This is a genomic window from Paenibacillus sp. RU5M, from assembly GCF_900221055.1.
Lineage (GTDB): Bacteria > Bacillota > Bacilli > Paenibacillales > Paenibacillaceae > Paenibacillus > Paenibacillus marchantiae.
The window spans coordinates 1-57,671 of the sequence record NZ_OBQM01000017.1 but is presented as its reverse complement, the minus strand read 5'-3'; the positions used below and the strand labels follow the sequence as shown (position 1 = coordinate 57,671).

The following is a 57,671-nucleotide window of genomic DNA, read 5'->3' as shown; positions in this document are numbered from 1 at the left end:
GCTTTGTTCTGGAATGCCTGTGTTAGTGGGGATTGACGTATTTTATTGTCCATGGTCAGAAACATACCTTAAATCTCATGCTCGCCACTCTAGTCTGGCGGTTGGATTAGATCGACCGGGGCGCGAAATTGATCTCGTGGATTCCTATTATGGAATAACTAGCACGGCGTTTGCACTGGATGTTTTTTTGGCTGCATCTCCGTACTACGCATGTTTTAGTTCAGACCCGTCTTTCAGTTTCAATCCGGACTGGAGAACACTATTATCTATTAGCTTGTTTAACCCTGATCACGGAATAACCCCGCAGGATGTTTTACAGGACTTGTGCACTTTTGCGTTGGCATATTTGGAGGAAGGCATTGTAACAGCAGAACCGGAAGCCTACATGATTCCTTTTATGCATCAGTTTATGAAATTCCCGTTAGCCAGAATGAGATATTCTTCTTTTTTGTTATATATGTATGAAATCTCGGGTGAACAGAAACTCCATGTACTATCGGGGCAATTCACGGAACTGGCAAAACGATGGGAGGCCATGATGCAGCAGGTAATGAAGTGTTTTTTCTCCGGCAATTCCATAACCCAACGAGAAAAAATGTATCAGAAAATGCTTGGAATGATAGCCAAAGAGGAAGAATTATTTCGGTGCCTTGAAAATTTGGCGTAATTAACTATATCAGATATCTTCGTCACCCTGCTATGTTAGGAGAAGTAAACCTATGAACAGGAGTGAAATCAATGTATGAGCACCACCAGAGTGCTTTAGACAAGTTAGTACAATTATTAAAACCGGACCCCACCATTCTTGCCGTTGTTACTGCTGGCTCTATAGCTCAAGGTAAAGCCCGGGAAAGCTCCGATGTAGACGTCTACATCGTGGTTACAGAAGAGTCGTTTAAAGAACGACAGCAGCTGCATCAGTTAGCTTATACCAACCATGATGTGTGTGATTATCCCGATGGATACATTGATGGTAAAATAATCAGTCAACGCTTTCTGGAACTTGCTGCGGTACAAGGAAGTGAGCCTACACGGTATTCTTTTCTCGGTTCCAAGGCTGTGTATTCGCGGATTCCGGATTTGGACGATCTTCTCCAAACAATTTCAACATACCCTGAACAGAATCGTGAACAAAATCTAATCGATTTTTACTCTCAAATTTATTTGTATGCGTTTTATTTTGCAGGAGAAGCTGCCAAAAAGGACAACTCTTATCTGCTCTCCCACTCCGTCAGTAATCTCGTTTTATTCTCAGGACGCGCCATTCTGGCAATCAATCGACAACTATTTCCTTGTCATAAGGGGTTAATGGATGCAGTACAAGCTACTCCCAACAAACCTGAACATTTTGTACAGCAGGCCAATGATTTGTTGTCTGCTCCTAGTTACGAGAAATGTATGGATCTTGCCAAAGTAATGCTTGGTTTTCACGATCCAGGTATTTCATTTGAACAGGCCTTAAGTCTGTTCGTTTCGAACAATGAATGGAACTGGATTGACCATGAGCCGCCACTGACGGATCGGTAAATGAGAAGATTTTTTATGTTTCAATTAGGTTAGATAATAAAATTTAACTAGAAAAGTAAATCAAGGAGGGATTTTAGTGGATTTCATGAAAAAATTTGTAGCATTAACACTTGTTTCTACGGTATGTTTAACTCCTTTTTCTTCTCAAGTAGCACATGCTACCTCGCAAGAAGATATACAGACTGCTATTAGTAATGATTTATATGGATAAGAAATATCGGAAATTGTAAATATAGATGGTATAGATTATTCATATGACTATGCTTACAATGAGGACAGTAAGAGAACTATAACAATTAGCGATAATATCACTAGTGAAATAAATGTAGTGATCTATGATGACGCATCTTCAACTATCTATTTAAATGATGAACCTATAGGAATGATAAATAATGAGAAAATATCACATAACTACTCGAAAAATCAGTTAGCTCAATCGATTAACAGTGATTCTTGGGTCTATTTTGGCTCAGGCTCAAATCGTATATCATGGGCAAAAGGAACCACTACAGCAGTAGCCGCCGCGGTAATAGCTGTTCCTTTAGCTGGATTGGGAGCTGCTGGAGTAATAGCTGCAATGGGTTTAGGAGCATTAGGCGTTCTTGCTGCTAGTTCCGTTGGGGGAACAGTAAGCACCACAATTTATAAATTTAACTCCCCGTTTATTAATCAGTTTAGATACGATTGGTCTTTTACTGCCAGTACAGGTGACTACTACGAGGTCTATACTTATTTAAGATAAAGTATATTTATCGTCTATTACTGATCGCTGAACGTAAGGAGGACATCTTTGTCGAAAAACGAAGCAATTATACAAAACTGAGGAGATTCATCCTTACTGCTTGGCTTGTAATAGGTATTATTCTTCTCACTTTAGTAATTACTGTAGGCAACAACAACTTGGAATTGAGACCTTTGATCTCAACATTGGTCAAGATTTATATAGGAACGATGCCTGTTTGTATTGGGGTGTTGTACGCTCTTCGACGTCGAAATAATCGGAGCTGAGTTTCAACTATCATTATATAAAGAAGAGCTATCTCAGGTGTAGATCTTAACTATTTCGTTCTCCAAATATAAAACAAGAGCCCCGGGTTCCCACTAAATAGTGGGTAACCCGGGGCATTGATGTATGAGTACTCTTAAAGGGTAAGGCCACCATCAGCCACGATAATGGAACCCGTCATATAGCTTGATCCATCAGAAGCCAGGAATGCAACTACTTCAGCGAGTTCTTCTGGTTCAGCAAACCGTCCAATTCTCATATTAGGGAACTCTTCTGGCATATATTCACTATCTTGTAGCATTTGAGGAACAGCCGCTGTCAATGTTGTAGCTACACCACCAGGACATATCGCGTTAACACGGATTCCTTTTCTGACGTATTCGAGTGCAGCTGCCTTTGTTAAACCGGCAACGCCGTGTTTGCTGGCTGTATAAGCAGCCAGGCTGTGTTCAGCGCGAATGGCTGTTGTAGATGCAGTATTAATGACATGACCGTATCCTTGTTCGTCCATCACCCGAAGTGCGTGCTTCATTCCGAGGAATATCCCCTTCAGATTGACATCGATGATTCGATTAAAGTCTTCCAGGGCCATGCTATGAAAACTTTGGAATTGTTGGATGATTCCAGCGTTATTGAATGCTACATCAATTTTTCCGTAAGTATTAATGGCTTGTTGGATATAATTCTGAACATCATCTTCTTTTGAAACATCGGCTTGTACAAAAATGGCTTCGCCATCTTGCTCCTTTACTAGCGCCAGTGTCTCATGTCCAGTTGTAGTATTATAATCGACCAGAACCAGCTTAGCTCCTCTGGCTGCCATCAGAACGGCACTTGCTCTACCTATTCCACTTCCTGCTCCTGTAATTGTAATGACTTTCCCTGCCAGAGAGTCAGATTTCTTGTTTGCAGAAACCGCTGGTTTGTTTTTCGGAGTATCTTCTGACACAAATGTAATGTCAGCCAAATCATTCTTTAATGCTACCAGTGTAGCTTCAGGAATATCGACTTGAGGAATCGCAACCAACTGATTTAATGTGAAATTGGATGCCATTTTAAACGTAGGAGCATTAATAAATTCCGGTAGATGTTTGGTGAGAATCACTACCGCTTCTTCATTGTTCAGTAATTCCCCGATTCTAATATCTTCATTGTAGGCCATTATTCTTACTCCTCCGATACATAATGTGTGTAAAATATTAAATGATAGTGTTACTATCATTTTGATTAGTATAATATCATTTGTTGTCAAAACATGCAAACTCGTATGTGACTACTGGTTCTATTAATGGTGTGTGAAACAGGAATAAGTCGTAAATCATGATCCAATTGAATCGTCTCTTCCTCGGATAAGAGCTCGTTTCCAAACTCCAGAATGATACTTAGAGGGACTCCCATTGCGTCTTGTTGCGGAGAATCTCCAAGAATAGGGATTGCCGCTAGAATTAACTTTTTGCACGTTTCATTTTGCCATAGGACGCCCAGTTGTACTTCCAGACTGTACTCATCGATAGAATCATCCAGCACGCTCTCACGATCCGAAGCGAACTCACCAAATATGCTGCTGAGCCAGGTCACGCAAAGATGAAACCACTGCGCAACAGCCGGTTCGACCATACTTCTTAGCCCACTTGAAGTATGTGGTCTTGCCAGCGATAATCCATGTACGCCCTTGGTAAAGATATGCATCTCGAACGGGACCTTTGCATGGTTAAGGGCTTCTGCAAATGTTAAAGCGTTATGGACTGGAACCAGCTGATCCTCGTACGTGTGAAATAAGAACGTTGGCGGTGTTAACGTATTTACAGCCTTATCCACGCCTGGTATAGAAGCAGGGAAAATACGGCTCATCGATTCCACAATGCATGGATAACCAAGGATCATGGCATTGTGCCTAATTTTCCCCATCGTTCCTAACGCTGCCGCATACAGCTATTTTGTCTGGATCAATCCCCCACTTCGAACTATTCTCCCAAATCAATTCCAGTGCTTCTTCTGCATCATTCAAAGGTTTCGGAAATACAGCGTTCTCATTAATCGAATATTGTAACGTAAAAGCCTGGTATCCCTCCGCTAGAAAAGCCATCCCTATCGGTTCTGCCTCACGCTCTGAACATGCTCTGTATGCCCCACCGGGTAAAATAAGAACAGCAGGTCGATTACCCATGTTAGGCATTTCTGGTGAAGAATCCAGTAAATAAGCAGTTAGACTAACGTTCGTATTGGTGAGATCAAAAGTTGTTGCCTTCATATATCCTCCTATATAAACCTAAAATTTCATTTTAATTATATTAAAGCGTTTTCAATTCATATTTTGGAATATCTTCTTTCTTCAAGATCTTTGAGGACTTTAGGGAATTCTTTATCCAGTTTGTAGAAGAACAGACAGATTGCAATTACGACCATTACCACAATAGGTACATAGATGTTCAATGCAATAATAGCTTGTTTAGCTGCATTCCCCTGCTCGCTCGCCTGTTCCACGTAACCGCCTAAGGCAAGCAACCATCCAATCATGGCTGCTCCTAAAGCAGTACCCACCTTGTTACCAAAGGCATTAACACTATTCGTTAATCCAACCATTCTTTTATGGAATTTCCATTCTCCATATTCAATCGTATCCGTGATGAGTGCTCCTCCAACTGCCATGAGAGGAATTGTACCAAGGGTTTGGAATATCGAACACACAAGTCCTAGCATAATACTCTCGGGTGCAATCAATCTGGCCGTTGCTCCAATCAAACCAATGATGACCCCACCAAGAGCTGTGTTGCGTTTGCCAAACTTTTTAATAAAGGGTCCGGATAAGCTAAAACCGATGACGACCGGAATTAGACCTATGCCTCCCATAATGGCAATCAGATTCACATCTCCCCAGATGTACTTGGCGTAATAGGTTCCTGCAGCAACACCTAAAGCGAACAAAATATTAGAAAAGGTCCCAACAGTGAACATCAGAAGCCAGTATTTATTGGAAATTAACATTTTCAACCCTTGTCCTAGTGGAATTTTCTCCTGAAAAGCGCCAAGTTCATCCAATTGTACATTGTTATATTTCTCTCTGTTGGAGAAAAAGGCGATGAGTATTCCTGCTGCAGCCACGAATGCAAAGATCCCGGCTAATATAGTCCATTCCCTTCTGCCACCACCCATAGCGTTGACAATAGGAAGAAAAGCAATCGCCACAACCATTCCTGCTAAATAACCGCTACTTGATCTGATAATACCCATTAAAGATCTTTCATAGGTGTTGCGTGTAGTCAGGGCCATCAAACTTGAGTATGGTATGAATGTAGGTGTATAGACCATAATGTAAAATACCAGATTGGTTATAATGGCATATACAATTTTACCTGTGACGCTGATATCCGGAACTGAAAATAACAATAACAACGATACAAACATCGGAATGCTCATCCAGAGTAACCAAGGACGTGCTTGCCCATACTTGGATTTAGTCCGGTCTACGAGCACGCCCATGCCCACATCAGCAACTGCATCAAGTAGTTTGGTAACCAATAGTACGGTTCCGACAATAGCTGCCGATACTCCTACAACATCCGTGTAATAATACGTTATTAGTCCCAGCAATCCGCTTGAAATGTTGAGTCCAAACTGCCCCATGGAATCTCCGATTAGCCTTTTAGTCGGGATTTCACGTTCAGGTTGGTGAGGTGTGTCTGTGCCAACGGTGACGTGTTGGTCATTTACTGCAACTCCCATAACTTTTCCCCTCCGATATACTCTTGATGGATACGTACTGAAATCGCTTTCATATCTTTATTGTAAGATTCATACAGGAATACGGATATAACGCGTTGTTAAGATGAAATAACGTAATCCAAATACACACATCTAAAATTTGCAAAAAACAAAGAGACGCAAGCATTGCTTGCGTCTCTGGATTGTATATATGACCCGACCTGATTCCGGGTACTAATTAATTCATAATCTCTTTATTCATTTCATTTACTAAACTCAATCCCGTCATAGATCCGTTCATCGTAAAAATTTGCCTCATCCTTGCTGTGATATGGATACCATACCTGGGCAAAGAAAGGGTTACGCTTTGCTTCTTCATCATAATTCCACGGATCTGGCATACAATGCGGGCACCAGTGTCCGCCCAGGAGAACCAGTGTAGGGCTTGCTTCAAACTCATGATCAAAAGCACAACTCCAGCCCAAACGTGTCGATAGATCTCCTTTGGTCATCCGGGTAGATGTACAGCTCCCCCCTCTGAAAGCAGCAGCACCTATCATATCGTCCAAATCAAGTTCCGATGCAGGTTTGGTCTCATTGTAGCCATGATTGAGCCTAATAGGAGTGAGTGAAGGTTTGGAGGGTGTGAACTCCTCCCAAGTAGGGATGTTTTCCCATGCCTTTTTGGAACCAAAGAATGATGTAATCCGCTCAGAAATATTGTGTTCCATCCAGTAAAGTGTACCGAACTTCTGCTTGGCAACCGGTCTCATAATCATATTCTTCATCATCCAGGCTGGTACAAACTTCGCTGCTTTCAACTTGAGAGGTGCACTCTTTTTCAGGTCATCCAAAAATTCTTCTATGGAACTGCTTCTGAAGTGCAGATATTCTTCCAGAATGTCGGAATCCTCGTACCATTGCCCATGGAAGTTGCGAGTGGCAAACCAGTTTAAATCTACAATTTTGCGGAAATCCTTGATACCAAGCACACCAAAAGTTTTTTGCATAAACTCATAGTTATCCGTTCTGTAGGCTTCTCCTCCACCTATATTGTATATTCTGCGCCAGAATGATTCGGGCACATTTTCTTCACATGCATTGGCAAGTAGACGACCTGAATCCTTGGCAGTTACCCATTCAAATACACCATTGATGGGCTCGTGGAACATAATCGGGTCCATCCCGTCTAAGATGCCACTGTATAATATGCCCGTCTGTCTTAAAGACACCCAGTACTTCAAACCCGATTCAATGACTTTGCGCTCGGCAATCGTTTTACTGACTGCATAATTGTCGTAGACACTTATTTTGATTGGATCACCTGTTCTCCCCCAATGGTGAGGGGGGTTCCGATCGCCCGTCTGGGCGACTGTGCCGATATAGACGAGTTTAATCCGATCGGGATCAGGCTGTGACTTGATCGCTCGCAAAATGTTCTCTATGGCTCCGACGTTAACCTGTGTGGTCATTTTGGGGCGATAGTCAGCCATAGGTGATACCATTCCACCGACATGAAGTACATAATCTGCTCCGCTAACACACTTCAGTACATCATCATAATTGGTCAAATCGCCCCAAATGATCTGTACACCCGGCTCACTTTCATAGGGTAACATCTTCTCTTTGTCTTTAGCCGTAGGTAAAACCAGAACAATAATATTAAATTTGTCCCTGCGCTTCAACAGTTCCTTAAACCCTTCATGGCCCATATTGCCGGATGCACCTGTTAAAAAAATATTTTTCTTAGTTGTATTCAAGCTCATGATTGTTCTCCCCACTTATACGAATTTCCTATTTAAAATTCATCAGAATGAAACCGGAAAATCTTTTAATCCGCGAATAATCATGCCTGGGCGCCATTCCAATGATTCCTCAGTTGTGTTCAGACGAATATCCGGCATTTTGCGCAGTAGCGCATTAATTGCAATCTCCCCTTCAAGTCTAGCTAAGGGTGCTCCAAGACAAAAATGAATGCCCTTTCCAAAGGCAATATGATTATTCACCTTGCGTGTAATATCAAATGTATCGGGCTCGGGGAATTGCGCAGGATCACGATTTGCAGACGAAAACGAAACAAAGAGCATATCCCCTTTTCGAATATGTTTTCCCCCATACTCTGCATCTTCAGTGGCCCAGCGTATGTTACTCACTTCAGCCGGTCCGTTATACCGAAGGATCTCCTCCAGGGCTGGATGAATCAATTCAGGATCATTCAGCAGCAATTGCTTCTGTTCCGGGTTATCCAGCAACGCAAGCATACCGTTCCCGATCAGATTCACTGTTGTTTCATGGCCTGCAATGATTAGAACGAAGACAAGAGCATATAGTTCTTGCTCCGAAAGAACATCTCCCTCCTCCTCAACGCTGATGAGGTCGCTGATCAGGTCTTCCTGAAGATGTTGGCGTCTTTCTGTGATCAACACATGCAGATAGTCTACAAATGCCTTCATGACCTCATCGCTCTTTTCTTTCATGTCTGGATTGTTGAATCCCTCCATGATGGTATTGGACCACTCCTGGAACTTGTCCTGATCCTGTTGAGGAACCCCCAACATTTCACATATAACCATGATCGGAAGGGGAAAAGCATAATTTTCGATCAGATCCATTTCCCTTTTTCCACTCGCCAGCACCTTGTCAAGCAAATCATCGCTTATTTCTATAATTCTACCGCGGAGGCGCTCAATCATACGAGGAGTAAAAGCTTTCTGTATCAATCTCCGCAGCCTGCGGTGATCTTCCGGATTCACACTAAGCAAATTACGAGAAATAATCTCTTGATGTGGCGGAGCTGAGCCCTCAGCATTTTCCATGAATGGAGAGTTCGTCACAAAGCGTTTATCCTGCAGAATCTCAACCGCATCTTCATAACCAGAAATCATCCATGCAAAGTGACCACTGGGCAAAGGAAAACGATGCACTGGATCTTCCGTGCGTAACTTCTCATAGACTGGAAAGGGATTTTGGATAAACGATTTATCCAGAAAATCAACTTTCGACTTGGAATGACCTTTGTTCTCATTGGTAAACATTACAACGCCTCCCGAAAATATGATAGTTAGAATATCAATACAATATTTATTCTATCATCACAGAATGTGACTTTCAATTTTTGTAAGCTGACTACACTTTATACTCTGAAATACGCCTGTTTAAATCCAAAGTCACTTCATACATTGAAGTTGTCGAGTCTGTAACCTGTTGTACAATCTGTATCTGTTCCTCAACAATACTTACCATTCTCCGACTCTCCGTATGTGCCATTTTGGCAATATCCGCAAGCTCTATAACAGATGCATTCACTTGCTCACAGCCTGCCGATATCTGCTCCGATGCCGAAGATACTTCCTGCATTTGATCCGTCATTGCTTTTGTCGCCATTGTGATTGCTTCAAAAATATTGCGAGTTTTCTCCAGTTTCCTTTCGGTTTGATACACTCCTTTCCTTCCCTCTTCAACAGCAACTACCGTAATAGCTGTGTCCTTTTGGATATTGCCTACTACCTCGGATATATGATTCAATGAGTGTTGAGTCTGATCAGCAAGTGTTCGTATTTCATCTGCAACCACAGCGAATCCTCGTCCTTGTTCACCAGATCGGGCAGCCTCTATGCTGGCGTTCAGGGCCAGGAGGTTGGTTTGTTTGGCTACGCTTTGTATAAGTCCAACCATTTGATGAATGGTTACTGAATGTTTTTCCAGAGTCTGTACGGATGAGGTGACGTCCACCATGGTCTGACTGAGAGATCGAATGTGTAAATCGACTTCTTCCAAAAATACTTTTCCTTGACGGGCTTCCCGTTCCGTTATTATGGCTTGATCCGCAGCCTGCATATTGGAGTCTGTAATCACCGTAATACCTTTGGTTACTTCTTCCATAGCGATCGCTGTTTCTTCCGCGGATTGTAACTGATGCTGAGTTCCCTCGGACACTCTTCTGGCGGATTCCTTCATTTTCTCTATTGAAATCGTTGATTTACCCATATGATCCGATAAACTTTGACTGGAATGGGTGACCATATCTGCAGTATTTTGTGCAGAGTGAATGAATTGGGAAAGGCCTGATCGCATCGTTTCAAATATGGAGGCCAGTTTGCCCATCTCATCTCTTGACTTCAATTTAACAGGTTGGCTTAGATCTCCCCGTGATATCGTTGTTGCACCTGTAACCAATTGCTGGATGGGACGAGTGAGTGATCTGGCAAAAAGCAGTGATAGCATAATAACCGCAAGAACCACGCCGATCTGAAAATAAAACGATTGATTGTACCTGGTCTCATTTTCAGAGATCAATGCTTCTAAATTGTTATTGATTTGGCTAACGTGACGCTGCTTAAGATCAAGCATGAGTCTACTCAGCTTTTCTCCACTAGTGGTATCTCCTTTATTGATGAATGCGTCATAAGCTGTCTTGATCTGTGCAATTTGATCCGATGAGTGAGGATTCAAAGTTGCGTATTTACTTAACAGAACATTGAAATTCTCAAGTAGCATGTTCACCGTGGGTTCAATAGAAGAATTGGTGGCATAACCCGTTGCCGGGAGCATGATCTGAATTTGATAATCCGTCAACGTCTGTAAGAGCTCTTGAGCAGTCAGTGCAGATTGGAGCGTCACCTGATTCAACTCTTGTAATTTGGAGCTTTGCATTTTCATATTGTAATTCTGATAAGAGACAGTAAGTACAAAAAGAAAAATAACGAATCCGAATGAGAGTAAGCTTTTGATCCGAATGTTCATTAACAATCCACCTTTGGCATAAGTACTGGTTCAATTCAATTCGAAAATGCACATAAGGCTACCCCTATGTGCATTTCATTTTTTCACACTGAAATTATTGAATCATAATATGATGCATCCGATCGATTTACACTCACTGGTCAAGCTGAACCATCGCCAACTTGCGATCAAGTTCATCCAACTGTTCTTCAGGTGCGCTGAAGGATGGATAACTGGCCAATTCACGTATACTCGCTTCTCCCATTGGCCCAATGGTTTCTGGATTCAACGTAGCAAAAACTGGTGAAAATCCGCTTAAAGCTTCGCGGCCTCCCTCATTACGAAGCAAGTCATTGAGTGGAGTGTGTGTGCTAAGAATTTTCTTGTATGCTTTGGATGGAGCATAGCTTACTTCATACGTACCACTACTCACTTCAATTACGGTATTCTCTTCTTCCTGTGTGACAGGTAATCCGGAATCGGTAAGGATAACACCGTTCAGGGTCACATTCTCCATTTGAGCATGTGGTAGTTTTATCGTAGCTGTTGCATTGAACGGTATGGAGAAGCTGAAGAACAGATGACCTTGCTCGTCGAATCGCCATTCACTCTTGTACCGCCCCGCTGCTGTATCTACATGAGCTTTTACCCATTGGATTCTAAAATCAGGCAGAGGTGCCAATAATGCGTGACGGAATCCCGGCTTGTCCTCGACAGGGTTGATTCCTGCCATATTCCGATACATCCATTCCACAACTGCTCCATAAGCATAATGATTAAGGGAGTTCATGCCATCTTCGCTGATTTTACCGTCCGGAAGAATAGAGTTCCAGCGCTCCCAGATCGTTGTCGCCCCCATATTGACCGCATACAGCCAGCTTGGATAATCATCATTAAGCAGCAGTGTGTATGCAATGTCGTTGCTTCCATGCTCGGACAGAACCCGGTTCAGATAGGGTGTTCCCACAAAGCCTGTTCGCAGATGGTTCTGGTCCTTGCGCAGACGCATGCGGATGTCTTCCTCGATCCGCGGAGTGTATTGTTCAGGCACCAGATTCATAAACAAGGCTACCGCATATGCCGTCTGCGTATCTACAGCGAGACGTCCATTGCTAGTAAAGAATTCATCCTTTATCGCTGCTCTAACCTCTAGTGCCAGTTGCACATAGGTCTCCGCGATGTCTTCATGCCCCAGAACTTTGGCTGCCTTCGCTACAATATCTGCTGAATATGCGTAATACGCTGAAGCCACAAAATGAGTATCCGTTCCACCCATTGGAGAATCGGGATTATCCCCGTCCAGCGCAAGCCAGTCACCAAAATGGAAACCTACTGTCCACAGTCGTTTGCCGCCTGATTCGTCATCGTTACGCTTGATGAAGTCCACCCATGCCTTCATGCTGTCGAACTGTTGCTCAAGAATCCCCTTGTCTCCAGAGTGAACGTAACTGTTCCATGGAATAATGGTGGCTGCATCGCCCCAGGCACTAGACCCACCGCCCTGCACTCTCCCAACCGGAATAACCATAGGGACCATACCGTCCCGATCCTCCTGCTCCATCCATAGATCATGGCCATATTTATTGAAAAAAGCGTAGGTATCCATGTTGAAATTAGCCGTACCTGAGAAGACCTGTGCGTCACCTGTCCAGCCCATTCGTTCATCCCGTTGCGGACAATCCGTAGGTGTATCCAGGAAATTACCTTTTTGACCCCACAGTGCATTCTCATATAAACGGTTGATCCCTGAATGGCTTGTCTCCAAATATCCGATGCGGTCCATATCCGAGTAAACAACACATCCTGTAAAATCGTCCAAGTCCAACTTACCAATCCAACCCTCTACTTTGATATATCTGAAGCCGTAGAAGGTAAAGTAGGGTCGAATGATGGCTTCATTGCCATCTGATGTATACGTATATTCCGCCTTGGCCGATCTAAGATTCTCCCGATAGAAATGACCATCCTGAAGTACTTCGCCATATTGTAAATGAATGACTGATCCACGCGGTGCCTGAGTGCGAAATTGTAGCCAGCCGACCATGTTTTGTCCCATATCAATGACGGTCTCCCCAGCTGGGGTGGTGAGGACCTCGATCGGTTTTAATGTTTCCTTGATCACAACGGGGAGACTCTTTCTAGCCATCAGACGCTCGTAGCCTAGATTCGTTTCTTTGACTGGATATTCCTCAGAAACATCCAGAGTAGCATCATAAATTTCTCCATCATAGATGTTACTATCCAACACCTGGGAGCGGGTAGCGCGCCAGGACGTATCTGTTTTAAATACGACTTCGGTACCATCTGTATAGGTAATAATGATTTCGGAGAGTAGTGCAAAATGGTCTCCATACAGTTCCCCTGTTGTATCCCCTTCAAAGCCAAAGCGACCTTTGTACCAACCGTTTCCGAGGCCTACATCAACCGTGTTTGTACCTAGCTGCAGCATATCTGTAATATCGTAGGTCTGATACTGCAACCATTTGTGATAGGCATTATAATGGGGAGCCAAATATTCATCTCCAACCTTCGCGCCATTAAGCGTCATCTCGTAAACACCCAGACCACATACGTAGGCACGGGCTTGTACCACTGAACCCGCAATTTCGAAGCTTCTTTTCAAGACAGGATGGACTGAACTGTCCAGTTCAGGGGTGATCCACTGAGCTGTCCACGCCTCTTCCTGCTTTGCGGTTTCAAACCAAGCTGTCTCACTGATGGCATCTTCACCACGTTCGTTCCATACCCGTACTCTCCAGTAATATCGGGTCCTTGGAGCTAACGTCAGAGACGGTATATATGCGAGTGAATCAATGTCCTCTTTTTTACCACTGACAAAAACGATGTTAATGAAGGCTTCATCCAGCGCTATTTCTATTTGTGCAGCAATCTGTTTAGTTGCCGTAGTCTCCGTAACAACATAAGACAAGCTTGGATATTCTATTGCGAATCCTAACGGATTGGATACATGATTTGTTTTTAAATTTGTGATTTTCATGATTTTACCCTCCATTATCGTTGAATACGTTCTCACAACTTTGTTCTGCATTATTGAGATTGGATTGACCTGTACCACTCGTTCACTTCGTCCGTCATTTGTTTTCCGCCAGATTTGAGCCATTTCTTAACAAAATCATCAAAAGCCTCTATAGGCTGCTCGCCATAAATAATAGAATTAAAGGTATCCAACTCCATCTTTTGCAGATAGGTGTTCCTTGATCGCATTATTTTCGTCGCCGGTCCTTGAAACAGGTTTCGTTGGTCTATTTTTTCCTGAGTCGCCTCAACAACGTCTGCCTGTGTAACCGGCAACTCATCCGGGTTGTTCGGGTCTACCCCCATGCTGAAAAAGACGGCTCGATCATAAGCATTCAGTTGTTCACCCTTGCCTAGTTTTAAAATGGCGTCTTTAAATCGTGAGGGGTAGCTTGCATATTGGCTAAACAATGTATATTTGGAGGTATTTACTTTTCCTCCTGGAATTGTACTGCTCTCACTGTTAATAGATCCATCCTGTTTCAGAACATAGTCATACCCGTTTTGATAGGCGCTAAGAAAGAACGGATCATCGGTTACAGTTGCTTCATATAAATAGTTCTGGTATTTAAAAAATGCCTGTAACGCTTCTTCAGAAATGTCTTTGCTAATAAGGAGAGCAGCACTGTAAGAATTGCCCGCCAGTCTCCCTGCTGTTCCATCAGGACCCGTTGGTATCGGATTAGGAATAAATTCTGCTTGAGAATCTCTAGCTATGAGCTGCTTCACCGGATAGTCAGCAAACCATCGTGGTCCTGCAACAATTCCGACCTTGCCGGCAATTACGTTTTCGTTAACTTGACTGAAATCTTGTAATGCAACGTTGTTTCCCATATATCCTTTGCTTTGCCATGATCTCAGTCTCAACAGTGCTTTTTTGATCTCCGGTTGAATGCTGCCGTACATCAACTGTCCCTTTCCATCTTCACCCCATATTTCAGGAAGGGCTCCATAAGCCCCGAATACCCATGAGATATCTCCTGTTGGGGAAGCCAGATACTGATCCTTGATGGCAAAATCAATGCCGTAGGTATCTTTTAACCCATTCCCATCCGGATCATCATAAGTAAAGGCTTTCATGATTTGTTCGAGTTCATCCAGATTACGCGGGGCTTCAAGTCCCAGTTTATCCAGCCAATCTTTACGGATCCATAGTACAGCTTGTGAAGCTTGTTCAGTAATAATGGGGATTGCCATTCTTTTTCCATTTTCAGTGAACGGTTGCCAGGCTTCAGGAACTTCAGCCATAGCCGCTTTCCAGGTGGGAGAGGCGTATTGATCAAAGGCTTCTCCCGCATCCAATACCTTTCCTGAAGTCAGGAACTGATTCGTCGTATCCATGACTTTAGATGAAAATACATCAGGAAGTGGGTCATCGGAAGACAACATTAATCTAAGCTTCATATCGTAATCCTCCACCGGAGCACTCCATTGTGTGCGAATATCCACCCCCAATGTCTTCTTGGCCCAACGTATATGTACGTTATCGGACGCCGTTTCGCTGTTTTTGTATACGGTGGTTGGTTCATCCATCTTCACGGTGGTTAGGACAACCTCATGTTTAACAGGTTCCTGTTGGGGAGTTGTTTCATCACATGCCGTCAATAGAGCCAAACAAAGGACGGACAGAAGCAGGGATTTTTTCCTCCAGCTCATATTCAAAATTCTCCTTCATCTATTTCATCTTAATCATATCGTGACAAGTATGGGATCGAAATAACGCTATTTCAACATTCCATAATTCAATCTTAACTTACACTTCTATTACTCTTTGTTTCACTTGTGTTTCTCCTTTAGCCGCCCTACAATGAGATATATTTACATCATTGGCAGGGGGAATAACGGTGTGAAGCAGAAGTACAGAACATTCCTGAACATGGTGGCAATTACTTTGATTATGCTTGCAGCAGTATTAATCATGTACACCTTCTCTGTCCAGTCCAGCTTGGATGCAGTCAAAAAAGATATTGAGGCCAACAACCTTAATCGGGTTCAATTTGTAGTAAATACACTCGACCAGAACATAGATCGGTTAAATATGCTTGCCATTACACTGGAAACGGATAATACAATTGCTCTCCTTCAATCGATCGACGTCATGAGTGCATTTGAACAGGTTCAGCTCATTCAGAATGTTGAGGCCAGAGTGAAACTTCAAAGTCTTTCCGAAGGATGGAGTAACAAAATATCCATCTACTCCATCCTCCTCAATCAATGGATTGTATCTTCGGAAAATCAGATGCGGTCTCCTGAGAATGATTCACCACAGTCAGGGTGGAAAATCGATCCTGTTTCAGGGGCATTTTATAAATACAAGACGAATTCCGAGCTAATTATGCGAATGGAGTTCCCTCGGGGCAATCTGGAGGAACTTGTAGAAAACTCACATCAGGGAGAGAATGAGGCCGTATTCTATCATCCGAATCAGGGATCCATTACTCGCAAAAACGCGAATCCCTTGACCTCCCTTATTTTAGACCAAGTCGTCACTAATCTTAAGCCTGCTTCCGGTACCGAGACAGTCTCCGTTAACGGTTCTGACTATATCGTCAACTATGTGTATTCGCAACAACTTGAATGGTATCTTATTGACTTTATGCCTCTGGATAAGGTGTTGCAACCCATTAAAACCAGCCAAATCTGGTTCTACTCCGCCTGTGTAATGCTATTTATGGCAGGGTTGACAATTATCATTGTTCTCTTTCGGAAAGTTCAGATTCCTATACTGGTTCTTCTGAAGGGAGTTCGACTGCTGAAGCATGCTGAATTCTCTTATCGGATTAAGAGGCAGAGCGGCAATGAATTTGATTATTTGTATGGACAGTTCAATGACATGGCCGAACAGATCGAAGACTTGATCGAGAAAGTATATAAAGAAAAAATCATAGCACGAGAAGCTGTGCTCAAGCAGTTGCAGGCTCAAATCAATCCGCATTTCCTTTATAATTGCCTGTTTTTCATCAATAACATGACGCGACTTGGCAACGAGGAAGCCGTTACGGCCATGACCCAGAATCTTGCGGAGTATTTCAGATATACGACCCGCCTGAATGAACCGATGACCCGTTTGGAAAAAGAACTGGGTATCGTCCGGAATTATCTTGAAATTCAATGTCTGCGTATGGAACGACTCTCCTATCATATTGACCTGCCCGATGATCTCAGTTCTATTCCAATTCCAAAGCTGCTTGTCCAGCCTCTGGTGGAAAACAGTATTATCCACGGAATTGAAATGAAGCGTGATTCAGGTTATATACAGGTTAAGGTAGAACGGACCGAACGAGGTATCCTTCTTACTGTTGAAGATGATGGAAAAGGGATGACACTTGACGAGATCAACTCCCTTATGGTTAGACTTGCCGAACCTCCTGTAGATACCATAGGTTGTGCCCTGTGGAACATCACTGAACGTCTGCGTATTCATGATCCTGTTCATTCAGGTATCCAATTGGATCAAAGTCCACTCGGCGGTATGCGGGTGAGAATTCACTGGTCCCTTCCCACAAATGATCGAGAACTTGAATAATAAAGTCTATACAAAATGCCTCATACATCACTTGAATTTTGATGTATGAGGCATTATTGATTTTTAATTGACAGAAAAGTGTCATGTTTGTTAGCATAGTCTGAGTTAAATCGAACAAGGAGGTTTTTCCAATAGAACCCCGGCAAAGGCTTGAAAACGAGCGCAGCGATCTAAAATTGAAGCGGCGCACAAGTATTATTGAAGCAGCTCAAATCGTTTTTTTTAATAAAGGTTTCGAACAAGCAACGATGCAGGAGATCGCCGCTGAGGCGAGCTTGGGCGTCGCTACCATATTCCGTTATTTCCCCAAAAAAGAACAGTTAATTGTTGCGGTCGCTTCCGAAATTGTTCAATCCGAGATCGAAGTGTTCGAGGGCATTCTACACGATCAAGGAACCTGTTATGACAAGCTGGAAAGAATCTTTGATACACTTATTTTCTTCCAACAGGCGGAACATCAACGGAACTCGAAATTAATTGAGGCATTCGAGTGTTACGTCTCCATGTCGAAGCTTCCTCTGGACGATATGGAAATCTATCAGGCCAATTATAATAAACTGATTACCCTGTTTACCGAGCTTGCGGAACTTGGTGAACAGGACGGGTCCTTGCGGACGGATGGCAGTACTCGTGAAACCATTAATACCATGATTAATGTGTTTGGAAATTTTTCCAAAAAGATGGCGATGTTGAACGGTATTGATGCATTCCAGACCCAAGTAAATGAAGTGCAGCAGTTCAATATCCTAAAAAAACTGTTCCTTGATCATTTGAGAGCCTGAACAAGAGGCTCCGACTTCAGGATAAAACTGATTGCCAGACTATGAGGACCACTGTGAGAGCATATGGAGCAGCCGCCTTCGATGATGTGTACATTGCGAACAGAGGTCTCTTCTAGAATCATGTTGCGTATCCACTCCGCAGTTTCCTCTTCCAGTGTCTGGGCAATAATAATCTGGTCGTGATCAATGCGATGGATATGGCTCAAAATATCCTGTAAAAGTTTCTTAACAATTCTCTCCTTGCTTCCCCTGTATTTCACTCCGGAAAGCACCTTTCCATGTCTAACATATAAAATGGGACGAATTCGAAGCATACTTCCTAGCATATGTTGAATGCTGCTAACCCTGCCTCCCTTGTGAAGATAATCGAGATTATCAACGAGCACATTTAACTGGATTTCATGCCGCGCTGTCTCAAGCCATTCGGCGATCGCAAGGGCACTTTTTCCTTCTGAAGCCATTTCCGCTGCTAAAAGTACATTCATGGCTGTCCCGGCGGATACATTCAGTGAATCTACAACCGTTACCCGTCCTGCGGGGAACTCTCTTGCCGCCACCATGGCGTTCTGATACGTCGATGATAGATGAGAGGACATACTGATAAACAGTATATCCTCTCCGTTCTCGATGACCGGACGGAACACTTGAATGAAATCTGCAGGCGGAGGTGCAGCTGTCTTCGGCAATTGGTCGTATATCTCAACCAAATTGTACATGTCTTTTGCATTGATTTCTTTTCGATCAACATAGGACGTGTCCTGAAAAACAATATATAAAGGTACAATTCCGATATTATATTGGTCCATCCAATCCTGTGGGACATCCGAGATACTATCTGCAAAAATGCGTACTTTCGACATGCTACGCCTCCCCCTAACCTGATTTCTCTTTACTCATCAAAGTTGAACTTTCCGATTCTTCATCTTTTTTCGATGAAATGGAGGTATCGATAGAATGAGTATCCTTCATCACGGATTCTCCCTCCACATCAATATTAGGAAGAATTCGATCCAGCCACTTCGGCAAATACCAGGCGCTTCGCCCTAACAGGGTCATCACCGCCGGGACAAGCGTCATCCGAACGATGAATGCATCTACCAAAATACCAAAGGCAAGTGCAAGTCCCATGGATTTGATCATGGCATCTCCGGCAAAGATAAAGCTCGCAAAGACGGCGATCATAATCAAACCTGCGGCACTTACAACAGGACCACTGTGAGTAATACCACTTCGTATTGATTTCACTGCATCTCCCGTATGGTTATAATCCTCTCTCATGCGGCTTACCAAAAATACTTCGTAGTCCATAGCAAGTCCGAAGAGAATACCTGTAACCAGAATTGGCAGGAAGCTCAGTACCGGCCCTGGTTCGGGAATGCCAAAGAAATTTGCCAGATAGCCATCTTGAATGACCAAAACGATGACGCCTAGGGTTGATCCAAGGGTGAACAGGAATCCAAGTACGGCTTTGATTGGAACCAGAATGGATCGAAAAACCAGCATGAGCAACACGAAGGCGAGACCTACAATCAATATTGCAAATTTCGGCAATGCTTCGTCAAGTTTCTCGGAGATATCAATATTGACTGCCGTTCCCCCGGTAACCATAATTTCGACATTATTATCTTTCATCACCTGTTCCGCTTCCGCACGAATAGTTTGGACCAATTCGGTCGTTTTGATATCATGAGGGCCTGTCTTCGGTAACACCGTAATGATTGCGGCCTTCCCGGAAGGACTCGGAATTAAAGGATTGACACTTGCCACATCAGGCAGATTTTTGATATATGAAGTTGCTTTGGCAATATCCGCTTGTGGATCTTCCGTTTTTGCTGTTCTAGCAACTACAACCAGTTGACCATTAAATCCTTCTCCAAAGCCTTCCGCAAGCAGGTCATACCCTCGACGTTCTGTTGTATCCGTGGATTTTAAACCGCTATCTGGTAGGCCGAGTTGCATATGCAAGAACGGGATAGTACAAACCGTCAATAAAACGATACACAGGATGGCAGTGAGCCAAGGTTTGCGTGTTACAATCTTGCCCCAACGATTCTCTGTTCCCTCTGCTTTTTTGGGACCAGACCATTTCCGCAGCCATTTGTTCTCCCGTGCCGGACTAATTCGATCTCCTGCAACTGCCAATACGGCAGGAACAAAAATGACAGCAATTAATACTGCTACGAATACACTTACAGCTGCCGCCAATCCCATCATGGTTATGAATGGAATCTGTACGACCGACAGACCAACCAGGGCGATAATAACGGTTATTCCTGCAAAGACAACGGAGCTACCTGCTGTTGCATTGGCTTGAGCAATGGCTGTATTTCGCTCAAATCCTGCTGCCAGTTGTTGACGATATCTGGACATGATGAACAGAGCATAGTCGATCCCTACAGCCAAGGCCAGCATAACAGCCAGTGTAATGGAGAATGAAGCCATAGAAACTACATTTGAGCCAATGACGATAATCATCATTCCTATACCGAGTCCTACAACTGCGGTTAGGATCGGTAATCCTGCTGCGAGAAACGATGTGAATGTGAAAGCAAGGATCATGAACGCAATCAGAACCCCGATGACTTCAGAAGCACCTCCTATCTCAAGCTCAGAAAAAGCTACACTCCCTGCAAGTTCCGTTTGAATTCCACGATCCTGCAGTCTCTCTACAACACCAAGAACATGTTCTTTGGAATTCTCTGTTACTTCATTGGCTGGCTGACTATATGTAACATCAGCATAACCAATCTTCTTGTCTGCACTTAACGTACCGGCGTCATACGGACTGACGATAGATGTTACCGATGAATCCGATTGAACCACTTTTAATGCTTCTGTAATCCATTTTTTGTTCGATTCCGATTCCAGTGTTGCCTTTTCAGACTTGAACACTAACCTGATCTGTCCACCATCACCGGAGGATGGAAATTCTTCATTCAATATGATTCCAGCCTGTTCCGATTTGGTTCCCGGAATGGTCATCTCTCCTGTAAAGGACGTTCCCAAGCCAAGACCCAAGGCGGCCACAAGCAGTAAAAGCATCAATCCTCCTGCGATCACCATTTTCCTTTTTCTTACCGACCACTCACCGAGTCGAAATAATAATTTTGCCATATTCTTTTGACGTCTCCCTTCGTTGCTACAGATCTGGGCCATCTTGATGTTGGACAACCTCGTGACTTCATCATATCTAAAACTGAACAAGAAAAAACGTACATAAGGGCATGCCCTTGATGTACGTTTGGGAAGCACCAATGGGCGCTTTTAGTATTCGCTGACCATTGATATGGAAAATAATATATTAATATAAAATGTATTTACAAATGTAAGATGCCCCTTTCCACGGATACAGCGACAGCTTCCGAACGTGAATCTACGCCCAGTTTGTTATAGATATTGGTCAACTGTGCCTTAACGGTTCGTTCTGCCATTCCCATATCAAAAGCAATGTCTTTGCTGCGAAGGCCCCGTGCCACTGCCTGAAGAATGATTAATTCCTTCTCAGTCAACGATAGTGCGTTTTTCGGTTTCTCTTCTGCCGCGGGCTTGTGCCGATATGCAAATACTCTGGCGGTTATTTCAGGCTGCAGCAGTGTCTCCCCACGCAGAGCAGACTCCAGTGTGCGGAATAAATTCTCTCTGCTTGTATCCTTAAGTAGATATCCTTTGGCTCCCAATCGCAGCCCATTGATCATAAGTTCGTCCTCATTATATGTGGTCAAAATAATTACGGGAATCTGTATGTTTTTTTCGTTCATGATCTTCAAAGTATCCAGTCCACTCAATCCTCCGGGCATATTCAGATCCATCAGAATGACGTCTGGTTTCAGCGCTTCCATCTGTTCCAACGCTGCGTTTCCTTCCTCGGCTTCTCCGACAACATCGTAGTTGTCATCGGTCCCCAGGATTAATTTCATGCCTTCACGTACAACCCAATGATCATCTACAATCAGAACTTTATGCTTCATTATTTCCCCTCCCATACTATACAGGTACAGACAGCTCTATTGTAGTACCTTCATTGTTGCTCTCAATATGAATTTGCCCGCCTATAAGCCTAGCACGCTCATGAATACCGATCAGGCCGTAATGCCCTGTCTCTTTACCAATTTTTCCAATGTTAAAACCTCTTCCATTATCCTTAATAACCATGTGAAATTGTTGATGATTATCCCAAATGTTTACGGATACACTACTGGCCTGCGCATGACGTGCCACGTTGGTCAGTGTTTCACTCAACATATGCAATACATGCTCCATTTTAGCTCCGGACAGAACAGATTTTATGTTAAATTCCCAATTGACATCAACTCCTGTCGCTAATCTAAAGCGTTGCAGTTGATCATGAATCGCCTCGTTAAAGTTGACGGCAGGTGTAGCTCGGGTTCTTAGATCGTCAATCGCTTTTCTCGCATCGCCCAGTGTCTGTCTGGCCTGTCCCATGGATGACAGAACAATCTCATGAGCTCGGTCGATGTTCCCTCGGCTCAGATATGCGTCTATCGCTTCCAATTGCATAATTAGTCCGGCTTGCCCCTGAGCCAACGTATCATGCAGATCCCTTGCCATTCGTTGACGCTCGTTGGCCAGCGTCAGCTCTTCCACCTTCTGGTGGGTCAGTTCCAGATCACGCAGAAATGTCTGCGTACGAACCCTGGCATTAACCTGACGATAGTAAAGGAGCGCATACGCCATAACAACGACAATCATAAGCATAAGTAACGGGATGAACAATGCAAGATCCTGTACATTCTTGATCCACAAGGTGATCAGGCAAAAGAAAAGATACAGCACAAAAGCTACAAAAACCACCTTTTTGGTTTCAAAAAAAATAGCTACGCTTTGCCCTATTAATACAGGAATCAAGCCAATAAGTATGACGGGAAGCCCATCGGGCATGATGATCGAGCTCCCAAAAATAAGGCTTCCCTGGATCATTAGATACAGTGCTCTGGAACGGTTGATAATATCGTTCACACGCCAGTATAGATACATGTGAATGACCATAATCATTATAAAAAACAAGGTGGGCACCAGGAGGGGAACAGACATAGTTTGTAACGCGACAGTGACGATGGTCACCAGTACGGTCCATATGATAATGGGAAGACGGGAGGACGTAATCTTGTCATAATCCTCATCCATACTTGATTGAAGGAAGCCGGGGTGGTTGGACATATGTTTCATGGAATCACCTCTCATCCAGTCATTATATTACGGATTGTCTATGGGTTATATGTACTTTAGTGCATGCCCTTTCGTACATCATTAGCTTGCTATGTAATAATAGTATAAGAAAATCGCCCATAAGTCATTCTTATGGACGATTCCACTTTGTCTACTGCTTTTTAGTTCATCTACTCTTTACTGGCGCACGGCTGCATTCAAGCCTGCAAGAAGCTGTGAGAGTAACTCTTCTGTAAGTGCTCCCCCCGTAAAAGGAATAAGAGCTCGCAGTGGCATATAACGCATGGATGCTTGAATCATCTCTGAAGAGACTGCATCTGAATGGGCATTTTCATCACCTTGTGGAGCAAATCCCTGCAATTGTCCCAGTACAGCCATGGTTTTCGGATTAGAGAGTAATTCTCCCAGGGCTGTGTTACGGTCGTAGACTGGAATGATTTCAGGTGAAGTCGATTCTACATGAACGGTCTTTTGCAGGATGATTTGACGAGATGAAGAACCGATCAGGAGATCATACTCACCACTCTCAACATGCCAATCCTTCAAGTCAATATTGTAATACGCAAAGCTTCGTTTATCTAAAGTAAAAGTAACAGTCTTCTCTTCATCCGGCTCAAGAGAAACCTTGGCGAAACCTTTCAGTTCTTTTTCAGGGCGGCTAACGGTTGTCTGCCGATCATGAACATATAGTTGTACCACTTCTTGACCATACCGTTGCCCTATGTTTTTCACGTTAACCGTAACAGTGATTATATCTGTATCCTTGAATTCCGTTTGGCTTGCGTTCAGCTGTGAATACTCAAATTGAGTATAGCTCAAACCATAACCGAAGGGGAATAAAGGTTCAATATCTTTGCCGTCATAATAGCGATAACCCACATAAATGCCTTCTCTATATTCGACCCGATCCCCATCACCAGGGAAGAACAGCGAAGATGGATTATGCTTTAAGGATTGCGGGAAAGTCTCTGCGAGCTTCCCACTGGGATTAACTTCTCCGAATAACAGATCAGCGATTGCTCCTCCTGCAGCCTGTCCACCCAGGTACGCTTCAAGTACAGCTTTTGCATTGTTAAGCCAAGGCATAACAATAGGTGAGCCATTGCTGAGCACAACCACCACGTTAGGCTGGACAGCAGCAACGGCTGTTATAAGTTCCTGCTGGTTCACCGGAATATCCAGATGTTCTCGATCATATCCCTCGGACTCATAGCGGTCTGGCAGACCAATGAACAACACGGCGACATCAGCTGCTCTTGCGGATTCAACTGCTTCGGCTACCAAAGTCGGAGCACTCTCATCAGAGTTGAGGTTGTAACCTGACTTATATGTTATTGTTGCGTCAGATCCAGCTAGCTGGACCATCTGTTCAAAGGCACTATCCAGCTTGGTTGGTTTGATATGGGAACTGCCCCCGCCTTGATATCTAACTTTGTCCGCTAACTCTCCGATGACAGCAATGTTGCCTTGTTTTTTTAGCGGGAGAATTTGATGTTCATTTTTTAATAGAACCATCGTTTCACTTGCTGCTTTTCTGGCAATCTGATGATGTTGTTCCTGGTCGTAAGTGGTATCGGGACGGCTGTTATCAACCGTTTTGAAAATGACAGCTAAAAGTCTCTCCACGGCACGGTCCAATTGCTCTTCAGTCAGCTCCCCGCGGTTTACCGCTTCTACAATCTGTTTTGGTCCTTCTCCGTTGGATGATGGCATCTCAAGCCCCAGACCTGCTGCAATACTTGGTGCAATTTCACTCACCGCAGACCAATCGGTGACAACAAAACCTTCATGACCCCATTCTTCCTTCAGGATAGTAGTGAGTAAGTACTCATGCTGGGAAGCATACGTTCCATTGACCTTATTATATGAAGACATAACCGTCCATGGCTGTGATTGTTTGACTGCTTTCTCGAATCCGGTCAAATAGATTTCTCTTAATGTCCGTTCATCCAAAATGGCATCTGTCGTCATGCGGCGATGCTCCTGGTTGTTTACTGCAAAGTGCTTCAGAGACGTTCCGACTCCCTGACTCTGAACACCTGTGATATGAGCAGCGGCCAGTTCTCCAGTCAGATAGGGGTCTTCGGAGAAATATTCGAAGTTGCGTCCGCAAAGTGGGGAACGCTTGATATTTGCCCCTGGGCCGAGCAGAATGGCTACATTTTCTGCCTGTGCTTCTTTTCCGATCGTCGCTCCTACAAGTTGAACAAGGTCACGGTTCCATGAACTGGCCAGGCCAACGGCTGAAGGAAAACAGGTTGAAGGAACACTATCGTTCAAACCCAGATGATCTGACTCGCCTGCTTGCTTACGCAATCCATGAGGACCATCTGTCATCATGATCGAAGGAATTCCTAACCTTTCTACAGCTTGTGTAGTCCAGAACGTACTTCCTGAGCATAGCTCGGCTTTTTCAGTCAAGGTTAATTGCTTTACCAGTTGTTTGATGTCACGATTCATCTTCTATACACTCCTTCATCTCCCGGCAGGGTCTCCTCATGAACAGCAGATCCTTGTATGTCCCACCGCGCGTTTAAGCTTTCATGTCTATACTACGGGAAAGAAAAAATGATTGAAATATCTCTTTCTTAATGTTGCATAACGCAATCTGAATGATAAGGATATCTAAAGATGAGTATCGTTATCTTAAGATCGGAGGTGATTGGAGTGCTCATCCATTGAAATGAGTCCACCTCCACTCTACAATAAGTGGTACAGTCAACTTTGTTGTGAGAGGGGGAAAAACTATGTACGATTTATTAATTGTGGATGACGAGAAATCAGTAGTTGATAGCCTGGCATTGACCATCCCCTGGGAAGAACACAGCATCCAGGAAGTACACAGAGCATATTCTGCCGCTGAAGCTTTGGACATTGCGTCCAAACACGCGATTGATATTATGATTACCGATATTCGTATGCCTGAGATGGATGGTCTTGAACTGATTTTGGAGATTAGAAAGTTTTCTCATAAAATACGTTGTATTATTTTATCGGGTCACGATGAATTTGAATATGCCCAAAAAGCAGTCCAGTATCAGGCAGCGAACTATCTTCTCAAGCCGATTGATACCGATGAATTGATTCATTCCGTAACGGCTGCGATACAAGATATCGAGCAAGAATGGGAAGAAATCAGCTCTTTTCAACAAATACAGCATGCCCTTCACGCCAATTTGCCATTGCTTCGGAACCAGCTTCTCAATGATCTTCTTCAGAACAAAGCCATGAGCGATCACATTCTTGCAGAGCGGCTGGGTATGCTGAATCTCCCGTTTAGATCGGCCGATCCATTCAAGATGATGGTCATTCGAATGGAGGAAGAATTCTCCGGCTATGATCTCCGATCTTTATCGCTGTTAGAGTACGCCGTCTCCAATATAACGGAAGAGGTATTTCAGAATCCTTTTAAATTATGGCACTGCATTACGGATCAGGGTTACCTTGTGTTCCTAATAAAAAATAATGACCGTAACGTACTCGACTCGGTAGATTCCTATGCGATCAGACTGCAAAATAATGTACAAAAGTTCCTGAAGGGCGCTGTATCGATATGTTTGAGTAAAGAGCATGCCTTTCCTGAATCCTTATCAGAGCTGTACATGGCTTCCGTGTCTGCCATCAACCGCAATGTTGGCGAAAACAAAAGTTATTTCATTACTTTAGACAAAAAAGACACCGAATCTCATGAACAACAAAATTTGATTAATCTGCACGAGCCCCCTTTGTTGCCCAATCTGCTGGAATCGGGGAACTTTGACGAGGCGGTCAGCAAAATTGCCAGAATATTATTTTTGAATGATGCCAGAAGAGAGCTTTCGCATGATCAATTATTTATGGTTCTGCTCTATCTGTCTTCTACGTTTTCCATATCCTTTAAGTCACAGGAAGCAACGGTTGAGGAGCTTCTTGGCGAAGAGTTTGATGTTCTAATCAGAAAGAAAAGCCAATTATCCAGCCAACGAATATATATATGGGCAGAGAAAATGATTGATCTGCGTAGGAAAAAGACCTCTCATCAATTGAAGAATGCCCATGAGCAAATTACTTCAAATGTCAGGACGTATATTCAGGAGTATCTTGCTGAGGGAATCTCACTGCAGATGATCGCAGAACATGTTGGCCTTCATCCAGTGTATCTTTCCAAGGTATATAAAACAGTTACCGGAGAAACCATAGGAGATTATTTGTATCATTTACGTATGAAGCGCGCTTCATATCTCCTGTTAAACACCGACTTGAAAATTGCAGATGTCAGCAAGGAGCTCGGATTTTTGGCTCCTCCGCATTTCATTAAAATCTTTAAAAAGCACTATGGTTGTACTCCACAGGAATTCCGCACCAGATAAACGTAATGACAGAGTACCCATCAGTATTGACGGTATCCTTAAATTACATAGAGAAGAGCCAGCTTATTGGCTGGCTCTAACAAGTGTCACATTACCCCTCTGACTTTTCAAACGAAAAACTTAGAAACTCAATGCTTTTATTCCCAGAATATGTTAAATACAAAGCATGCGTCCCCTTTAGTTCTATAAGCACACTACTTAATGTCCAAGTATCCGATGCATCGACTTTGATTGCAGCACGTTTTTTTCCCGGCTCATCCGAGATAATCAGTGTTCCACTTCCCTGGCCTCTTGTCTTTACAGTGAGTCTTGTTGTACCTTGAAAATTAAAATATTTATAACCGATAAGCGTTCTATTGCTAATATTAGTAATGAAGCGTTCATCAGCCCGATGTGTAATGTGTGGTTTTATCTTTTTACTGCTTCCATTAGTCAAGTGAGGCATTCGTCCATCTGTCAAGTTACAGGCAATAACAGCTGGATACTCCCCTGATGCTTCCAATGGTCCTCCGTTCAGGGCACACGAAGTCATTTCAACCTGTGGAATGGAACCATCGTTCAGAATGTTGATTCGTTCTGCACATACCTGTCTGGAATTAGAACTCATATGTGTATGTCTGTGATAAAAAATATACCAGTTACCATCGATACATTCGATGCTTCCATGGTTATTTCCCGTGATTGCAAGTCGATCTCTAGGATTTCTGCCATTCATCCCAATGTCTCCATTGGAAATAATGACTCCACCATATTGAAAGTCCCTGTCGGGATAAATACTTGTAGCATAGCAGAGTTCATGATTTACAAAAGAAGAATAGATAAAGTAATATGTTGATCCAATCCTTCGTATAGAACTTGCCTCAAAAAAAGCATGTCCTTCAAAATCCGTATTTTTGGCTTCCATCTCACAAGGTATAATTCGTTTGGGCTCACTTTTAACAGTTAGCATATCTGCCTCAAGTTCTACCACATTGGCCCCCATGATGCCCTGCGCCTCTGATTTAATTTCATCCATGGTTCTATGGAGCATTCCTTGCATAACTTTATTATAAATGCCTTTTACCAGTTTGCTATTCGTCGGCTCTACTGGAAGCGCCCACCCGTAGTAAAGATAGATTTTTCCTTCGTCATTGATGACCGCCGGGTCAAATGGAATAAAGCGAAGCATGAGACTGCCATCCGGGTATTTAACATCTCCATAGTATTCATATTTTCCAGCAGGAGTATCGCAGACGGCGACAGAAATCGGCCCATTGAATCCTCCTTTACCCGAGTGCGCTGCTAAACAGTAGTACAAATAGTATCTTCCATCGTTTCCTTGCACCACATCTGGTGCGTATAAGTACTTTCGTTCTCCTCCACCCTTTACAACCTCTGTTGAATGCGGGTCCTGCGAGGCACTATAAATCGTTCCTTCGTATGTCCAATCCGTCAGGTCTTTCACATCGGCAGAATACACTACATAATCCAGTTCACAAAACGTAGTTCCTCCTTCTCTGTCATGGGAACCATACACATAGACTCTGTCATTAAAAACGTGGGGCTCTACATCCGGGATATATTCATTTAACGGTAAAAAAGGATTCATAACCCTCTCCATATGCTATCTCCTCCACAGGATCTCTATTTACAACGAAGCTTCTGATCCTTTTATTTAAACGTTGCTAAGAGCCTCTAACAATACTTGGCGAAAATTTTTCATATGTCGCCGATATCAGGCATCTTTTGTATGTATCTATTTTAAAGGAATAATCGTTATCCTTAAATAACTATAAAGAAAGACAAAATAACTATATCTAAACTTACTCTTGGATACCTTTAAGAAATGGCATGGCTGCGAACTAATTAATAAGTTAACGAAATTAGAATAAAACAGCGTCAGCCAGGAGGATATTTTATCTTCCATGGCTGACCTCTGAAGAAATATATATTTAAACTGACCAAACAGCAAACTATTTATTATCCGATTGATGTTCCATTAGGGACCTCAATATCTGGGGTTAATAGCACGACATCCCCCTTCTCAGGAATTCCACCTAGCACCAGTACCTCGGAGTTAAATCCGGCTATACGACGCGGAGGAAAGTTCACTACCCCGACGACTTGTTTCCCTACGATATCTTCGGCCACATATCTTTTAGTAATTTGTGCACTAGATTTTTTGATTCCGATCTCTGGTCCGAAATATATCTCAAGTTTAATTGCAGGTACTTTTGCCTCTGTAAAAAATGTAGCGTGTGTAATTGTTCCAACACGAATATCCAGTTTCAATAAATCATCAATAGTTGCCATGTAAACATTCTCCTCTTTTACTTTTAGATTTGACTGCCCAGTTCATTACTAACCAATTACTTTTGATCATTAGCAACGGTATAGCTCCATGATTTTGCCCGAAAATACCCCCCCATACCTAGTATAGTCATCATTCCACCTATGAACTGAAAGCCAGAAATGGATTCTCCCAAGAATGCATAGGCAAGAATTATAGCAAGAATAGGCTCTCCGATGATACCTACAGAGACCGTAGTCGCGCCCAAAGATTTCAACAGCAGATTAATAAGATATTGTCCAAAAATAGTAGGAATCAACGCAAGTAAAAAGAAGTAGATCCAATCTGAAGAGTTATATTCCATTAAAGAGGTATGGTTTAACAAATTGTAAACCAGCATCACGCAGCCCCCAAGGAAAAAAACAATAACACTGTAGATGTTTGCATCTATTTTATGACTCACCTTTTGTCCTGCCAGCATATATGCCGAAACCAGAAGCGTTCCTAATAAAGATAATCCATCTCCTATTAACGCTTCCCTTGATACTCCAATGTCTCCACACGCTATAATGATTGTTCCTGATAAAGCAGCGATCAAACAAAGAATTGTTACTACGGTAACCCTCTCTTTGAATAAGAAGTATGAACCAATCATGACAAATAAAGGCTGCAACGATAAAATGACCATGGAGCTTGCAACAGATGTATACACTAATGACTCCATCCAGGACAAGAAATATAACCCTAGAAACAAACCGGCCAAAAGAACGCTAGTCCAATCCTTCTTACCCATCTCCATGAGACGCAGTTTTTTCCAAGGAACAAAAGGAAGCATAAGGATCACCGATATAAACAATCTGTACATCCCGGCTACAGAAGTTGGCGTATCAGAGGACTTTATCATGATTGACGAGATCGATATGGACAATATACTGATGAAAAGTAAAATATACGGATGTGATAGTGATAGTGATTTATTTTTTTTCACATTGAATCCTCCAAGATGTTGTACCCCAGTCTGTGCACAGGATTGTGGTGATAAAACAAAGATTGGATATAATAATATCATCATTTTTATTTGTTTTGTGTAATAATATCGCTATATTATATATAAAAATCATCCATATCAGAAAGGACGACGTTGAATGTCAAAGCAGCTTCACGAGACCATCTTCTTCCCGGATGCTTCATTTCCATACATTATGTATACAGCTACTTCTTCAACAATGGTTCCTGAGGGACGAGGATTTAACGACTTACATTGGCACGAAGAACTTCAGATTACTCTGGTTACCCATGGAAAACTGATTATCAGAGTGAATGGTATGGACTATGAATTAGAAACAGGACAAGCGATTTTAATTAACAAAGGTGCCCTTCATGTTACGACACACCTGACACATAACGGTCAGTATGTGAGTTTTAATTTTCCAGAGAGGCTATTGGCGTTCTATGCAGACAGTGCGATGGAGAAAAATTATGTATTACCTTATACAAACTCTTCACTAGTATCGTTAACCTTCAAGGAAGATGTTGAATGGCAGAAGGATGTATTAGACATGCTTTGGGATTTAAAAAAAAGATTTGATGTGGAGAAAAAATGGGGTTGGGAGTATGAGGTTTCGATCCAAACGGTACAATTATGGCTAATCATCATATCACATATTTCACTGGCTTCTGAGGAAGCACCGAAATACGTAAAGCTGCAACAAGAACGGCTTCAATTAATGCTTAGTTTCATTCATCAGCATTACTCCGCTAATATAACGCTGCAAGAAATTGCAGATGTGGTCCACTTGAGTGTTTCGGAGTGCAATCGGAGCTTCAAGAAAACCATTCATTTGACACCTTATGACTACTTAATTAAATACCGGATCAAGAAAGGCATGGAGTTATTAATTTCTACAGATTATACAGTTACCGAGATAGCTGAGAGAGTCGGTTTTAACCATGTAAACAACTTCATCCAGTCTTTTAAAAAACTTTATAACCGGACACCTAAAGATTATCGTAAATTCAGAAATGAGACTACTTTATAAGGAAAACGGACCGCTAAATTAGCTGCTGTATTGGGACAACGCAAAGTTTTCGCCATAATTATTATAAGTTTTCGTCGTAATCACGATGAACAAATTATAGTATGTGTTTATTCGTGATTTCAACAGAGAAAAATCCCAATGACTCTTACAATTACTGATTAGATAACTACCTAATCCGAAATGACACAATGTTCTTGTCCCTCGACAAAAAAGGACAACCATTGCCGCACCCCATCATTTTATCCCGATCAAAAACCCGTTAATCTCATCATATCATAGATTAACGGGTTTTAAATAAACTTAGTTTTTTGACGTAATTCGGTGAGCATCAAATTGAACTTTTTGAAATGGAAATAAGTTTGAAATTTGATTTTGTTGCGCTTCTCCGACATGTCTTGCTTTTTGTGATGCGTCCATCCTAATTAATGTCTTTTTCTCTTGTCTACTAAGAGGTGATAATACTCACTGGGCTATTTTACTGACATCATTTCTGAATAAAGAATTTTAATATGGATAACTTTTGTAAGCTAATAACTCTGAGAGCTTTACCAGATATAAATCCATTTCTCCTTAGTTCAGCTTCAAAATATCAATACAACTATATGATTGATGACGTCAAAAACGTATCTTTTCCCTTGATTTATATAAAATCAGCGTTCAACGCCCTTAGCCTTTTTAAAGGCCAAGCTTTCATACTTGAAGACATTTTTGATCCGATTCGAAGCAGTATTTGCAACGCGAGAGATTTAGCTTCATATTGGGTTAATTGCAAAATGCCATTATGGCTTGTGAATTGGGTTAAAAGTAATGTTCCACCTAAAGCACATTTCATAGTCATTGACGGTTATGATGGAGTAATTGATGCATATGTCAGCTTCTTTAGAGAACCACTTAACTCAACTATTCGTATAACATCAAATTACTCAGGTGAGGCCTTTAGATTCGGACTAATATGTGATTGGGAGTCTAGAAAAGAAGAAATTATTATAAACATTGATTGAAAATTTTACTCAAATTACTTAGCCTATGCTGCGTTTATCTTGAGTTATAAGTAGTTCTAGGATGAAGAGGCTGCTGTACGACATGAACCTTAAGCCTACCTAGACTTGCCGGCGGTGTAACCATGTTCTTGTCCAATTCGGTTGTGTCGCTCCAAACCAGTACAATCTACTGATAACGCAGGTGAAATATAAAAACGTATGGTATTGTAGATTATGCTAACAAGAGTTATGCAGAATTATAAAAGAATCGCCATGGTACTTAAACTGTACCTCTCACGGATCACGGTGTGCAGCAGCCAATCGCATACGATCAGCTGCTTTTTATGTTGGAATGAGCTAACGTTTACCGGTAGCTCATTCCCATTCCTTCCAAAAGACCCATGCTCCATTTTTAAGCGAAAAGAGTGATTTACACTGCTTACATCTCAGAATTGAACCAGAAGGATATTTTGGATTATCGATATACAGTTTGGGAACACATTTCTCGTACCCACATTTTGGGCATATCTGTCTCATACTTTTCTTTGTTTTCAATTTCTTACCTCAATTTATTATTATATTTTCTTTATTTTAACATCCTCCTTTAAACTAAAGTGCTCTTTTCAAGCAACATGATTCCTATCATAAACCTGTTTAGATAACATTCTAATCTGGAATGACCCGATGTTCTTGTCCCGCAACATTACACCAAGTTTTCTTTGTGCCAGTTGTTTCATACTAATTTTAATTTTATTACAATGGTTTTACGTGGCATATGCACAAAATTAGGACATCCATATAAATCGGTAATCGCACTATGTTCTTGTCTATCCCGGCAATCGATATAAGTTCATGTCCTTGGCTCGGAGTATAGATTGTTATAGATAAAATAAAAAGCCGTTAAATTAGCGGCTTCAATGGGAATATGTTCTTGCCCCTGGAATTTTTTTCTCTTGGCGGGTATTTGGAACTAAGTGGTGTTAAACAAGAAGACCTTAAGCGTTTCTTTCTCATAATGACCTTACTTCAATAGCTAGTACGATGCTCTACCAGAAGATACCACACATTATTTATTGCTCTTTAAAGTAATCTCCAATATGTTCCGATACTCTATAAGCATTTGATTAAGTGCTTTCCCCGTATTCAGATGTTTTACTACTTGATTTTTGAGATACTGAGAACTTAACTCAAGCGCTGGATAATCTTCGCTTAGAGAGCAAAGCTTATTTTTAAAGTCACTTTCATTCCGCTGCACATGAACAATAAACTGATCCCTTTCGTGCTCATTTTTAAATAAAAGAATGACTTTAAAAAAACTTTTACGTGAAATCCCTTCTTTATCGTTATTCTCAATGTAAAAAAAATCGCTCAGTTTATGAGTCGTACTACCTTCAATGAAATATCCAAAGTCATAATCCTCTAAAAACTGAGCCCTACTCTTTTCAGGAATAACCGTTGGGTATCGACCACTATCAAGAACAACGATTTGTCCCCTAAATTGTTGAATACCTTGATATTGAATATCAAACTCTCGATACAAGGTTTCTGGGTCGTTCATCGCATAGGCGTAAAAATCAGGGTATTGCTCAAGTCCAGCATTCTCGTCCTCATAAAGTACAATTTTAAATTCAGGCTTATAGATGTTGGAGTAAATATAACCCTCTGAACATTCATCTAATACCCATTCTTCTTTGTGTTCAAGCCGCTTAATAATTTGTTCTAAAGGAGAGTTCATCAACATAAACCTTTTCTTCCAAAGATACTCAATATAGTTTATGTCTGCGACTTTATCTATATCAGTATTTGTATCCCCTATCCTTGTATAAATGTGACCCGAACGAACCTTTCTTCCGTAGCTTGTAAAATCCTCAATCAGGAAGTAAGGGGTAGTTGTGCTATTTTTTATAATAATAACATCTATTTCTTCTTGCATAATCATTAAAGATTGCATTTTAATACTAGGACGAATTCCAGCGGAGAATTTTTTGTGTTTTAAGAAATCTATCATTTGTTGCTGATTTCTTCGATTTTCATCATCTTTAACTCCCACAATTTCGAACGTTTGGTCTCTAATTCCAAAGATAATATAAGAATCTCGGTCAACTAAGTTATTAGCCATACAAATTATATCGTGTAATAGGTTAGCTGCATTAATGTGATACTTCTCTTTGAAATCCCAATATTCTCCTTCACGTTTAGTTTGAATTAACATTAGAATTTCTTCCCTTAAGTCAAGACTATTCATTTGATTTTCCTTTCAACTTTTCTATATGAGTGCAATGTTAAAAATAATTCAGTATTTTAAATTCGAAATAACTTTTGAGCAAGACTAACAAATTGAAAGAAAAACATAGCATACAACTGCAATTGATTATTTTAAACATAAGCTTGAACATCTTAGTGCTCCAGTTTCCATAATAAATATTCACATTTCTCATTTAGTGGATTCGACATATCTTTCTTTCACCCTCTTTATTTTTATCGGTTATTAACCACTTTTCTAGTATGGACATGGTCCTGAACAACAATGTAGGTAATTTGAGGTTAAGTTTGGAGTTTTTCTATGGAATCCATTGCTACTAATGGATAATACCGAATTGAAAACTGTAAAGTGACAAAATGATGAACAAAAAAGATTTTATGTATCACGAGATAGCTCTGTTGAGCCATCTTCTAATTCGAACGGCTCCCGTATACTTAAAAAGTATTTTATTCAGTTAAGAATGGAGTTAGATGATGAGGACGATGCCAGCAGAACATTCAAGCTCTTCTACACCTGAAGTGAAAAGAAAAACATCATCAGGAGTTCGTCAGTCCGTGTATCAATCCGTATGGAGGTGGCATTTTTACGCTGGTATTATTTTTGCGCCTTTTTTAATAATTTTAGCTTTTAGCGGCGCGGTCTATTTATTCAAACCTCAGATTGAAGGCCAACTTTACAAAGATATGTTGACAGTGCGCGAAGTTGGGACAACCCCGATGGCACCAGAGAATATTGTTGGAAAAGTAATCAAGGGTTATCCAGGTACGGTGGTATCTTCAATCACACTGGAAAGCAATAGAGAGACAACCTATAAGCTTTCCGTCACTAGCACCGGGATTTCCAAGACGATGTATGTGGACCCTTACACGGGTCATGTGCGCGGAGCGATGGATAGCAGCAAGACGTTCTCTGCCTTTTTCAAAAAGATGCACAGTGAACTTGTAATCGGAGGGACTTTCGCGAACCGACTTGTAGAACTTGCTGCATGCTGGGCCATCATTCTGATTTTAACGGGACTATTCCTGTGGTGGCCAAGAAATAAAGCAGGCATTTGGGGAACGATTTTGCCACGGCTCAGCAAACCGGGAAGTCGGCTTTTTTGGCGTGATTTGCATGCTGTTCCTGCCTTCTGGTTATCTCTGTTGATTCTGGTGATTATTTTAAGTGGACTTCCTTGGTCAGGTATCCTCGGGGGGCAGATTGACAAATTAGCCAATTCAACGAATACAAATACCCCTCCATTCGCCTACAGTTTTGGAGAAAAACCGGAATCCGTTACAGTAGCGAAAGATATTGCCGAGGATCTGCCTTGGGCAGCTGAAAATGTTGCCGTTCCTGTTTCAATGGCTGGAGGATATGTTCCACTCGGTCTTAACGACATAGCCCGTATCGCGGATGATCAGCAAGTTATCAAGCCCTATACAATTACCAATCCTTCCGGAGCAACGGGTGTGTTCACCGTATCTACTGCTCACTCCAAGCCAGGTCATAACGCTACACTGCATATTGACCAATACAGTGGCGCGGTCCTGACCGATGTTCGCTTTGCAGATTATGGAATTATGGCCAAGCTGATTTCGTATGGCATCGCCTTTCATGAAGGCAGATTATTCGGTCTTGCCAATCAACTACTGGGTCTGATCGCTTGTCTCGGCTTAATACTTATATCCATTAGCTCTTATGTCATGTGGCGAAAGCGAAAGCCCACGGGTAAGCTCGGAGCGCCGTCCAAACCCAAAAACCCTAAAATTACAATAGGTGTATTGATAATCATGCTGGTATGCGGTGCTGTCATGCCGCTTGTAGGCTTGTCCATTTTAATCGTTCTTGTTCTTGATCTATTCATTCTCCGCAGAATCAAGTCGCTCAGGCACTGGTTCTCGGTCTAATCACTAAGGGAGTTTATATATGAATATAAAAATAAATCGAATGTACAAATGGATGTCGCCTCTACTGCTTGTTATATTGCTGTGCGCCTGTACTGCCAAGGTTGCAGAAACCGATGAGAGTGGCCTCCCGCCTCATATAAGTGTGAATCTTCAATTGCCGGAGACACTCGCAGTAGGAAGCTCCAACGTTTTTTCGGTACAAGTGTCCAAAAGTAATGTGCCGCTGGAGCATGCGGAGACAGCTGAATTTGTAATATGGCCAGAAAACAATGAGGATTCTGCGGTAACGATCAAGGCCGATGAATCCTCCCCCGGCTCGTATTCCGTCTCTTATGTCATTGAAAAAGAAGGGTTATATGTTGTGCGATCACGAATCCAATTCGCCGATGCTCAGGTTATGCCAACCAAACGTTTTGCTATTGGAGATCAGGCCATAGAGCGTCTTGCACAGCTTGAGAGCGATCAGCACACGAATGTGCCTGCTCCAGCAGCCGGACATCATTAAACAGACAATCCCTCCTATACACCCCTACTTCAACTTTTAAATAATCCTGGGCACCCTTACGACAAATCTATTCCATATAAAAAAAAGAAGTCGCTATATTAGCGACTTCTTAACCTGCTCAAGCTTCACTCTGCTCATCTAATCTCGTTATCTAAAAAAAGAATCTTGCTAAAGCTTCATCCTTTGTAGACGCAGAGAATTCAATACAACTGATACGGAGCTGAAGGCCATTGCTGCACCAGCAAGCCAAGGCGCCAAGAAACCCAGGGCTGCAATCGGAATGCCAATGACATTATACGCAAGCGCCCAGAAAAGGTTTTGCTTGATATTGCGCATCGTTCTTTGGCTAAGCTCAATGGCATCCGCGACACCGCTCAGATCACCACGCATTAGCGTGACATCTGCCGTTTCCACCGCCACATCCGTTCCGGTGCCAATGGCCATGCCGATATCGGCTACAGCCAGAGCCGGGGCATCATTAATCCCATCCCCCACCATCGCAACCTTCCGACCACCTTCCTGAAGACGCTGTATTTCCGTTGCTTTGCCCTCTGGAAGCACTTCAGCCAGTACGGTCACGATACCAGCCTGTGCAGCCACCGATCGTGCTGTACGCTCATTGTCTCCTGTTATCATGATGACATCGATACCCATGGCTTGAAGCTTTTGAATGGCTTGTTTTGACGTGTCTTTGATCGTATCTGCAACCGCAATCATGCCAGCACACTGTCCATCTACAGCTACGAGCATCGTGGTCTTGCCCTGTTTTTCCAGCTCAGACATTTGAGTGAGCGCTTCTGGCGGAACGGCCACATGTTGATCGGAGAGAAGACGTCGTGTACCAATGAGAACGTCCTGGCCCATTACAGTAGCTTGCACTCCGTAACCTGGCATGTTCTTAAAGTGCTCTGACTTCGGAAAGAGATTTATTCCCGCTGCTTTGATCCCTTCCATAATCGCTTCAGCCAGTGGATGTTCAGAGCTTTGCTCCACCGCACCTACCCGGTTCAGAAGCGCTGTTCTTGTCCAGTTCGCAGCAGTTTTAACGTCTGTCAGAATCGGCTTGCCGTTTGTCACCGTTCCTGTTTTGTCCAGTACGACCGTTTGAATGTGCTGTGCAGATTCCAAATATTCTCCGCCTTTGAACAGAATGCCGTACTCGGCTGCACGCCCGGAACCCGCCATAATGGAGGTTGGAGTGGCTAGCCCGAGAGCGCAAGGACAGGCGATGACCAACACCGCAATCGCCTTCTCCAGAGCACCACCGAAGTCATAAGGACTGATCAACAGGTACCAGAACAAAAACGTGATGGCTGCAAGGCTGACTACAATGGGGACAAAAATTCCTGAAATTACATCGGCAATCCGCTGTATGGGGGCCTTGGAGCCTTGCGCCTGTTCCACAATTTTAATAATTTGCGACAGTGCGCTGTCTGCGCCCACACGTGTTGCCCGCAAACGAAGCATACCGTTTTTGTTCAGTGTAGCGCCTGTGACGGAATCACCTGGTTTCTTGTCTACGGGAAGGCTTTCACCGCTCAACATGGATTCATCAACGGATGAGAATCCTTCTTCCACTACACCGTCTACAGGTATCTTTTCGCCAGGCTTCACGATAACAAGATCGTTCATCAAGACGTATTCAGGTACGAGACTGATTTCCTGACCATCTCGAATCACTCTTGCACTTCGCGGAGCCATCTCGATTAGGCTTTTGATTGACTGAGTGGAGCGTCCCTTGGCTAAAGCTTCCAACCATTTGCCGAGCAGAATAAGAGTAATCAGTACCGCACTGGTTTCAAAATAAAAATCAACCGGAGCTTGTGAAGCAGCATTCGCAGTATTCGTTACAATTGCACTACCTCCATGATTGTGACCGGATAATCCGCCCGTGCTGGTTAATGAAGTCAAGTAGAGACTATAGAAATAAGCCATACTCGTTCCCAGAGCAACCAGTACATCCATGTTGGCACTTCGGTTTTTCAATGCCTTATATGCACCGATGTAAAACTGGCGACCCAGGAAGAATTGCACAGGAGTAGCGAGTATCCATTGAAACAATGGATTCATAAATACATCAGGTACCCAGATCCAGGAAGTAAATGAAAAGTGACCTACCATCGCCCATAATAACGGGAGAGAAAGAATAGCCGACAGAATCCAGTTCCATTTTTTTCGCTGTAATTCCTGTTCTCGTAGGGAGACGGTCTCTTCTTCCGTTTCTTTTAACTGGGCAGTGAAACCCAATTGTCTGATCTTGTGGATGAGATCCGAGCCCTTCAACGTTCCTGAAATGTATTCGACATGACCCGTTTCCAGTGCCAGATTCACATTGGCACGAGACACACCAGGCAACTTGGAGAGGCCTTTCTCAATTCGCGCTGAACATGCTGCGCATGTCATACCTGTAATATTCAAGTCAACAGATTCCGTGACGGTCTGGAAGCCAAGAGCCTCCACTTTGTTCTTAAAATCATGTATACCGATATTGGCGGGATGATAGGATATTGTCGCCTTCTCCATTGCGAGATTGACGTTAGCCTGTTGTACGCCCTCCATACGAGATAATCCCTTTTCAATACGAGCTGAACAGGCTGCACAGGTCATCCCTTTAATATGAAGGGTTGTTTGCCACAGTGCAGGATGATCATCTGTATTGGTTGATGGCTGTGTTGAATTTGAGGTGGATAGCTTGTCCATATTTCCGGTCTCCTTTTTTTGAATATGTTTGCTCCATCCGTTCGTCTAGAACCATCATACTTGAATAAGAACACACACAGGATGACTCATAAGAGCTATCTCCAGGCAGTTATAGTTTACAAATGAAAATAATATATGAACTTTTTCACCAAACCATAGCAGTTTGGTTCCAAATTCATGTCTTTGTAACAATATCCATCCTAATATAGCTAGAACGAGCCATGTTCGCTTTCTCCTCCAATGTTCATACTGGATAGGAAAGAAGGTGAACGATGAATCATGCCTCCAGCTCTGGAAATTCAGCATGGTACGGCCGGTTATGGCACTTCCCCCGTTCTTCACAAGCTAGACTTTCAAGGCTATCACGGGGAGATGGTTGCGATTACAGGTACGAATGGCGCGGGAAAAACAACGCTGTTTAAAGTCATCCTCGGTCTGATCCCCATGAGGGAAGGCTCCATGAACATTGGCGGACGACGGATGGAACACAAAAAAGATTTTAAATGGGCGCAGAAAAAAATCGGATTTGTGCCTCAGGGCGTACAGAAAGGAAATCTGCCCATCACGGTTTTTGAGTATGTAATGCTTGGCAACTGGGGAACGTCATTTGCTTATTGGAAGCGTCCTTCCATAACAGATAAACAAAAAACGACGGAATGGCTTGAGCATGTCGGATTAACGGAACTGGCCAATCAAGATTGCAAGGATTTATCTGGAGGACAGCAACAACGGATGAATATAGCACGTGCTTTAATACGCGAGCCTGACATCTTGCTTTTGGACGAGCCAAGCACTCATTTGGATACGTTCTCAAGAGATTTGCTGTATAGACTTATCGATGAATACAGGCAACGGGCACCTCAACTGCTCACACTCATGATCACTCATCAACTGGAAGAAACGGAACATTTGCATGACCGCATTTGTCTTATGAAGGACGGGACGCTAACGGATGTTGGTGGTACTGCATGACGTTAATCGACTACATACATATTCCATTGTTCCAGCGGGCATTGATCGCCTGTATGATCGGGGGTAGCTGTTTGTCCCTCGTGGGTATTGTCGTGATTCAGTTCCAACTGACGGTTGTCCGTTTTGCTCTGATGCATTTGGCTCTTCTCGGAGGCGCATTCGGATTGCTCATCGGCATGAAGCCTATGCCTGGAGCCATGCTGGCTATTCTTGCCGGCTCGTTGTTATTCGGTCCGTTATCTGCCAAGGTTAAGCTTGAACCCGCCATAACCGGAGCATTCCTCATGACAGGTTCGCTTGCTGCGGCTTTAATGCTGTTCCATATGGGGGGAATCCCTGCGATGGATGTATTTGGTCTGTTTGCAGGCAGTATTTTGACGCTCACTTCTTTGGATATCTGGTTGCTAGGTGGAATCAGCTTGATTATCGTGTCTCTGTTCGTGGTCTGCCACAGAGAAATTCAATTAGTGCTTCATCATGCAGAACATGCGGAATGGTTAGGTATTCCCGCCGCCAGAATCCGCAATGTGCTGCTGTTTCTGACTGGAATCTCGATTGGAATTGCGATGAAGCTTGTGGGAGCTTTGCTGATTGACGCACTATTGCTACTACCTGCCATGGCAGCTACAAGAGTAAGCAGAACGTATAAGCAATTACTCTTGTTGTCATCTCTTTTTGGCACATTGACTGCTGTTGGAGGTTATATCGCTTCACTCATCTTTAACTTGCCAACGGGCGCTTCCATAACCATGGTCGGTGTCATCATCTTAAGTCTTTGTTATACGTTTACTCGAAAATAATGATATGTGGAGGTCTAACTCTGATGAAAAATAACAAAACCATACTAAAAAAATTCTCCCCCCTGCTGGTGCTTGTCATGGGTACCATTCTCTTCACCGGGTGTACAGGAAATGCATCCAGTACAGTAACCGAAAATGCTCAGGACACAGAACCAAAGCAAGCTGAAACGGTCACTCCAAAGATTGTTGCATCCACAAGCTGGACAGCATTACTGGCTAAAACAGCTGGTGCAGACAGCATCTCGACCCTTGCTCCCGTGGACATGAAACATCCCAATGAGTATGATTTTAAACCCACCGATATTGAAAAAGTAAATGATGCGTCAACGGTTATTTACTCTGAATATGAACCGTTTATGAAACAAATATTGGAGGCAGCTGACGTGCCTGAGGAAGCTAGGCTTATCGTGATGACAGAGAATACACCGGACATGCTTCGCGAACAGATTACTACCATTGCGGAGAGTTTGGGAACAACGGATACTGCACAGCAGGCTTTGAAGGAAATCGACAGCACATTTGAAGCAGTCAATGCTGAAACGTCCAAGCTGGACACCGAATCCAAACGAGTGGTTGCTCAGGCTTACATGGTACCTGTAGCCAAAGCTCTCGGATACGAGGTCGTAGGCGAGTTCGGTCCGACTGAAGTGACACCGACACAAGCAGCAGAGCTTGCGGCTATGAAGCCTGCGCTGATCATCGATAATCTCCATTTTCCTCAAGGAGCGGAAATTGCAAACATCGCCGATCGTCCAATTGTAGAGCTTCGCAACTATCCCGAAACCGCCGAACAAACACTAGTTCAGCTTATTCAGGATAATGCCAAAAAGCTGGGATTAACACTGGCTGATTAAAACTTAGAATGTGATAAATATAAAGAGTCCGCCCTTGAATTTGAAAAGGTGCGGATTTTTTTGCACCCATGTTTAATGTGTTATTTTTATTAACATGAATTTGCATTATAATGTCTAATATTTACATTTTGTAGATGATAAACGCATGTGGAGTTATATAATATGACATAAAATGGTTGACTGACCCTAAATATCGTGCTACATTTTCACAAATACGTGTTACTAATTAGGTAACCAACATCATTTACAATCTCATCCGAAGTTCATTACTAAGGTTAAAAGGAGTTGTCGACTATGCATTTGACTGTTCAGGAACGCGAAAAATTAATGATGTATCTTGCCGCAGACATGGCTGAAAAAAGATTATTACGCGGCGTTAAACTGAATTATCCCGAAGCTATTGCTTATATCACCGGGTTTGTTATTGAAGGCGCTCGTGATGGCAAAAGCGTTAGTGAACTTATGGAGGAAGCTCGTCACCTCCTGACCACTGAACAAGTAATGGAAGGTGTAGCTGAACTCCTTAGTGAAGTACAGGTGGAAGCCACGTTTACAGACGGTACAAAACTGGTCAGTGTACATGATCCTATTCCACGTCCTTTAGGTGGGATGACTCCAGGCGAGTATGAATTTGCTGATGATCCCATTGTGCTGTTACCTGATCGCAAACGAATAAGCCGTTCAGTTACCAATACAGGCAGTAGACCTGTTCAAGTTGGATCTCATTTTCATTTCTGCGAAGCCAATCCCGCCCTTTCCTTCAATAGAGAAGGAACAAAAGGATATCGCCTAGATATCCCTTCTGGTCTATCCGTTCGAATTGAACCTGGGGAAACAACGGAAGTTGAATTAGTGGAGATCGGTGGTTTGAAAGAAATACATGGATTTGCTGGTTTGACCAACGGGAGGGTTGAATGATGAAGACAATCGATCGTGCAACTTACGCAAGCATGTATGGACCGACGACTGGCGACCGCATTCGTTTGGCAGATACTTCGCTCAAAATCGAAATTGAAAAAGATTTCACGGTTTATGGGGATGAATGCGTGTTTGGTGGAGGTAAAACCGTTAGAGATGGTATGGGTCAGCATCCACTCGCCACGCGAGAAGAAGGCGTTATGGATACTGTCATTACCAATGTTGTCATTATTGATAGTTGGGGTATCGTAAAGGCTGATATTGGTATTAAAGATGGTTTAATCAGCGGGATCGGAAAATCAGGAAATCCGTTGGTCATGGATGGTGTCACTCCGAATATGTACATAGGTGTAGGCACAGAGGTTATTTCTGGAGAAAATTTGATTGTTACTGCTGGTGGTGTGGACAGTCATGTTCATTTCATTTCCCCTCAACAAATCGAGATCGCGCTGCAAAGTGGCGTTACCACCATGATTGGAGGAGGCTCCGGCCCGGCTACAGGTACTCTTGCCACAAACTGCACATCAGGTGTCTGGCATATCGAACGAATGCTCCAAGCAACAGATTCTTTGCCTATGAACTTTGTGATGTTAGGACGTGGCAACAGTTCGAGGCCGGAGGCTTTGAACGAGCAAGTTCTGGCTGGTGTAGGCGGACTTAAAATACATGAGGACTGGGGAAGCACCCCTTATGTAATCGACAAGTGTTTAAATGTTGCAGAGCAATATGATATTCAGGTGAATATTCATACAGATACATTGAACGAAGCGGGCTACGTTGAGGACAGTCTCCGGGCTTTCAATGGTCGAGCTATTCACACCTACCATACGGAAGGTGCCGGCGGAGGTCATGCCCCAGATCTATTGCGTGTAGCATCCATGCCCAACGTTTTACCTTCTTCAACAAGTCCTACCATGCCATATACACGTAATACGATAGATGAACATATGGATATGCTGATGATCTGTCATCATCTTGATCCGCGGATTCCTGAAGATGTGGCCTTTGCTGCCTCCCGTATCAGAGAAACAACGATTGGTGCAGAGGATATCCTGCATGATATTGGTGCAATTAGTATGACAAGTTCGGATTCTCAAGCTATGGGTCGTGTAGGTGAGGTAGCGATCAGAACCTGGCAAACGGCTGATAAAATGAAAAAACAGCGTGGCCCCTTATCAGGTGATAACCAGGCAGATAATAATAGGGTTAAACGATATATTGCGAAGTACACCATTAACCCTGCGATCACACATGGGATATCTCAATATGTTGGATCAATCGAAGTTGGAAAAATGGCCGATCTCGTATTATGGAAGCCTGCATTCTTTGGTGCCAAACCGGAAATGGTCATCAAAGGCGGCATGATTATTCATAGTGCCATGGGTGATCCGAACTCTACCATTTCAACCCCGCAGCCTTACATGTATAGACCCATGTTTGGTAGTTATGGAAAAGCTCGTTCAGCCATCTGTGCCACATTTGTTTCTCAAGTAGCCATTGACAAGGGAACCTTGCCTTCACTTGGACTCACGAAGCAGCTGAAACCCGTTGTCGGTTGCCGCACGGTCGGCAAGAAAGATATGATCTTGAATGGAGAAACACCTGACATTATGGTTGATCCAGCAAATTATAGCGTATCGGTTAATGGTGAGACCCTCGTGTGTCGTCCCGTTGATGAACTTCCATTAGCACAGCGATACTTTCTTACCTGATACGGTCATAAATAAAATCCGGCTATCCTTAGCCGGATTTTATAATTTAACTTCTTCGCTTCGCGTATTTGTGAACTAAACTTTGTGTATACGCATGCCTTTCGGATGAAAACAACGCTTCCTTGGCAAAATGATCGATGACTCGCCCCTGCTGTATCACCATAATTTGATCGGACATACGCTGGATTGTAGCCAGATCATGTGAAATAAATAAACAGGCAAATCCGATATTTTTTTGCAACTTCATAAGCATTTCAATAATCTGAGCTTGTGTAATCATATCCAGACTGGATGTGGGTTCGTCCATAATGATCAGGGATGGCTCACTGCTTATTGCTCTCGCAATAGCAACGCGCTGCTTCTGCCCTCCACTGAGCTCATGAGGGTACTGGTTCAAGAGATCACTTGGTAGCTCCACCATATCCAGCAGCCGTTCGGCACATTTCAACCTGTTCTTCCTGCAATCCTGTACAATTACAGGTGTTCGATTTTTAAGGTTGTCTAGCGGTTCCATCACGGAATCGATAATCCGTAGTCTGGGATTGAGACTCGATGCAGGATTCTGAAATACCGCCTGAACTTGCCCCTGAAAGACACGACAGGCGGAACCGAATCGTGGTTGTACCAACTCTTTTCCTAGAAACCACATTTGCCCGGAATCCATCTTCTCCATTAAAAAAATACAGCGTGCCAGTGTACTCTTTCCGCTCCCGCTTTCTCCGATCAGCCCCACACATTCTCCCGGGTGGAGACTGAAAGAAATTCCGTCGATCGCCCTTGTCTGTCCAGCATAGGTCTTGATCAGGTTCTGAACGGTAAACACAGATTCTTCACTCATGATAATCGACCTCGTTTCGGAACGACGTCAGGTTGAGCATAAGACAGCATGGATTCGGCTGCCAAAAGCTTTTGCGTGTACGGATGTATGGCTTGTGTCAGCACGTCCTCAGCATTGCCTGATTCCAAGATCCGACCTTCCCGCATAATGGCAATCTGATCCGCGTAGCGTCTAGCCAGCTTCAGGTCATGGGTGATGAACAAAATGGAGAAGCCTGTTTTCTCTTTAAGTCGAATGAGCAAATCAAGTATTTCTGTTCCGGTAACCCAGTCCAGTGCAGACGTTGGCTCGTCCGCAATTAGCAGTTTTGGCTCAAGCAGCATCGCCGTCGCGATGGATACCCGCTGCAATTGTCCGCCACTTAGCTGGAACGGATAGCTGTCAACAACCCGTTTGGCAGGCAAGGAAACGTCATTCAGAGCTTCCGCAATCCGTTCCTTTCGTTCCTGGCGTCCCCATGTATAATGAACCCTAAGCGTCTCATCCAGTTGTTTGCCTATTGGAAGAAACGGGCTAAACACGCCTGTATAGTCTTGAAATACATATGCAATTTCTTTGCCGCGCAGCCGATTCAACTGTTTCTCGGGCAGCTCCGACAAAGACTGGCCGTTAAACAGGATTTGTCCTGCCGTATGGCGCACCCCGTTTGGAAGCAAACGACCGATGGACAAGCTTGTAAGTGTTTTTCCGCTGCCGCTTTCCCCAATGACAGTCATCCACTCGCCATCGTTAATGGACAGATCCATATCGTGAATAAGAGTCTGCTCTCCGGCCACAAGCCGAAGTCCGTTTATTTGGAGTAAACTCATCCACTTCTCACTCCCTGCTCCGTTTGATATCGAGCCCATCGCGAACACGGTCTCCCAGCATGTTGGACCATAGCACCACAAGCATGATCGCGAGTCCAGGGGCTATCATCAGATATGGTGAGCTATGAAAGTATGCCCGTCCCTCATTCAGCATCGCCCCCCATTCTGGTGCAGGAGGCTGTGCCCCCAATCCAATATAGGAGAGCGAGGCAATCATGAGAATGATTTTACCGATATCCAGCGAAGCGATCACAATCACATGAGACAACGCATGGGGTAGTAAATGCTTCCACAAAATCTGATGAGGGCGTAATCCGCTCAGACGAGCAATGGTAATATACTCCTGATTTTTCTCCGCGATCACGCTATTACGAACGATGCGAGAGTACGTAATCCATTTGACCGAAACGATGGCAATCATCAGATTGAAGATACCTGGTCCCATCAGTCCACTGAGCACAATGGCAATGATGAAATCTGGAAACGCAAGAAAAGCATCCGATATTCGTTTATAGATTCGATCCAGCCACCCGCCTGCATACCCGGCCATTAAGCCTGCGGGAATCCCGATCACGAGTGAACTCAGGAGAACCATCAGACTGGTTCCTACCGTATTCCTTCCTCCGAGCAGCAAACGGGAGAACAGATCTCGACCGAGGTCATCCGTTCCTAGCAGATGGTCCATACCTGGAGGCAGAAGCCGCATCGCCAAGTTTACCGCATAGGGATCATAAGGAACGACATAAGGCGCACAGATCAAGATCAAAACAACGAGCACCAATATGATGATGTGAACGCTCATTTTTGGTTTTTGCACCGGAGGGGTAAGTCTAAACTTGGTTTTAAACATAATTATCGTTCCCCCTTCAACCGGATCTCGGGGTTCAGAACGTCATTCAGAAGGTCAACCAGCATGTGCATGATCGTAACGATCAGGCCCATCAGGACCATATAGCCCTGAATAACCGGATAATCACGACTCTGAATGGCGTCAACAATGAACTTGCCCATACCCGGATAGGAGAATAACACTTCAATGACGACTGTTCCCCCTAGCAAACTTCCGATACTTACACCAAACATCGTGACTACGGGTGTGAGTGCATGACGGAAGGCATGTCGAAGGAGTACACTGGGGCCGCCTATCCCTCTGGACCGTGCCCCCCGAACAAAATCCTGACCCAGGCTTTCCAGCAAGCTGGATCGAATGAGGCGCACGTATACAGCTGCCATGGTCAATCCCAGTGTTAGGGATGGAAGCACCAGATGCGCAATGCTCCCCGTCCCCATAGAGGGAAATAGATGTGTTCTCACAGAGAAGCCTTCTATTAAAAGAAGCCCCAGCCAGAAGCTAGGGACTGAGGTGCCCAGTACAGCCAGAAGACGACTGAACCGGTCGATGACACGATTGGGATATAAGGCGGACAGTGTGCCGAGCGGAATGGCGATGACGATCAGCACAAGCAGTGAAGTGCACGTCAACAGCAACGTTGCCGGCAATTTGTCCAGTAATTCCTCCGTTACCGGACGATTGGTCATATACGATGTGCCCAAATCGAGTCGAACAAGACGTCCGAGCCACTGCCCGTACTGCACGAGCACAGGGTCATTCAGCCCCAAAGCCTCACGCTGCTCTTCTATTTGGGAAGAGGTAATGGCTACATCATCGGAGCGCAGCATTTCCCTTACCGCATCACCGGGTGCCATTTTTACGAACACAAAGCTAATGAAGGACAGAAGCAAAATAAAGAGAATGAACTCTATACTTCGTTTCAGGAGCTTGTTCATGTCTATTCCACATCCAGTTGATTCGTCAGCATGTAATACTCACTTTTGCTGGTTACCCAATTTTTCACCCGATCTTTATACACAACGAGTGTATTGGGATGAACCAGGTAGGAGTAATAGGTTTCTTCATCAATATGCATCAGAATTTTTTTGATTAATTCATTTCGTTTATTGGTATCCACCATCTGATCTAACTCATCAATCCACTGATTCAGCTCTGAATCATTAATTTTTCCGAAATTCAGCGTCCCGTCGGGTTTGAAGGCGATATTGAGGAAGTAACTGGCATCCCCACGTGGTGCAATCAAGGGGCTGTATGTGCCTAGATCCCAGTCATCTTTGGTGAGCAAATAGTCTTCATAATTATCCACGAATTCAATCGTAATATCGATACCGATTTCTTTCGCTTTTGCTTGCAGTACCTGAGCAAACAAGGGGAATTCCGCCCGTGATGTATACGTTACAAGCTTCAAGCTGAGCGGCTTTCCATCTTTACTGACCTTACCCTGCTCCACCTGATAACCCGCCTTTTCAAACCATGCCAATGCTGCTTCGACACCTGTCGTTTTGGCTTCATAGGAAGGAATAAAGGAGAAGCCTGGCATGAATGGCCCCGTTGCAAGCGTAGCCTGTCCACCCATAATCACGTCCTTCAATTCCTCACGATTCACGAGGGCATCAAAGGCTTTTCTCATATATTTGTCCTTGAATTCGGGTTGGTTTGTATTAAAAATAAGCTCGTGTGTCCGCAAGCTTGTGACCGATTCCAAATGAAGAGTGGAATCACTTTTCATCGTTTCCAGACTTTCAGTTGGTGGGCGATATACAATATCCGCATCTCCCGACATCAGAGCCGAAAGGCGCGCACTCGCATCCTCATTAAAGTTGAATGAGACACGACTGAGCTTGGCAGCTCCGCCCCAATACTCATCGTAGCGCTCCACCTTGAGTGAGCTTCCCGCTGTGAAGGATGTAACTTTGAAAGGCCCAGTTCCAACAGGTGTTTTGTCCGGGTCAGCCGCATTGACATCCAGAATGGATACGTTCGGGTGAACGAGCTCGGATGGAAACTGCGGGAAGGGTTGTTCGGTCGTAATGTCCAGCGTTTGACCGGATGCACTCATCTCTTTAATCTTCAAAACCTGTTCTACACCCGGATTCACCTGGATTGCACGTTCAAGAGATTGTTTAACAGCTTCGGCATCCAGGGCCCGTCCATCCTGGAAGGTTACATTTTTCTTAATCTCAAATGTCCAGTGCTGTCCGTCCGTCGTGTCCCACTTCTCAGCCAGCCAAGGCTCGATCTGCAGATCCTCACCCAACTTAACCAAGGTTTCGGTAACTCCGGCTCTTAGCGGGGTATAATCCAGATGTGGATCAATCGTCTGGCTTGCAAAGTTAAATAAAAACGTAACTTCTTTGTCCTCAGTTCCTGTGGATGCTGCGGATTGTGTTGCTGTCTCCTCGGATGCACTTGAGCATGCCGAAATGAAAAAGAGTGTACACAAAACCCAAAGCATCGTTATTCTCTTTGTCTGCAACGTTGTCTAACCTCCGTTAATAAAGCTTTCGAATGAGTAAATAGTACGTGTTTTATGGTACTTTATGTTACGAATATTCGTAATAGCCCCTATGAGCTATTAAAGCTAAAATTTGTGACAAAAAAAGCTCAAGCTATTGAAATCAATTTCCATAATTCAAGCCAACAAAAACGTAAAATGGCAGAAGCATTTCTTCATCCCTGATGCCTGTTAGCATCCCAAACAAGTCCTTGCTCAAGAGCGTAACGGGTTAATTGAACCCGGTTTTGCAACTGTAACTTTTGCAGTATATTTTTTAAGTGATTCTTAACCGTGTATTCCGATATGTCATATTTACCTGCAATTTCTTTATTCGTCCATCCTTCAGCAACACCGTATAGAATATCGAGTTCTCGAGTCGTCAACCGTACTTCAGATTTCTTTTTTTCGATCACATTAACTTCTTTTAGAATCTGATAGGCAACGTCTCTAGACATGGGAACTTCATCGTTAATAATGGAATGCAGATATTCGAGCCATGTGGTTGGCTCCAGATTTTTGAGCAGGTATCCTTGCGCCCCTCTTTTGAGCGCCTCAAGCAAATGAAGCATGTCGTCTGAAACGGTGATCATAACAATTTTCACATAGGGGAAGGTCAGCTTGATTCTCCGAGTTGCTTCAAGTCCATCCATAATGGGCATTTGAATATCCATTAGAATGAGATCTGGAAGCCACTTCTCCATGAAGTCAATCGCCTCTTGACCATTGTTTACCATACCAATGATCTCAAAGTGATCGTCTATACTTAAAATTTCACGAATGGCTTCCCTTGCATGTGCGTGATCATCAACCACCATTACTCTTGTTATGATCTTTGTCATACTAGTCCCCCTTTTTGAATCTCAACGATGGTTTTTCCATCCTTACGATACATGTTCATAATCCATCCCATCTCATTGCAACGCTCCTTCATAATTCGTAAACCGAACTTGTTTTTCTTGGAAAACGGATCTCCTTCAAATCCTATACCATTATCCGATACAGTGATTTTCCAACTATGACTCATCCCTACTGCAGTGATTGATCCTTCTGTAGCTAACGCATATTTATCCATATTAATTAACGCCTCACGTATACAAGCTAACAGCTCTATTTTTTCTTTATCCCCTTGGTGATGCTCCTCCAAATCCCAGTGAATATCGATTGGCGTGCGGATGTCTTTGGACATCGCATGAACTTGCGTCACAAGTGATGGAGTGGTCTGGTGTACAGGATTTTCGTCCCGATCAAGTCGAAGATTGGTGATTGCTTGTCTGACATAACGGTTCACTTCATGAATCGTTTTACGAATGGATAGGACGTTTTGTTCTTGCTGTTCCCCGGCATTTCCCATTTCAAGCTTTTCAGCCTTAACGGATAGCAAGAACAGGGATTGGGCAATTCCGTCATGAAGTTCTCGTGCCAGTTCTTCACGTGCTTCAAGAGCAGCTTTGGCAGAACGTGCACGTTCCAATTCTTTCTGAATGTTCTCAAGGATACGAAATAGCTTGGTTAACAATGTAATCGTAACGAGATAAACCAACACCGGTGTTAACCAATTGCCCAAATCCATTGAGATATAGGGGAGTAAAAATTGATGTCTGACATATTCCCAAATAGCGACTGTAATGGTTGGAATGAAAAGAATCATCCATTTAATTTGTTTATAGGACATGATGCTCCTCCTGTGTTTTAATAGAAAAATATTAATGAGGCAAACGAAGGATATAACCAAACCCCCACAGGGTTTGAATGAGATCTTCACGATTCGATACATACTCCGATAATTTGTCACGTAATCGTTTAACATGGGTATCTACGGTTCGATAGTCCAGTTCTTCATTTTTCTCCAACTTCCAGACGATTCTAAGCAAATCCTGTCTGGAGAAAGCGATCTCCGGATGAGTTGCCAAATGGTAAAACAAATCGAATTCTTTGGGTGTCATATGAATCTCTTCATCTTTTACCAGCACTTTCCTTGAAACTGGATTGATCAAAATGGATGAAACCATCACCTCGCTGGCGGAATGATCGGGTATAACGTGACCGTAGAACCCGGTAAAACGAGCCATTATCGATTTGATCCGAAGAACAACCTCTCTGGGGCTGAATGGTTTCATCACAAAGTCATCTGCTCCTGCCTTAAACGCCTCAATCCGATCCGCTTCTTCAGACCTGGCTGTCAAGAACATCACAGGAATACTTGTGCTCATTCGCAGATAATTGCATATTTCAATACCTTTAATATCGGGAAGCATCCAATCCAGGATGACTAATCCATAGGAACCGTTATGAAGTTTACTCAAAGCTTGTATGCCGAGCGAGGCCTCTTCAATAATAAATTGTTCTTTCTCCAGGTACATTTTTAGCAGTCTCCGGACCCGATCATCATCATCCACGATCAGTATTTTATTTTTTTGCAGGGTCCCTTTCATATGTCATACCTCCATCTAATCTACCTGAAATAGTAGTTCGTTTACGTCTTTCTCTAGTGAGACATGAGTAAAATGAGTTTATCGTAAATAGCATACTGTTAAATAACTAAAAAAAGCATGACTCTATAGAGCCATACTTTTAGAGGATTCACATTCAATTGCAAACAATGTATGAACGATGGATGGATAGGGTCTCCAGAGGAGGATTACAGCATTCTTCTGACAGAATTCCGTGTATTGAACAGCTACATCCTTATTCAGGATAGCTCCGGTTTAAGTAAGTTCACTTTATATGTTCGCAAAATTCGCACGCTAAATGGAGAAATAAGAACTTCATATCGTAGGATACAGGAAATTAAAAAATCATGCACCGGTTCTCTAAATATAGTACTAATATAACTCACGGAATCTTCCCTTAAATCGTTTTACCTACTGCTAGCTTTTCATATATGAACATCTACGTTTCTGTCGATATTAATTCTCAAAATTTTAAAGCGCTTAATTGTCCAAACTTGCAATCTTACATCACCGTGATCAGTCTTAATTAGAACAACATTGGGATTAGTCGTTTTTTCACATAGCCCCACATAATTTTCTCCGCTTACTAAATGTACGGAAATTTCTATATTGTGGTTATTTAAAGATGATAAAAGTGTATTAAGCAATTTTACTTTACCTCCTAAATAAGACGAAAAAGTACCCTGTCGGAAGGCTACACCCTAAACCTTTTATGCAATCAGGAAGAAAAATAATTATTTTTCTTCCTGAATTTTAGGCTCTATAGTTCTTGCTTAGATGTTTTGCTATATACTCTGCTTACCCAGAATTCATCAATTTAAACCCTGTATAATAATTTCATATTGCATAGTGTTCTATCACCGTTCCAGTCCGTGATATCGTCTTTTTTTATTGTTTTCTGATACCTAGTTGCTTGCTGTCGTAAAGCATTCGAATAATGTATAGGTTCACATCTTTTTTGCACAGTACAATCTTTCGGTCAAATATACCTATAGGAAGTTGGCATTTTTATCAATGAGGAAGGATGAGATGGCCTTTAAAGGTAATACGCTCGGACTCAGCCGATCTGAAACGCCAGGCATTCCCAGAACAGTCGATAATCTCGGGGCTTACGTCACAACGGATACAACGCAACAATTCGGCAGTTATCCACCTGGAACAACAAGTTTGTTCGTCAACAACAGTTCGTAGGCTGTTCTTCAGCTTCCTGCGGTCAGTACGGTTTTGTATGCAGAGCTGTCTTGGGCGGAACGTATATTGACGGTGCAACGAACAACTCAGCGTTTATTAACAATCCTGTTTTATTCACTACGCCGCTTGGTCAGACAAGTGTTCTGCCCGATGCAACTCAAGTTACGTCTTTAATGTTCTGTGTGATGCTATTCTGTTATAACCAAAATTTAACTATAAAATATATTATGGTAAATATAGAATGTTTAACCCAATGGCTTTATATCGCCTATGACTCGAATAACCCGACTGCGGTACCCACATTATGTGGCGATGATATCCGCAGATGCTCTTTGCTAATAGCGATGGCCTCCCCTGCCTTCGCCCATCTGTCCTTTATTCACCGTAACTCCTGCGAAATACGGAGGGTGAAATCCCTTTCCATTTTCGAAAGGCTTTACTGAAATGATATTCATCATTGTATCCGCACTCACTGGCAATTCGCTTAAACGTGTAATTCGTATAGGTTAAATAACGTTCTGACCGACGCAGTCTCACTTCTGTTAAGAATTCCTTAGGTGACTGTCCCAGATGATTCATAAATATTTTACGAAGATAAGATTCAGAAATGGCATGTTTGCTTGCGATGTCTCGGATGTAGAGTTGTTCCGCATATCGCGTCTCTAGTTCTTCCTTAATTCGATAAAAAATCGAACTTGTGTTTTTCGTCTCAGTCAAATGATCAGGTCGGTGTAATAAAGCAATCAGCTTCATAAGTAACGCACCACTTTCCATCTCACGAGAGTTATTTCCCAGTAACCACGATTCCGTGATTTCATTAAAGGCCTGATCAAGCCACAGAGCTCTCTCTGATTGTTGTCTACTGAAAAAGGGAATCTCTAACCGATGAATGGGCTGAGGTAGCTGCCACTGAGAAGATTTATACGGAACTCTGCAGCAATCAAACAAGATCATGCTAATGGTCAAGGGTGACTCTTGAGAACTTTCCATCCTCATCTCTGCACCAGGCTCCATATAAAATAACATTCCCTGCTGCACGTCATAAGTGTGATCTTCTGTATGGAATATCCCTTTACCTTCATGAATCCAATAAAAGGTGTGTACCGACGTATTGTTGCGGATATCCGACCAATCTATCGGTGTTTGCTTTTGTGAGCTCCATACGATTCGAACCACCAAATCTATGGGATTATACATTATGTTCAACCTCCTACATAGACTATCCTACCTTGTTTGTCGATGTAAATAAACTCAAACATGGAGCGATTTTGACATGCCTTGGATCGAATTGACCATGGATAAGCTCTTTACAATTCGTTAACTTAAATGTATTACCGTAAATCGCATTGGACATGGGAGGATTTTAAAAGATGATTAGACTTTTCGATACGCATCATACTCGGATCAGTAGTGAACTTGAAGGTCTGTGGGAGTTTTCTCCCGTAGATCTTCTAGGCGAACGGCCTGAAGAATTTCCTTTTAAGATACCTGTTCCAGGGTGCTGGGAGACTCATCCTCATTTTGGCGCCTACAGAGGGAAAGCTGTATATCGAAGAATAATTTCGGTATCAAGCCAGACTCATATCCGATTGGAATTCAAAGGGGTAAGCCATACGGCTGATGTGTATTTTGATGGAGCGTTAGTTACATCTCACTACAATGCTTACACATCGTTCGATGCTGTAATCCCCAATGTGCTTGCTGGAGAGCATGAAATTTTAGTGTACGTGGATAACGCCTTCAGCGATGCATCTGCACTACATTTCCCGAATGATTATTACACCTACGGTGGTCTGATTCGCCCCGTTGTACTGGAGGAAATAAGCGATGTTTACATTGAGAATGTGATGTTTACTCCCCTGCTGCAAGCGAATCAGTGGAATGGGCAATGGAAAGTAAAGATCCGTAATATCAGTCAATCTGCTCAACAAGTCCAGCTTGTTGGAGAGCTTGCCGGAACAGAATCCATGCTGGGTCAAGGTGAGTTAGCACCTGGTGAGCAAGTAGAATTCATACAAACGGTATCTTATCCGGAGGTTCTGGAGTGGTCGCTGGAAAAGCCAAATCTCTATAAACTACAAGCTAAACTCATCGTTAATGAATTACAAATAGATGATCTGATTGACCGGATTGGATTCAGACACATTACTACTTCTAACGGAAAAATACGTTTGAATGGACAGAACATCAACCTGAAAGGCGTTAATAGGCACGAAGATCACCCGCTGGTAGGTTGCTCCTTCCCTCTTCCACTGATGGTTAGGGATATCGATCTCATACAACAAATGGGATGTAATGCTGTTCGGACAAGCCATTATCCGTATGATGAACGTTTCCTGGATATATGTGACGAGCGAGGCATTGTGATCTGGGAAGAAAATCATGCTAGAGGGTTAAGCCTGGAACAGATGCGTAATCCTAATTTTGCCTGGCAGAGCGAGCAAGTCACGCGGGAAATGGTGGAACAGCACTTTAACCACCCTTCTATTATCATCTGGGCGATATTAAATGAATGTGCCAGTAACACGGAGGAAGGCAGAGTCCATTATGCCAAACAACTTGGGATTATTGGCGAGTTAGATCCTAGTCGTCCGCGTTCCTTCGCATCTCATCATCGTGATCAGGAGCTTTGCTTTGATCTTGCAGAAATTGTATCTTTTAATCTTTATCCTGGGTGGTACACGGATGAAAACCCATTTGATTTAGCCAAAGCAGCAGTCCAATGGGCTAATCAAATGGGTGGAGCAGGCAAGCCGATAATTATGAGTGAATTTGGCGCAGATGGGTTCTACGGCTTTCGAAGCGCCAATCGGGAAAAGGGATCGGAAGAACGGCAAGCCGACATTCTAAGGCATTGTTTGAATGCCTATCTGGATTCACCGGATGTTTGCGGTATGTTTATATGGCAATTTAGTGATTGCAGAGTCACCGAAGGAGAAGGCTGGTTACTGACACGGTCCTGTACTCGGAATAGTAAAGGAATTGTGGATGAGTATCGCAGACCGAAGCTTGCTTATGAAGTTGTGCGTTCTATGTATAGAGAAGAAAATGTCGATGGACACAGTTGATATCTAATATAGCACCTCGAGTAGTTCATAGCACAAGGTGCCAAAACTCTTTGAAAAAACGACCGCTTCCCAGTATCTTGAACTGTGACCCTGTTTGTGGCCACTTTTAAAAAGGACCTTCGTTCTCAAGCGGCAATCAGATGGCTTCTGTATTCATCAGGAGTCATCTTTTTTAATGTCCATTGGTACCGTTCGGTGTTGTAGTAGGTGATGTATTCATTGACGCG

General features: G+C 43.1%; 47 protein-coding genes (1 of these 47 running past the window's edge). 17 read left to right on the top strand and 30 right to left on the bottom strand.

Annotation, left to right across the window (positions count from 1 at the left end):
• The 4 genes from CRO25_RS30030 to CRO25_RS30020 all read left to right on the top strand — a co-directional run.
• Positions 1–667: the 3' portion of a hypothetical protein gene (locus CRO25_RS30030; protein WP_079697489.1), read on the top strand. 314 nt of this gene lie to the left of the window's left edge; the window shows 667 of its 981 coding nt (coding positions 315–981); its start codon lies beyond the left edge, outside the window; the stop codon is at positions 665–667.
• Between the two features lie 71 nt (positions 668–738).
• On the top strand, positions 739–1,527 hold the full coding sequence (locus tag CRO25_RS30025) for a nucleotidyltransferase domain-containing protein (protein ID WP_079697490.1): 789 nt from the start codon (positions 739–741) through the stop codon (positions 1,525–1,527).
• A gap of 76 nt (positions 1,528–1,603) precedes the next feature.
• Positions 1,604–1,738 (top strand): hypothetical protein, encoded by a 135-nt coding sequence (locus tag CRO25_RS34070; protein ID WP_256863790.1) that lies wholly within the window; start codon positions 1,604–1,606, stop codon positions 1,736–1,738.
• A gap of 117 nt (positions 1,739–1,855) precedes the next feature.
• On the top strand, positions 1,856–2,269 hold the full coding sequence (locus CRO25_RS30020; protein ID WP_143806615.1) for a hypothetical protein: 414 nt from the start codon (positions 1,856–1,858) through the stop codon (positions 2,267–2,269).
• A gap of 400 nt (positions 2,270–2,669) precedes the next feature.
• Here CRO25_RS30020 and CRO25_RS30015 read toward each other — a convergent pair whose 3' ends face one another.
• The 9 genes from CRO25_RS30015 to CRO25_RS29980 form a co-directional block, all read right to left on the bottom strand.
• Positions 2,670–3,422, bottom strand: coding sequence for an SDR family NAD(P)-dependent oxidoreductase (locus CRO25_RS30015; RefSeq protein WP_256863794.1), 753 nt, complete (start codon positions 3,420–3,422; stop codon positions 2,670–2,672).
• A gap of 359 nt (positions 3,423–3,781) precedes the next feature.
• A complete protein-coding gene (locus tag CRO25_RS30010; RefSeq protein ID WP_256863791.1) occupies positions 3,782–4,441 on the bottom strand; it encodes an alpha/beta hydrolase in 660 nt (219 codons plus the stop codon).
• Positions 4,428–4,784: an alpha/beta hydrolase gene (locus CRO25_RS34065; RefSeq protein WP_256863792.1), complete on the bottom strand. Its 357-nt coding sequence runs from the start codon at positions 4,782–4,784 to the stop codon at positions 4,428–4,430. Before CRO25_RS34065 ends, CRO25_RS30010 begins: the two co-directional genes overlap by 14 nt.
• A gap of 56 nt (positions 4,785–4,840) precedes the next feature.
• Positions 4,841–6,256 (bottom strand): MFS transporter, encoded by a 1,416-nt coding sequence (locus tag CRO25_RS30005; RefSeq protein WP_079697492.1) that lies wholly within the window; start codon positions 6,254–6,256, stop codon positions 4,841–4,843.
• Between the two features lie 242 nt (positions 6,257–6,498).
• Complete coding sequence (locus tag CRO25_RS30000; protein WP_079697493.1) at positions 6,499–8,001, bottom strand: NAD(P)-dependent oxidoreductase; 1,503 nt, start codon at positions 7,999–8,001, stop codon at positions 6,499–6,501.
• Between the two features lie 42 nt (positions 8,002–8,043).
• On the bottom strand, positions 8,044–9,270 hold the full coding sequence (locus CRO25_RS29995; protein WP_079697494.1) for a cytochrome P450: 1,227 nt from the start codon (positions 9,268–9,270) through the stop codon (positions 8,044–8,046).
• A 91-nt stretch (positions 9,271–9,361) separates the two neighbouring features.
• On the bottom strand, positions 9,362–10,978 hold the full coding sequence (locus CRO25_RS29990) for a methyl-accepting chemotaxis protein (protein ID WP_079697495.1): 1,617 nt from the start codon (positions 10,976–10,978) through the stop codon (positions 9,362–9,364).
• Between the two features lie 133 nt (positions 10,979–11,111).
• Entirely contained in the window at positions 11,112–13,955 is a 2,844-nt protein-coding gene (locus tag CRO25_RS29985; protein WP_079697496.1) for an alpha-L-rhamnosidase, read from the bottom strand.
• Positions 13,956–14,005: 50 nt separating this feature from the next.
• On the bottom strand, positions 14,006–15,649 hold the full coding sequence (locus CRO25_RS29980) for an extracellular solute-binding protein (protein WP_079697497.1): 1,644 nt from the start codon (positions 15,647–15,649) through the stop codon (positions 14,006–14,008).
• A 190-nt stretch (positions 15,650–15,839) separates the two neighbouring features.
• Here CRO25_RS29980 and CRO25_RS29975 point away from each other — a divergent pair, with 190 nt between their 5' ends.
• On the top strand, positions 15,840–17,519 hold the full coding sequence (locus CRO25_RS29975; RefSeq protein ID WP_179132306.1) for a sensor histidine kinase: 1,680 nt from the start codon (positions 15,840–15,842) through the stop codon (positions 17,517–17,519).
• Between the two features lie 176 nt (positions 17,520–17,695).
• A complete protein-coding gene (locus tag CRO25_RS29970; protein WP_179132307.1) occupies positions 17,696–18,301 on the top strand; it encodes a TetR/AcrR family transcriptional regulator in 606 nt (201 codons plus the stop codon).
• Here the strand turns inward: CRO25_RS29970 and CRO25_RS29965 are convergent.
• From CRO25_RS29965 to CRO25_RS29945, 5 genes are all read right to left on the bottom strand, one after another.
• Positions 18,286–19,161 (bottom strand): DegV family protein, encoded by an 876-nt coding sequence (locus CRO25_RS29965; RefSeq protein WP_079697500.1) that lies wholly within the window; start codon positions 19,159–19,161, stop codon positions 18,286–18,288. The two genes, CRO25_RS29970 and CRO25_RS29965, sit on opposite strands and share 16 nt — an antisense overlap.
• Before the next feature lie 13 nt (positions 19,162–19,174).
• Positions 19,175–21,415 carry an MMPL family transporter gene (locus CRO25_RS29960; RefSeq protein WP_079697501.1) on the bottom strand — a complete coding sequence of 747 codons (2,241 nt, stop codon included), beginning with the start codon at positions 21,413–21,415 and terminating at the stop codon, positions 19,175–19,177.
• A 203-nt stretch (positions 21,416–21,618) separates the two neighbouring features.
• On the bottom strand, positions 21,619–22,269 hold the full coding sequence (locus CRO25_RS29955; protein WP_079697502.1) for a response regulator transcription factor: 651 nt from the start codon (positions 22,267–22,269) through the stop codon (positions 21,619–21,621).
• Between the two features lie 16 nt (positions 22,270–22,285).
• Complete coding sequence (locus tag CRO25_RS29950) at positions 22,286–23,488, bottom strand: sensor histidine kinase (RefSeq protein ID WP_079697503.1); 1,203 nt, start codon at positions 23,486–23,488, stop codon at positions 22,286–22,288.
• A 177-nt stretch (positions 23,489–23,665) separates the two neighbouring features.
• On the bottom strand, positions 23,666–25,948 hold the full coding sequence (locus tag CRO25_RS29945; RefSeq protein ID WP_079697504.1) for a beta-glucosidase: 2,283 nt from the start codon (positions 25,946–25,948) through the stop codon (positions 23,666–23,668).
• 287 nt (positions 25,949–26,235) lie between these two features.
• Here CRO25_RS29945 and CRO25_RS29940 point away from each other — a divergent pair, with 287 nt between their 5' ends.
• Positions 26,236–27,837, top strand: a complete 1,602-nt coding sequence (locus CRO25_RS29940) for a response regulator (protein WP_079697505.1) — start codon at positions 26,236–26,238, stop codon at positions 27,835–27,837.
• A gap of 91 nt (positions 27,838–27,928) precedes the next feature.
• On the opposite strand, the gene CRO25_RS29935 is transcribed toward CRO25_RS29940, so the two are convergent.
• The 3 genes from CRO25_RS29935 to CRO25_RS29925 all read right to left on the bottom strand — a co-directional run bounded on the left by CRO25_RS29935 (position 27,929) and on the right by CRO25_RS29925 (position 31,094).
• Positions 27,929–29,437: a family 43 glycosylhydrolase gene (locus CRO25_RS29935; RefSeq protein WP_079697506.1), complete on the bottom strand. Its 1,509-nt coding sequence runs from the start codon at positions 29,435–29,437 to the stop codon at positions 27,929–27,931.
• A 359-nt stretch (positions 29,438–29,796) separates the two neighbouring features.
• Positions 29,797–30,129: a chaperone CsaA gene (gene csaA / locus CRO25_RS29930; protein ID WP_079697507.1), complete on the bottom strand. Its 333-nt coding sequence runs from the start codon at positions 30,127–30,129 to the stop codon at positions 29,797–29,799.
• Positions 30,130–30,185: 56 nt separating this feature from the next.
• Positions 30,186–31,094, bottom strand: coding sequence for a DMT family transporter (locus CRO25_RS29925; RefSeq protein WP_079697508.1), 909 nt, complete (start codon positions 31,092–31,094; stop codon positions 30,186–30,188).
• Positions 31,095–31,251: 157 nt separating this feature from the next.
• On the opposite strand from CRO25_RS29925, the gene CRO25_RS29920 reads away from it, so the two are divergent.
• A complete protein-coding gene (locus CRO25_RS29920) occupies positions 31,252–32,145 on the top strand; it encodes an AraC family transcriptional regulator (protein ID WP_079697509.1) in 894 nt (297 codons plus the stop codon).
• Between the two features lie 2,046 nt (positions 32,146–34,191).
• Here the strand turns inward: CRO25_RS29920 and CRO25_RS29910 are convergent.
• On the bottom strand, positions 34,192–35,337 hold the full coding sequence (locus CRO25_RS29910) for an ATP-binding protein (RefSeq protein WP_179132308.1): 1,146 nt from the start codon (positions 35,335–35,337) through the stop codon (positions 34,192–34,194).
• 533 nt (positions 35,338–35,870) lie between these two features.
• On the opposite strand from CRO25_RS29910, the gene CRO25_RS29905 reads away from it, so the two are divergent.
• Both CRO25_RS29905 and CRO25_RS29900 read left to right on the top strand, forming a co-directional pair.
• The gene (locus CRO25_RS29905) at positions 35,871–37,277 is read left to right on the top strand and encodes a PepSY domain-containing protein (protein ID WP_097115845.1); all 1,407 of its coding nucleotides are present in this window, start codon (positions 35,871–35,873) and stop codon (positions 37,275–37,277) included.
• 19 nt (positions 37,278–37,296) lie between these two features.
• Positions 37,297–37,782, top strand: coding sequence for a FixH family protein (locus tag CRO25_RS29900; RefSeq protein ID WP_079697512.1), 486 nt, complete (start codon positions 37,297–37,299; stop codon positions 37,780–37,782).
• A gap of 168 nt (positions 37,783–37,950) precedes the next feature.
• Here CRO25_RS29900 and CRO25_RS29895 read toward each other — a convergent pair whose 3' ends face one another.
• Positions 37,951–40,482: a heavy metal translocating P-type ATPase gene (locus tag CRO25_RS29895; protein ID WP_079697513.1), complete on the bottom strand. Its 2,532-nt coding sequence runs from the start codon at positions 40,480–40,482 to the stop codon at positions 37,951–37,953.
• 279 nt (positions 40,483–40,761) lie between these two features.
• Between CRO25_RS29895 and CRO25_RS29890 the strand changes: the two genes are divergently transcribed.
• The 5 genes from CRO25_RS29890 (at position 40,762) to ureC (ending at position 45,738) form a co-directional block, all read left to right on the top strand.
• Positions 40,762–41,454 carry a metal ABC transporter ATP-binding protein gene (locus CRO25_RS29890; RefSeq protein ID WP_079697514.1) on the top strand — a complete coding sequence of 231 codons (693 nt, stop codon included), beginning with the start codon at positions 40,762–40,764 and terminating at the stop codon, positions 41,452–41,454.
• Positions 41,451–42,254, top strand: coding sequence for a metal ABC transporter permease (locus tag CRO25_RS29885; protein WP_079697515.1), 804 nt, complete (start codon positions 41,451–41,453; stop codon positions 42,252–42,254). The genes CRO25_RS29890 and CRO25_RS29885 overlap by 4 nt, the downstream gene beginning before the upstream one ends.
• Positions 42,255–42,277: 23 nt before the next feature.
• The gene (locus CRO25_RS29880) at positions 42,278–43,108 is read left to right on the top strand and encodes a metal ABC transporter solute-binding protein, Zn/Mn family (RefSeq protein WP_079697516.1); all 831 of its coding nucleotides are present in this window, start codon (positions 42,278–42,280) and stop codon (positions 43,106–43,108) included.
• Between the two features lie 294 nt (positions 43,109–43,402).
• Entirely contained in the window at positions 43,403–44,026 is a 624-nt protein-coding gene (locus CRO25_RS29875) for an urease subunit gamma (RefSeq protein WP_079697517.1), read from the top strand.
• A complete protein-coding gene (gene ureC, locus CRO25_RS29870; protein WP_079697518.1) occupies positions 44,026–45,738 on the top strand; it encodes an urease subunit alpha in 1,713 nt (570 codons plus the stop codon). The genes CRO25_RS29875 and ureC overlap by 1 nt, the downstream gene beginning before the upstream one ends.
• A gap of 46 nt (positions 45,739–45,784) precedes the next feature.
• Here the strand turns inward: ureC and CRO25_RS29865 are convergent, their stop codons facing one another.
• The 9 genes from CRO25_RS29865 to CRO25_RS33620 all read right to left on the bottom strand — a co-directional run bounded on the left by CRO25_RS29865 (position 45,785) and on the right by CRO25_RS33620 (position 53,832).
• Positions 45,785–46,576, bottom strand: a complete 792-nt coding sequence (locus CRO25_RS29865) for an ABC transporter ATP-binding protein (protein WP_079697519.1) — start codon at positions 46,574–46,576, stop codon at positions 45,785–45,787.
• Positions 46,573–47,385 carry an ABC transporter ATP-binding protein gene (locus CRO25_RS29860; RefSeq protein WP_079697520.1) on the bottom strand — a complete coding sequence of 271 codons (813 nt, stop codon included), beginning with the start codon at positions 47,383–47,385 and terminating at the stop codon, positions 46,573–46,575. The genes CRO25_RS29865 and CRO25_RS29860 overlap by 4 nt, the downstream gene beginning before the upstream one ends.
• A 7-nt stretch (positions 47,386–47,392) precedes the next feature.
• Entirely contained in the window at positions 47,393–48,235 is an 843-nt protein-coding gene (nikC, locus tag CRO25_RS29855) for a nickel transporter permease (protein WP_079697521.1), read from the bottom strand.
• A 2-nt stretch (positions 48,236–48,237) separates the two neighbouring features.
• Complete coding sequence (gene nikB, locus CRO25_RS29850; RefSeq protein ID WP_079697522.1) at positions 48,238–49,173, bottom strand: nickel ABC transporter permease; 936 nt, start codon at positions 49,171–49,173, stop codon at positions 48,238–48,240.
• A 2-nt stretch (positions 49,174–49,175) separates the two neighbouring features.
• A complete protein-coding gene (gene nikA, locus CRO25_RS29845) occupies positions 49,176–50,693 on the bottom strand; it encodes a nickel ABC transporter substrate-binding protein (RefSeq protein ID WP_079697523.1) in 1,518 nt (505 codons plus the stop codon).
• 215 nt (positions 50,694–50,908) lie between these two features.
• Positions 50,909–51,574: a response regulator transcription factor gene (locus CRO25_RS29840; RefSeq protein ID WP_079697524.1), complete on the bottom strand. Its 666-nt coding sequence runs from the start codon at positions 51,572–51,574 to the stop codon at positions 50,909–50,911.
• On the bottom strand, positions 51,571–52,407 hold the full coding sequence (locus CRO25_RS29835) for a sensor histidine kinase (RefSeq protein WP_079697525.1): 837 nt from the start codon (positions 52,405–52,407) through the stop codon (positions 51,571–51,573). Before CRO25_RS29835 ends, CRO25_RS29840 begins: the two co-directional genes overlap by 4 nt.
• Positions 52,408–52,438: 31 nt before the next feature.
• Positions 52,439–53,167, bottom strand: coding sequence for a response regulator transcription factor (locus CRO25_RS29830; RefSeq protein ID WP_079697526.1), 729 nt, complete (start codon positions 53,165–53,167; stop codon positions 52,439–52,441).
• Positions 53,168–53,610: 443 nt separating this feature from the next.
• Positions 53,611–53,832, bottom strand: a complete 222-nt coding sequence (locus CRO25_RS33620; RefSeq protein ID WP_079697527.1) for a hypothetical protein — start codon at positions 53,830–53,832, stop codon at positions 53,611–53,613.
• A 382-nt stretch (positions 53,833–54,214) separates the two neighbouring features.
• Between CRO25_RS33620 and CRO25_RS33615 the strand changes: the two genes are divergently transcribed.
• Complete coding sequence (locus CRO25_RS33615) at positions 54,215–54,376, top strand: hypothetical protein (protein WP_179132309.1); 162 nt, start codon at positions 54,215–54,217, stop codon at positions 54,374–54,376.
• 375 nt (positions 54,377–54,751) lie between these two features.
• On the opposite strand, the gene CRO25_RS29815 is transcribed toward CRO25_RS33615, so the two are convergent.
• On the bottom strand, positions 54,752–55,573 hold the full coding sequence (locus CRO25_RS29815) for an AraC family transcriptional regulator (RefSeq protein ID WP_079697528.1): 822 nt from the start codon (positions 55,571–55,573) through the stop codon (positions 54,752–54,754).
• A gap of 173 nt (positions 55,574–55,746) precedes the next feature.
• Here CRO25_RS29815 and CRO25_RS29810 point away from each other — a divergent pair, with 173 nt between their 5' ends.
• A complete protein-coding gene (locus CRO25_RS29810) occupies positions 55,747–57,444 on the top strand; it encodes a glycoside hydrolase family 2 protein (protein ID WP_079697529.1) in 1,698 nt (565 codons plus the stop codon).
• Positions 57,445–57,569: 125 nt separating this feature from the next.
• Here the strand turns inward: CRO25_RS29810 and CRO25_RS29805 are convergent, their stop codons facing one another.
• Complete coding sequence (locus tag CRO25_RS29805; protein ID WP_372829096.1) at positions 57,570–57,656, bottom strand: IS3 family transposase; 87 nt, start codon at positions 57,654–57,656, stop codon at positions 57,570–57,572.
• Positions 57,657–57,671: the final 15 nt, after the last annotated feature.

Coding starts and splice junctions, on each gene's coding strand:
- CRO25_RS30025 (WP_079697490.1), top strand. CDS start 739: ATGTATGAGCACCACCAGAGTGCTTTAGACAAGTTAGTACAATTATTA.
- CRO25_RS30010 (WP_256863791.1), bottom strand. CDS start 4,441: ATGGGGAAAATTAGGCACAATGCCATGATCCTTGGTTATCCATGCATT.
- CRO25_RS34065 (WP_256863792.1), bottom strand. CDS start 4,784: ATGAAGGCAACAACTTTTGATCTCACCAATACGAACGTTAGTCTAACT.
- CRO25_RS30005 (WP_079697492.1), bottom strand. CDS start 6,256: ATGGGAGTTGCAGTAAATGACCAACACGTCACCGTTGGCACAGACACA.
- CRO25_RS30000 (WP_079697493.1), bottom strand. CDS start 8,001: ATGAGCTTGAATACAACTAAGAAAAATATTTTTTTAACAGGTGCATCC.
- CRO25_RS29995 (WP_079697494.1), bottom strand. CDS start 9,270: ATGTTTACCAATGAGAACAAAGGTCATTCCAAGTCGAAAGTTGATTTT.
- CRO25_RS29990 (WP_079697495.1), bottom strand. CDS start 10,978: ATGAACATTCGGATCAAAAGCTTACTCTCATTCGGATTCGTTATTTTT.
- CRO25_RS29985 (WP_079697496.1), bottom strand. CDS start 13,955: ATGAAAATCACAAATTTAAAAACAAATCATGTATCCAATCCGTTAGGA.
- CRO25_RS29980 (WP_079697497.1), bottom strand. CDS start 15,649: ATGAGCTGGAGGAAAAAATCCCTGCTTCTGTCCGTCCTTTGTTTGGCT.
- CRO25_RS29965 (WP_079697500.1), bottom strand. CDS start 19,161: ATGTCGAAAGTACGCATTTTTGCAGATAGTATCTCGGATGTCCCACAG.
- CRO25_RS29960 (WP_079697501.1), bottom strand. CDS start 21,415: ATGGCAAAATTATTATTTCGACTCGGTGAGTGGTCGGTAAGAAAAAGG.
- CRO25_RS29955 (WP_079697502.1), bottom strand. CDS start 22,269: ATGAAGCATAAAGTTCTGATTGTAGATGATCATTGGGTTGTACGTGAA.
- CRO25_RS29950 (WP_079697503.1), bottom strand. CDS start 23,488: ATGAAACATATGTCCAACCACCCCGGCTTCCTTCAATCAAGTATGGAT.
- CRO25_RS29945 (WP_079697504.1), bottom strand. CDS start 25,948: ATGAATCGTGACATCAAACAACTGGTAAAGCAATTAACCTTGACTGAA.
- CRO25_RS29940 (WP_079697505.1), top strand. CDS start 26,236: ATGTACGATTTATTAATTGTGGATGACGAGAAATCAGTAGTTGATAGC.
- CRO25_RS29935 (WP_079697506.1), bottom strand. CDS start 29,437: ATGGAGAGGGTTATGAATCCTTTTTTACCGTTAAATGAATATATCCCG.
- csaA (WP_079697507.1), bottom strand. CDS start 30,129: ATGGCAACTATTGATGATTTATTGAAACTGGATATTCGTGTTGGAACA.
- CRO25_RS29920 (WP_079697509.1), top strand. CDS start 31,252: ATGTCAAAGCAGCTTCACGAGACCATCTTCTTCCCGGATGCTTCATTT.
- CRO25_RS29910 (WP_179132308.1), bottom strand. CDS start 35,337: ATGTTAATTCAAACTAAACGTGAAGGAGAATATTGGGATTTCAAAGAG.
- CRO25_RS29905 (WP_097115845.1), top strand. CDS start 35,871: ATGCCAGCAGAACATTCAAGCTCTTCTACACCTGAAGTGAAAAGAAAA.
- CRO25_RS29900 (WP_079697512.1), top strand. CDS start 37,297: ATGAATATAAAAATAAATCGAATGTACAAATGGATGTCGCCTCTACTG.
- CRO25_RS29895 (WP_079697513.1), bottom strand. CDS start 40,482: ATGGACAAGCTATCCACCTCAAATTCAACACAGCCATCAACCAATACA.
- CRO25_RS29890 (WP_079697514.1), top strand. CDS start 40,762: ATGCCTCCAGCTCTGGAAATTCAGCATGGTACGGCCGGTTATGGCACT.
- CRO25_RS29885 (WP_079697515.1), top strand. CDS start 41,451: ATGACGTTAATCGACTACATACATATTCCATTGTTCCAGCGGGCATTG.
- CRO25_RS29880 (WP_079697516.1), top strand. CDS start 42,278: ATGAAAAATAACAAAACCATACTAAAAAAATTCTCCCCCCTGCTGGTG.
- CRO25_RS29875 (WP_079697517.1), top strand. CDS start 43,403: ATGCATTTGACTGTTCAGGAACGCGAAAAATTAATGATGTATCTTGCC.
- ureC (WP_079697518.1), top strand. CDS start 44,026: ATGAAGACAATCGATCGTGCAACTTACGCAAGCATGTATGGACCGACG.
- CRO25_RS29865 (WP_079697519.1), bottom strand. CDS start 46,576: ATGAGTGAAGAATCTGTGTTTACCGTTCAGAACCTGATCAAGACCTAT.
- CRO25_RS29860 (WP_079697520.1), bottom strand. CDS start 47,385: ATGAGTTTACTCCAAATAAACGGACTTCGGCTTGTGGCCGGAGAGCAG.
- nikC (WP_079697521.1), bottom strand. CDS start 48,235: ATGTTTAAAACCAAGTTTAGACTTACCCCTCCGGTGCAAAAACCAAAA.
- nikB (WP_079697522.1), bottom strand. CDS start 49,173: ATGAACAAGCTCCTGAAACGAAGTATAGAGTTCATTCTCTTTATTTTG.
- nikA (WP_079697523.1), bottom strand. CDS start 50,693: ATGCTTTGGGTTTTGTGTACACTCTTTTTCATTTCGGCATGCTCAAGT.
- CRO25_RS29840 (WP_079697524.1), bottom strand. CDS start 51,574: ATGACAAAGATCATAACAAGAGTAATGGTGGTTGATGATCACGCACAT.
- CRO25_RS29835 (WP_079697525.1), bottom strand. CDS start 52,407: ATGTCCTATAAACAAATTAAATGGATGATTCTTTTCATTCCAACCATT.
- CRO25_RS29830 (WP_079697526.1), bottom strand. CDS start 53,167: ATGAAAGGGACCCTGCAAAAAAATAAAATACTGATCGTGGATGATGAT.
- CRO25_RS33615 (WP_179132309.1), top strand. CDS start 54,215: ATGGCCTTTAAAGGTAATACGCTCGGACTCAGCCGATCTGAAACGCCA.
- CRO25_RS29815 (WP_079697528.1), bottom strand. CDS start 55,573: ATGTATAATCCCATAGATTTGGTGGTTCGAATCGTATGGAGCTCACAA.
- CRO25_RS29810 (WP_079697529.1), top strand. CDS start 55,747: ATGATTAGACTTTTCGATACGCATCATACTCGGATCAGTAGTGAACTT.